This window comes from Myxococcus sp. MISCRS1 (assembly GCF_026626605.1).
Lineage (GTDB): Bacteria > Myxococcota > Myxococcia > Myxococcales > Myxococcaceae > Myxococcus > Myxococcus fulvus.
In genome coordinates, this window is record NZ_JAPNKB010000001.1 from 6,367,478 (window position 1) to 6,422,734 (window position 55,257).

Consider the following 55,257-nt stretch of genomic DNA (forward strand, 5'->3'; position numbering starts at 1 on the left):
GCGTGCACTTCGTGGTGCTCAACTCCATCCTGGAGAAGGACTTCTGGACGGAGCGCAAGCTCACGCCGAAGGAGCGGATGCAGATTGTCGCGGGCCTGGACAACGGCATCCAGTCCCGCTTCGAGGTGGGCGAGCAGCAGCGCGCCTGGATGAAGCAGGACCTGGCGAAGGTGGACAAGAAGACGCCGGTCATCGTCTTCAGCCACTCGCCGCTCTACAAGTACTACCGCCCCTGGAACTTCTGGACGGACGACGCGGACGAGGTCCAGGCGCTGCTCAAGCCCTTCGACAAGGTCACCGTCATCCACGGGCACACGCACCAGCTGTTGTCGAACCGCATCGGCAACATCCAGTTCCACGGGATGCTGTCCACCGCGTGGCCGTGGCCGTACGCGCCCGAGGGCCTGCCGCAGCTCACGGTGCAGATGAACCGGCCGGACCCGTTCAGCCAGTTCGACGGGTGCGGAGACGGACGCATGGACGTGCTGGAGTCGGGTCTGGTGGACAAGCTGTACAACCTCTGGGAGCGCAACCCCATCACCGTCCGGGCCAGCTACCTGGGCTCGGGTGGGAAGCAGGACGCGCCGCCCCGGACGAAGCTTCCGAGCTACTGAGCGCGAGGCGACACGATGAACTTCCGGATGAAGCTGTGGGTGGGAACCGGAGCGCTGCTGTCCTTCGCGGGAGGGGTGGCCCTGGCCACCAGTCCCGCCGAGCGCCCCAAGGCGTCCTCGCTGAAGACAGAGCCGCTGCCGCGTCACCAGGTGCCCGTGTCGAAGGACGGCAACCTGGTGGTGGGCATGTGCGACGGCCAGACGTCCCTGGAGGTGAAGGGCGTCAAGGAGGGCGAGTCGCTCACGCGCGAGCAGGCCCAGCGCGTGTCCGACGAGCTGATGGCCGCGTGGCACCAGAAGAACCCCGACGCGACGTGGGACCCGCCGCCCGTGCGGCGCGTGGTGGCGCAGGCCGCGAATCAGCCACAGAAGCAGCCGCAGCCGAACCCGCCCATGGGCACCAACCAGCCCTCGACGGGCGGCGTGGTGCGCGAGGGCGGCGTCACGGCGGAGAGCGGCGGCCGCGAGGTGCGCAAGGAGGCCGGCGCGAACATCCAGGACGGCCACTCCTACGGCGCCTTCACGCCTCGCGATGAGGCGGTGTGGGCCGCGTCCACGCAGCAGTTCGTGGAGGAGGGCCACCGCGTGTTCCACGACGCGGCGGCGGTGGGCGGCACCATCGCGGTATCCTGTGACATGTGTCACCCGGATGCATCGAACACCCACCCGGAGACATATCCGAAGTACCAGGTGCAGCTGGGCCGCGTGGCGCTGCTGCGGGACATGATCAACTGGTGCATCGAGAACCCGGTGCGCGGCAAGCCGCTCGCGGATGGAGACCCCCGGATGCGCGCGATGGAGGCTTACATCTACGCGCAGCGCAAGGGCGTGAAGCTGGAGTACGGGAAGAAGTAGCCCGCGCGCGGGCCCGTGCCTCGGGGGAGCGGGGCACGGGTGCACAGTCGAGGCGCCCGCCCACCGGAACAGTCCGGTGTCGGTTGGGGGACCGACGAGCCCGGGGCGCACGCGAGGGTTGACGGCGGTGTCCGGAAGGACGATGTCTGGCCGGCAAGACGCATGAGCTTCTCGCCCCCCATCAGCGCTCCCTCCGAAACCGTCAACGCCCTGAGAGACAGGGGCTACGCCGTGCTGGACCGCGCGGGCCTGTCCGAGCTGGTGGGCATCCCCGCCGCGGAGCTGGATTCATGGCGGCCCACCTGGGACGCGCTGCCGACGGACGGCTACCTGCGGGACGGTGGCCGGTATCGCACGCGCCGCCACTCGTGCTTCGTCGTGGAGGGGGACACCGTCACCCCGGTGCCCCACCGCGCGCACTGGCAGCCCGTCGAGTACAACGCCCTGCACGGCGGCCTGGAGCGCTGGTTCGAGCCGATGACGTCCACCGTCGTCGAGCACCCCGAGTGGCCCCGGCTGCTCAGCCGCCTGGCGGCCTGCGGCTCGGCGCTCAAGGGCGCGCAGCCCTGGTACGTGGAGGCGCACCAGTTCCGCATCGACACCACGGATGGCATCGGCCGGCCGACGCCCGAGGGCGCGCACCGCGACGGCGTGGACTTCGTCGTGGTGCTGCTCGTCGGACGCGACGGCATCAAGGGCGGCGAGACGCGCGTGTTCGAGGCCGCCGGCCCCAACGGCATCCGCTTCACGCTGACGGAGCCCTGGTCGGCGCTGCTGCTCGACGACGAGCGCGTCATCCACGAGAGCACGCCCATCCAGCCGCTGGGGGCCTCAGGACACCGCGACACCCTGGTGCTCACCTTCCGCGCCAAGGGCTTCCAGGGCCCCTGAGCCGACGGGGTGACGGGGCGTGGGTGGTGGGGACCCCGCGCTTCAAGGGAAGCTGCCTGCCGTGTGGGAGGGCGTGGGGCCGTGGCCTGGAATGGGCGCGGCCGAGCCGTGTTGGAGGCCCGCCGCATCCCCACCAGGAGACGAGGACCATGGGCAGGTTGTTTGTCGCGCCGCTGCTGACCGGGCTGTTGACCGCTTCGGCGGCGATGGCGGAGGAGGACCCCTTCCTGTGGTTGGAGGAGGTGCAGGGACAGCGCGCGCTGGAGTGGGTGCGCGCGCAGAACGCGAAGACGGAGGCGGTGCTGGAGAAGGACCCGCGCTTCGAGCCCTTCCAGGCCGAGGCGCTGCGCATCTTCACCGCCACGGACCGCATCCCCGGCCCCTCGTTCCGCGCGGGCGGCGTGGACACCTTCTGGCAGGACGCGACGAACCCTCGCGGCCAGTGGCGACACACCACCACGGAGGGCTACGCGAGCCCCACCATCCCCTGGCAGACGGTGCTGGACGTGGACGCGCTGTCGAAGGCGGAGGGCGCCAACTGGATATGGAAGGGCAAGGAGTGCCTGCCCCCCGCGGACCAGCGCTGCATCGTGCGCCTGTCCAACGGCGGCAAGGACGCGGTGGAGGCGCGCGAGTTCGACGCGGGCACGAAGCAGTTCGTCGAGAACGGCTTCAAGCTCGCCGAGGGCAAGCAGTCCGTGGACTGGCTGGACACGGACACGCTGCTCGTGGGCCGTGACTGGGGAGGGGGCACGCTCACCGAGTCCGGTTACCCGTTCGTGCTCAAGCGCTGGAAGCGCGGCACGCCGGTGGAGCAGGCGACGGAGGTGTTCCGCGGCGAGCGCACCGACGTCTCCGCGTCGCCCATCATCCTGCGCGACGAGGAGGGCGCGCTCCAGGCGGTGTTCGTCAACCGCGGGGTGACGTTCTACGAGTCGGAGCTGTACCTCCTGGGAGACGCGGCGCCCGTGCGGCTGCCGTTCCCGAGGAAGGTGTCCTTCCAGGCCTTCCTCCAGGGGCAGGTGGTCTTCACCATCGAGGAGGACTGGGGCGGCTTCAAGCAGGGCGCGCTGCTGGCCTATCCGCTGGCGGCGCTGAAGGCGGACCCGGCGAAGGCGAAGCCCACGCTCATCCTCCAGCCCGGTCCCCGCCAGGGCATCGAGCGTGTGGCGGCCACGCGCAACCTGCTGCTCGTCAACGTGTACGAGGACGTGAAGGGCGCGCTGGACGTCTACACGCCGGGCAAGAAGCGCTGGACGCGCAAGCGGCTGGCGATGCCGAAGAACGCTTCGGTGGAGATCGTCGACACGTCCTCCTCGCACGACCAGGTGTTCGCGGGCGCGGAGGGATTCCTGGAGCCTGGGTCGCTGTGGTTCGGCGACGCGGCGGCGGGGAAGGTGAAGCGCATCAAGTCCCTGCCCGCGCGCTTCGATGCGTCCAAGCACCGCGTGGAGCAGTTCTGGGTGAAGTCGAAGGACGGGACGAAGGTGCCGTACTTCCTGGTGCGCCCGGTGAAGCCGAAGGCGCCCGGTGTCACGCCGACGGTGGTGTACGGCTACGGCGGCTTCCAGGTGTCCAAGCCGCCCGTCTACCTGCCGGAGATGGGCAAGCTGTGGCTGGAGCGGGGCGGCGCGTACGTCGTCGCCAACATCCGCGGCGGTGGTGAGTTCGGCCCGAGCTGGCACCAGGCTGCCCTGCGCGAGAAGCGTCAGCGCGCGTTCGATGACTTCGCCGCGGTGCTGGAAGACCTGGTGCGCCGCAAGGTGATGTCGCCGAAGCACATCGGCATCTACGGGCGCTCGAATGGTGGCGTGCTCACCAGCGTGGTGATGACGCAGCGGCCGGAGCTGCTCAACGCGGCGGTCATCGAGAGCCCGCTCATCGACATGATGCGCTACCCGAAGCTGCCCGCGGGCGCGTCCTGGGTGGGCGAGTACGGCGACCCGGCGGTGCCCGAGGATGCGGCGTTCATCTCGAAGTACTCGGCCTACCAGAACCTCAAGCCGGGCGTGCGCTACCCCAAGCCGTACATCACCACGAACACGAAGGACGACCGCGTCCACCCGGGACACGCGCGCAAGTTCGCCGCGAAGCTGGAGTCCATGGGTCTGCCGTATCTGTATTACGAGAACACGGACGGCGGGCACAGCAACGACTCCGACCCGATGCTGAACGCGCGCCGGTGGGCGCTGCACCACGTGTACCTGTCGCAGCAGTTGATGGACGCCGCGGCGCCCTAGCTGACGCTCTCCGCGCTGTAGCGGGCGATGAGGCCCGTGCGCACGGCGTGGCGGAAGACGCGGGTGAAGAAGAAGGCGGCCAGCAGGATGTAGAGGATGGCGAGGCCGCCTCCCAGCGCCACCGTGGACCAGGACACCGAGCCACCGGCGACGATGGCTCGCATGCCCTCGAACACGTACGAGGGCGGCAGCATGCGGCTGATGCCCTGCATCCACGAGGGCAGCGTGGACAGCGGGTAGAAGACGCCGACGAACGGGGAAAGGAGCGCGGGGATGGGCCAGATGAACCACTCCGCGGACGGCCCCAGCCGCAGCACCACCGCCGTGCCGATGATGCCCAGCGCGATGCCGAAGAGGAACAGCACCAGCAGGAACGGCACCAGCATGGCGCCATAGACGAGCATCGACAGGCCGAACACCGTGCCCGCGACCACGAGCATGACGACGAGGCCCACCGAGCTGGTCGCGATGCTGGAGAGCACCAGCCCCAGCACGTACTCGCTGATGGACATGGGCGTGGCGAAGACGTTGAGGAAGTTGCGCGACCAGACGTCCTCGAAGAAGGCCATCGTCACGCCCTGCATGACGCGGGTGAGGAAGTCCCAGAGGAGGACGGCGCCCAGCAGCGCGGGCACCAGGTCCATGCCGGGCTCGTGGGTGATGGTGCCCAGGTAGCGGGTGATGAACCCCCACAGGACGATGTCGATGGCCACCCACGCGAAGAGGGGGAAGACGCGCGAGGGGCTGCCCTTGAGCAGATAGAACTGGCGCAGGACGACGGCGGCGGCGCGGGACAGTCGCATGGCTTCAGTGATTCCCCAGCGCGAGCGGCTCGCGGGCGACGGTGATGAACAGCTCCTCGAGCGTGGCCTTGCCGTGCTCCTGCGGCAGCTTGCGAGGGTCTCCCTGGAGCAGCACCTTGCCGCGCGACATGAAGAGGACGCGGTCGCAGACCTCCTCGACCTCGTACATGTTGTGGGACGTCCACAGCACGCCGCCGGTGCCCTGGGCCGCGAAGTCGCGGATGCGGGCGCGGATGTCCTTCGCGGTGGCCGGGTCCAGGGACGCGGTGGGCTCGTCGAGCAGGAGCAGCTGCGGCTGGTTGAGCATGGCCTTGGCGAGCGCCACGCGGGTCTGCTCGCCCGAGGACAGCACGCCGCTCTTGGTGTCGCGGAAGCGCACGAGGTCGAACTCCTTCAGGAGGGTCTCGATGCGCTCGGAGACGTGCTTCACGCCGTAGATGAGCCCGAAGTAGCGCAGGTTCTGCTCGACGGTGAGGTTGCCGGGCAGGGGCGCGTAGACGGCGGCGAAGTTGGTGCGCTCCAGGGCCTGGGAGCGGTGCTTCGCCAGGTCCACGCCCTGGATGTGGATGGAGCCGGAGGTGGGCTCGAGCACGCCGAGCACCATGTTGATGGTCGTCGTCTTGCCGGCGCCATTGGGGCCGAGCAGCCCGACGATTTCGTTGCGGCCCACCTCGAAGGAGATGCCGTCGACGGCGACCGTGCCCGCGTAGGTCTTGCACAGCTCGCGCACGGCGAGCACGGGGGAGGAACTGGAGGCGGGCATCAGGTGTGGATCTTCTCGTTCCGGGCGAGCATGTCGACGTACTCGGCGATCTTGCGGGCGCGGGTCTCCGCCTTCTTGACGTTCTGGACGCGGAACAGGATGGCGTAGCGGTTGACGGAGTTGAGTGTCGAGAAGAACGCCTGGGCGCGCGGGTTGGCGGCAAGGGCCTGGGCGAGGTCCTCCGGCACGGTGGCTGTGCGCGCGGAGTCGTAGGCGGCGTCCCAGCGGCCGCTCTTCTTCGCGTTCTCGACCTCGGCCAGCCCCGTGGGGCGCATCTTCCCGGCGTCGATGAGGGCGAGCACCTTCTCGCGGTTGATCTTCGACCAGATGCTGCGCGGGCCGCGGGGCGTGAAGCGCAGCAGGTACGCCGTTTCGTCGAAGCGACCCTTCTGGCCGTCGATCCACCCCCATATCAACGCGACCTCCAGCGCCTCCTGGTAGGTGACGGAGGTGGGACTGTGGCCCTTCTTCGTGAACTTGAGCCACGCGCCGCGCGAGGTGTGGTGCTTCTCCATCCAGCGGTCGAAGGCGGCGGGGGTCTCGAAGAAGACGATGGGCAGGCCATCCGTGGGGGCGGGGGCGGACGGTGTCTTCGTCGCTGCGGGCGCGGACTTGGATGGCATGGGCGGGTTTCGAGCGGCGCTGGTGGTGGGCTTCGCGGCCGGGGACTTGTGGGGCGTCGCGCTGGCGAGCGTCTTTCGGGCGCCGGACTTGCGTGTCGCGGTGCTGGCGGTGGGCTTCGTGGCCGAGGACTTGCCGGTCGCTGCACTGGCCGGGGTCTTCGGGAGGGAAGACTTGCCGCGCCTGGCGCCGCGAGGAGGCGTCTGCGGCGCCACCGACTTCGCGGCCAGGGCGTTGCGGGCGGCCTTCACGGGGGTGGTGGTCTTCCCGTGCTTCGACGCGGGGCGGGAGGACTGCTTCGTCGAGGAGCGGGGCTCGCGGGCAGGGCTCATGGGCCCGGCTTGTAGCACGGGTCCGCGGCGCTATGGCTTCAGCCGGGCGTCGTCCGTCGCGGCTGCGCGGAGCGTGCCGGGGATGAAGTCCGGTCCCACCACGGTGCGCAGCCACGCGTCCTTCATCTGTCGCGCGCAGCGGAGGGCGGGCATGCGGCCGACGGCGGTGCCCAGGCCTGGGGTGAGGATGGTGCGGATGGGTGTCTTCGCCGTCTTGTTGTACGCGAGCACGCAGCGCAGCGAGGCGCGCATGGCGAGGTAGGCGTTCACCGTCTCGCTGACATCCGTGGGCACGCGCATGGTGGGCGCGCTGATGCACCAGGGAATCTCCTCGCGGCCGGTGGGGACGAGCACCGCGCTGCCCACGGGCAGCTCGCCGCCCCAGTCCTTCTCGAGCAGCTCGCGCAGGCGGTCCTGGACCTGCTGGCCGAACTGGTACGTGTACACGGCGTCGATGCCGCCATCCATGAACCCGAAGCTGTTGGCGGGGCTGATGATGGCGTCGGCGCGGATGTCGATGGGGTCCTTGGGGGACACCTGTCCCTCTCGCTCGGAGAAGATGTCACCTCGGGAGATGGTGACGCCGTCGAGGCCCGCGAACTCCTGGCGCCAGGCCTCCACCAGGGAGTGGCTGAGGTCACGCAGGTGCAGTCGGAGGGGAGGCGTCATGTCCGGGTTATACATCCCGCCCAGGTCCGGCGTAGGTTCCGGGGCCTATGCGCACTCTGTATGGGTTGCGGTACTCGGGCTGGACGGAGAAGGCCCTCTGGGCGTTGGACCACCACGGTGTCGACTACCGCTACCGCGAGCACACGCCGCTGACGGGTGAGCTGGCGTTGCGCTGGCGCACGCCGAAGGGCACGCGTCCCACGGTGCCGTTGCTCGTGGAGCCGGAAGGGGCGACGACGGGTTCGTTCTCGATTGCACGCAGGGCGGAGGCACAGGGGCGCGGTGCGCCGCTGTTTCCCGCGAGTGCGATGGAGACCATCGAGCGCTGGGAGCTGGTGAGCGACGCGGTGCTGGGGGTCGCCCGGGCGAACGTGCTGCGCCGGATGCTCGAGAATCCGCGTGCGCAGCGGGAGAGCCTGCCCGCGTACATCCCTGGGTTTCTTCGTGGGGTGTCCACGCCGGTGGCCCGGCTGGGGGTGCGGTTCATCTCGCGCAAGCATCACGCGGTGGCGGACCCCGAGCGGGTGCTGCATGAGAAGGCGGTCCCCGCGTTGGAGCGGCTTCGCGCGGAGCTGAAGGGGCGTCCCTATCTGATGGACGGCTTCACGTACGCGGACATCACGGCGGGGCTGATGCTCCAGTTCGTGCGGCCCGTGGATGATGCGTGGTTGCCGGTGGGGCCGGGGACACGTGAGGTGTGGCATCACGAGTCGCTGGCCGCGGCGTTCCCGGACCTGCTCGCGTGGCGGGACTCGCTGTACGCGAAGCACCGCCGCCCCGCGTTGTTGGGGGACGGCGGTGTGGTGGCTCGCGCGGGCTGAGGCGGGCTACTTCGTCTTCGCGGGCGGGGGCGCGGGCGGCGCGCCCTGGGGTGCGGCCATGCGCTGACGAATCATCTCCTGGATCTGCTCGGGCGACTTGCCCTTGAAGTCCTCGGGCTTGAAGGAGCCCATGACGGAGTCGTTGGGGCCGGGGGCGTCGAGCTCCTCGTAGTCAGCGGGGATGGTGAAGAGGGAGGCGGGCTGTTCGCCGACCTTGATGTTGGTGACGTCGATTTCGGCCTGGAGCTTGCCCTTGGTGTCGAAGGTCTGGCTGCGCACGTAGGCGACCTCGGGGAGGTCGGTGGGGCGCCACACCTTCTGACGCTCGACGGCGCCCTCGGCACCGGGAGGGACACCTTCATAGATGACGGTGGGGTGGCCGTTGACCTTCTGGGTGCCGACCTTCTTGAAGCCCTGTTCCTTGAAGCACGCGTCGAAGTCCTGGTTCTTCCCGGAGCAGGCGCCGGGAATCTTCACGGACATGTCGTCGAGGTTTCGCGTGGTGGCGGCCTTGCGCTCGTGGAAGAGGGTGGAGCCGGTGCGCTTCTCCCAGTTGAAGAGGATGGACATGCCGCCGGGGACCTCGGCGGGGGACAGGTCCATGCGCAGCATGCCCGTGCGGCCGTACATCTTGCCCTTGGTCTCCGGGGCGGCCTTCTGGCCGGGCGGGGGCGCGCTCTTCACGCGCAGGTCACCGACCCAGTCCGCGAGCGCGGGCGAGGACACGAGCAGCGTGGCGGCGAGGACCTTCGACAACGTGTGACGAACCGTGGATGTGCTCATGGGCGCACCACAATCCAGGGCCTGTGTGGGTGTCAAACCCGCTCGTGCTCCCTTGCCGGCTTGGAAGAGGGGACGTGTCAGGGCCGCGAGGCATGGTTCTGGCTCCTGCCATGGAGGGCCCATGTCGCCACGTTGGTGCGTCGCGCTGCTCATGCTGTTGACGGGTGTGGGATGCTCCTCGGCACGGGTCGTTCGTCTCGACACGGGGAGCGAGGTCTACACCCTGACGCCCCATGAGGAAGTGGGTGCGGAGCTTGCCGAGGCCCGACTCGAGGATGACGAGTTCGAGGACGCGATGAAGTCCCTGGCGCGTGATGTCGCTCCCTCGAACAACCCCATGAGGCAGGCCCGTGAATTGTTCGGGCTCCCCTCCCGCAGCGGGCTGTACCTCTACGAGCACCGGACGCACCGGCTCTCGGCCAGGGGCGAGCCTCCTGGTGAGGGGCCACACCTTCTGGAGACTTATGCGGACGAGGAGATGACCCAGGCCTATGGCCGATGGTGTCGGAACAAGGGGACGCCGGGCGACTGCCTGAGTCTGCTGGAGGAGGGTCCTCTGCTCGGCAGTGATGGCAAGTACGTGCTGGCGATGGCCATCGCCATGGGCTCGGTCTGGGAGGAGTCAGCCGAGGCGCTGGAGGACATGACCGACCCTCGGCAAGTCCTCTCGGTAGTGATGGCCTCGGTGACGATGTACATGCTCCTGTGGTCTCTGCCCGAGCCCGTGTCGAAGGGACTGGCGACGTTGCTGACAGTGACGGCCATCGCCTACCTGGGCGTCGACACGGTGTTGGGCATCATCGGTGGATGGTGCGCGCTCGTCAGGGATGTGGACCGTGCCACCACTTTCGAGCAGCTCGACGAAGCGGGCTCCGCATTTGGAGCGGTGCTGGGGGAGAACGCAGCGCGTGTCTTCGTGATGTTGGCCACCGCCGCTATCGGCAACACGGCGGGGTTGGCGGCGAAGTCAGCGCAACTGCCGGGCTCCGCACAGGCGGCGCTGGCGGTCGAATCTCAGGCGGGTTTCCAGTTCGCGGCCATGGGGGCGGTGCGTTCGGTCGCGGTGTCGGGCGAGGGACTCACCATCGCGCTCGCACCCAATGCGCTGGCGATGGCGGGTCGGGAAAACGGTGCGAGCAAGCCGCATCGCCATCACATCGCCACGGACAAGAACAGCATCTCCACTGTCCGGGGTGGGCCCTGGACCCCATTGTTCCGGAAGCTGTTCCGAAGAGCAGGAATGGAGCTGAAAGACCCGGAGAATATCGTGGAGGTGAGGGGCCACAGGGGTCCTCACCCGCAGCGGTATCACGAAGCCGTCTATGCTCGGCTCAACGACTCGGTAAGGAGCTGTCGTACCGTGGAGACCTGTCGCAAGGCGCTGACCGCCGAACTCCGGTCCGTGGCCATCGAAGTCAGGACGAAGGGGACAGAGCTCCACGAACTGGTGACGAAGAGGAAGTGAGATAGAGAGCCAGATATGCCCAAGCGCTACTTCAAGCTCGCGCAGGTGATGGAGTCTGGGAACTGGACCCTGGGGGACCCCGCGGATGAGACGGGGCAGGAGGTGGAGGACCCATTTGTCTTCCGTGCCGGGCGAGCGCTTCCACCGCAAGGACGTTTGAGCATCCCCATCGAAGAGCCCGGGCGAAGCCTGGAGTTCAGCACCACGGCCCTCGGCATGGCGCCCGTCGTCCATGTCCGGGTCGCGGAGCTCTTCGCGGAGCTGGCACCTGACACGGTGCAGCTCCTCCCCATCGAAATCCAAGGGATGCCGGACCAGTACCTCCTCGTGGTCGTTACCCGGCTCATCCGCTGCATCGACGACCAAGCCTCCGACGAGGTCCGATACTGGAAGCCTGAACACGGCCAGCCCGACCGGGTGGGTGACTACAAGTCCGTCATCGGCATGCGCATCGACAAGTCGAAGGTCGGTGACGCCCAGGTGTTCCGCACCTGGGGCTGGGACCTGGGCCTCATCGTCTCCGAGGACCTCAAGCTCGCACTGGAGCGCGCTCAAGTCACCGGCGTGAGGTTCACCGAGGTCTGACCCCTGGAAACACGAACGGCGCCGGCCTCCAGGAGGCACGGCGCCGCGGTGCTCACGACAGGGCCGAGGCTCAGCCCGGCTGGCAGACCTGGCGGAGGATGTCGAGCGACTCCAGCGCCTTGCCCGCGCCAATCACCACGGCGGACAGCGGGTCCTCGGCCAGGAACACCGGCAGGCCCGTCTCCTCACGCAACAGCGTGTCCAGGTTCTTCAGCAGCGCGCCACCACCGGCCAGCACGATGCCCCTGTCGGCGATGTCACCGGCCAGCTCCGGCGGCGTGCGCTCCAGCGTCAGCTTCACCGCCTCGACGATGCCGTTCACCGGCTCGGCGAGCGCGTCACGCACCTCGTCGCTCGACACCGTCAGCGTGCGCGGCACACCGGCCACCAGGTCGCGACCCTTGATCTCCATGGTCATGACCTCGTCCGTCGGATACGCCGTGCCGATGCCCATCTTGATGAGCTCCGCCGTGCGCTCGCCGATGAGCAGGTTGTACTTGCGCTTCACGTACTGGATGATCGCCTCGTCCAGCTTGTCGCCGCCGATGCGCACGCTCTTGGCGAACACGATGCCCGCCAGGCTGATGACCGCGACGTCGGACGTGCCACCGCCGATGTCCACAATCATGTTGCCGCTGGGCTCCGTCACCGGAAGGCCCGCGCCGATGGCCGCCGCCATGGGCTGCTCAATCAGGTAGACCTCGCGCGCGCCCGCGTTCGCCGCCGCCTCGCGCACCGCGCGGCGCTCCACCTCCGTGATTCCAGAGGGGATGCCGATGATGATGCGCGGGTTCACCAGCGTCTTGCGGTTGTGCGCGCTCTGGATGAAGTAGCGCAGCATCGCCGCCGTGATTTCGAAGTCGGCGATGACGCCGTCCTTCATCGGCCGGATGGCGACGATGTTGCCCGGCGTGCGGCCCAACATCTCCTTGGCTTCCTTGCCCACCGCGAGGACCTTCTTGCCCCCGCGCGCGTCCTGCTGGACGGCCACCACCGAGGGCTCGTTGGACACGATGCCCTGACCGCGGATGTAGATGAGCGTGTTCGCCGTGCCGAGGTCGATGGCGAGGTCGCGCGAAAAGAGGGTGTGAAGCCAGTCGAACATACGAGGGCGGAAACTTTCGGAGAGTCGGCGGAATTTCCCGCTGGCGCGTGGGGGAATGCGGCCGCGAAGGTACTACGCGACGCGGCACGGAGGAAGAAAAGCCGGAAGCCCTTTCACAACCGCCTGGGGAGCAGTCGACCAGCGGACTCGGGCGGGGGAAGGTCCACCCCCCACGAACCCCCGCCTCAGGGGGAGACTTCCACCACCTGGGCCCGCTCGAAGCGCGTGGCCACCACACCCGCCTGCTCCGCCTCGCCCTCGGGAAGGCACCCGGCGGGCACCACCCCGGCCTCCTCGGCCTCCCGGTACTCGGGCGTGTGCCGCAAAGCCTCGCTGGTGACGTGGAGCAGCCCGTCGCGGACCGGCTCGAACAGCAGCGCGGTGAGGTACCAGGCGGGCGCGTAGTCCAGGCGGATGAGCCCGTGCACGCTCCAGCGGTGCGGCGTGTAGTCCCACGGGCAGCGGCCGAGCACCTTCTTCAAGAGCCACCCCGTGGCGTACTCCGCCCCGAAGATGAGGGCCGTGTAGGCCAGCGCCCTCACCGGCCGGGGCAGGGGCTTGAGCCTGGCGGAGACCTCCTCCAGCGCCAGCGCCGTCCCCCCGTAGATGGGGTGCATCCAGAGATAGGTCTGCGCCGTGGCGCTCCTGTCCCGGCGCAGGGCCGCGTTCGCCCCCGTGAAGAGGACCTCCAGCACCCAACCCGTGCACCCGTAGAGCAGGAATCGTGAAAGCACCCCCTCAACCTAGGGATGCTCCCCCTCGGCCGCACGCCCATGCACGCGCCGCATCGACGCCTGCCATCGCTGTGCACGGGCGGACGTTGTCATCGTCCACGCGCGCCTTCGCGCCGCGTCCCGGTCGACTCATCCGTGGAGAGGAGGACATGGGCCTACAGCCCGGTGACGCACCCGCCTGGAACGGGGTGTCGTCCCCTCGCGTCAGGGCGCGTGGAGCCACGGGCACATGGCCGCGCCGCCGCTCCACGCGCTCGCCACCTCGTCCGCGCGGTGGGGCTTGAGCGGACTGGCGGGCGGGGGACAACCCGCGCTTTACGGGGCCATGTCCGGCGTAGTACCTGAACGGCCGATGCGCTCCCCCGGCCCGACATCGCGAATGCCCGGTTCCGGGGGTGAGCTGCTCCGTGCCGGGCTGCTGGCCCTGGGCATGGCGCTGGTCCTGGTGACCGTCCTGCGCGCCGGGGACGCCGAGTGCCCCACCCGAAGCACCCCCGAGCGCGGCTTCTACGCCGACTCCGGCGTGACGTCGGTGCTCCAGGGCGCCGGGTCCTCCAAGAAGTCCTCGCGGCGCTGGGGCGCGCAGTTCCACATCACGGACCTGGGCGGCTGGGACCTGGGGCTCCATGTGGGCGCGGGGCCCGTCGTCTTCGCGGCCTCCTCGGTGCGGACCCGCACGGGGCTGGAGCCGGACCTGCTGGCCCTGTACCGCTGGGGCCGCGAGCGTCACCACGCCTTCACGCGCGTCACCCTGCGCGAACGTCGTGCCCCGGCGGCGCCCACGTCGAGCGGGGAAGTCGCGGACCGTCCCTCCATCGCCAGTCGGACGCTGCGCGGACCGCCCGAGTTCGGCTGACCCGTGCGCGACGCGGGCCCTCTGCCGGGCCGGGGTCGCGCGTGGAGTCCCGCGGTGGTCCGGGCGAGAAGCCCGGCGTGACGTCGTCTTTTCCTTTCATCCCCGAGGGATGGCCCTTGTCTTTCCGAGTCCTCGGAAAAAAGCGGGGCGCGTCCCGTCCGAGTCTTCCAGATTGAGGTGACCTGATGCACGGAGCCCACGAGGTCCTCCAGGCCATTGCCATTGTCCTGTGCGTCGCCGCGGTGACGACGGTGGTCTTCCAGAAGCTGCGCCAGCCCGTGGTGCTCGGCTACATCCTCGCGGGCCTCGTGGTGGGCCCCTACCTGCCGATTCCGCTGGTCGCCAACCAGGAGGTGGTGACGACGCTGTCGGAGCTGGGCGTCATCCTGCTGATGTTCTCGCTCGGGCTGGAGTTCAGCCTGCGCAAGCTGTTCTCGGTGGGGTTCACCGCCGGGCTCACGGCCGTCATCCAGTGCAGCATCATGGTGTGGCTGGGCTTCGTGGTGGGGCGCGCCTTCGGCTGGACGACGCTGGAGAGCATCTTCACCGGCGCCATCATCGCCGTGTCCAGCACCACCATCATCGCCAAGGTGTTCGACGAGCAGGGCATCCGCGGGAAGCTGCGGGAGCTGGTGGTGGGCGTGCTCATCGTCGAGGACCTCATCGCGGTGCTGCTGATGGCCACGCTGACGGCCATCTCCACGGGCGCGGGCCTGTCCGTGAAGGACCTGACGCTGACCACGGGCAAGCTGGTGGCGTTCCTGGTGGGCCTGGTGGCGGTGGGCCTGTTCATCATCCCCCGGGCCATGCGCGCGGTCATCAAGCTGAACCGGCCGGAGACGACGCTCGTGACGAGCGTGGGCATCTGCTTCGCGGTGGCGCTGCTGGCCCAGTCGTTCGGCTACTCGGTGGCGCTGGGCGCGTTCCTCGCGGGCTCGCTGGTGGCGGAGTCGGGTGAGGAGAAGCTGGTCGAGCACCTGGTGCAGCCGGTGCGCGACATGTTCGCGGCCATCTTCTTCGTGTCGGTGGGCATGCTCATCAGCCCCGCGCTCATCATGGAGCACTGGGCGGCCATCCTGGTGCTCACCGTGGTGGTCATCGTCGGCAAGCTGGTCAGCGTGGCGCTGGGCGCGTTCCTGACGGGCAACAGCACGCGCACCTCCGTGCAGGCGGGCCTGAGCCTGGCGCAGATTGGCGAGTTCTCCTTCATCATCGCCGCGCTGGGCCTGTCGCTGAAGGCCACCGGCTCGTTCATCTACCCGGTGGCTGTGGCCGTGTCGGCCATCACCACGCTCACCACGCCCCTGCTCATCAAGGCCTCGGGGCCGGTGGCGTCGTGGGTGGACCGCAAGCTGCCCAAGCCCCTGCAGACCTTCGTCACGCTGTACGGTACGTGGGTGGAGCGGCTGCGGCAGGCGCCGCGTCGGGAGACGTTGGGTGCGGGCGTGCGGCGCCTCATCCGGCTGTTGGTGCTGGACGCGGTGCTGCTGGTGGTCCTGGTCATCGGCACGGCGCTGATGGCGGACCGCATGGCCCACTTCGTCGAGGTCCAGACGGGCGTGGACGAGGACCTGTCGAAGAACCTCATCCTGGGCGGCGCCGTGCTGCTGGCGGTGCCGTTCATCCTGGGCGTCATCGGCATGGCGCGGCGGCTGGGCTCGATTCTGTCCGAGGCGGCGCTGCCGGCGCGCAAGGACGGCAAGCTGGACCTGGCCGCGGCGCCTCGGCGGGTGCTGCTCGTCACGCTGCAGGTGGGCATCGTCCTGCTGGTGGCCATCCCGGTGGTGGTGGTGACGCAGCCCTTCCTGAAGGGCGTGGCGGGCCCCCTGGTGTTGCTGGTGCTGGTGGGCGCGCTGGGCGTCGCGTTCTGGCGCGGGGCGACGAACCTGCACGGCCACGTGCGCGCCGGCGCGCAGGTGCTGGTGGCGGCGCTGGCGGCGCAGTCGCACTCGAAGGAGCCGGGCGCGGAGGAGCACGCGCTGGACCACGTGCAGGGGCTGTTGCCGGGCCTGGGCGCGCCGGCCTCCGTGCGGCTGGAGGAGTCGAGCCCCGGGGCGGGCAAGACGCTGGCCCAGGTGAACCTGCGTGGCCTCACGGGCGCGACGGTGCTGGCCATCCAGCGTGGCGAGCAGAGCCTGTCGGTGCCCACCGCGCAGGAGGTGCTGCGGGTGGGCGACGTGCTCGCGCTGACGGGGACGAGCGAGGCGGTGGACGCGGCGAAGGCGCTGCTGCTGGGCGCGCCACCCTCGGTGCCGCCGCCCGAGCCCTCTGCTCCGGAGGAGACGCGCGCCCACGGGTAGCCTGTCCGCCTGGGGGGCGGTGAGCCTCACCGCCCCCGTCGCGGCCCCCTGCCGCGCGAGCACGCTTCCTTGCCTCACAGTCCACGGAAGGGGCGATGTGTCTGGGCGTCCTGCTCTCCGAGCGACGGCCCGACACCCGCCGCCGCGCCCCTGTCCTTCGTGCGCCTCGTTTTCACATTGAGAGGTCCACAGTGGTGGGGAGCACGACCATGAAAGATTTCCGAAGAGGGTGGTTGATTGGCGCGCTGGTGCCGGCGATGGCGCTGGGCTGGGCCTGTGAGTCCCGGCAGTCCGCGGATTCACGCAACGAGCAGGGCACAGGGGGCTCGGGTCGCACGACGGAGATGACGGGGGGCTCGCAGGACGCCGTCCCGAGTGGCGCCACGCAGGACCACGGCGGTGCGGGCTCGAGCGACGACGGCATCGGAGGCAGCGGCAGCAGCTCCGATGTCCAGGGCTCGGGCACCCAGCCGGGCAGCACCGGCTCCGGCGTCTACGGCACGGGCGCGGGGGGCAGCAGCACCGGCTCGGATGTCAGCGGCTCGGGCTCGAGCGGCACCGGCTCCGACCTCAACGGCACGGGGGCGGGTGGCAGCGGCACCGGCAGTCAGGGCACTACCGGCTCCGACCTCAACGGCACGGGCTCCGGTGGCAGCGGCGCGAGCGGGACGGACACCACGGATACGTCGGGCACGAGCAGCACGAACGACCCGGCCACCAGCGGCACCAGCCCGGGAGGCACCGGCGGCACGGGCGCGAGCGGCACCAGCACGGGCAACCCGAACACCACAGGCGGCACCGGCGGCTCGGGCGCGGGGCTCGACAACAGCGGCTCCGGCGGCACCACGGGCACCAACGCGGGCCCGTCGGGCACCAGCGACAGCGGCACCCGGCGCTAGTCGTGAAGGGAGACTGTGTCCGGGCGGACCTCGTGCACGCGAGGCCCGCGCCGGACGACCCGGGAGGTCACCCTGTCCCGCGAGGGGACGGGACCTTCCCGGACGACGCGCGTGACTAGCGCTTCAGCGCGTACTTGCCGATGACGTAGAGGGCGCGCACGCCGTCCTTCCAGCCAATCTTCTTGCCCTCCTCGTACGTGCGCCCGTGGTAGCTGATGGGCACCTCGTAGATGCGCCAGTTGCCGCGGGCCACCTTGGCGGTGATTTCGGGCTCGAAGCCGAACCGGTCCTCCTCCACCTCGACGGAGCGCAGGACCTCGGCGCGGAAGGCCTTGTAGCAGGTCTCCATGTCGGTGAGGTTCAGCCCGCTCGTCATGTTGGAGAGCGTGGTCAGCAGGTTGTTGAGCACCGTGTGCCAGAAGTACAGCACCCGGCGGGGCGTCCCCGTGAAGCGGCTGCCGAAGACGACGTCGGCCTCGCCGTCCAGGATGGGCTGAATCACCCGGGGGATGTCGCGCGGGTCGTACTCCAGGTCCGCGTCCTGCACGAGGATGATGTCCCCGGTGGCCTCGGCGAAGCCCCTGCGCAGCGCGGCGCCCTTGCCCTGGTTCTGCTCCTGGAACAGCACCCGGATTTCGTTGCGGTTCTTCGGCGTGCCCCCCAGCAGGCCCACACCCTGCTCGGCGAGCTGCTGCAACAGCTCCCGGCTTCCGTCCCGGGAGCAATCGTCCACGAGGACAAGCTCCTTGGGGAAGTCGACCGCGATGCAGCGGCGCAGCAGCTCCGCCAGGGTGGGAATCTCGTTGTAGACGGGGATGACCAGGGAGACGAGCATGGCGGCTCGGGCTCTATCGCATTTCGACCCGGGGGGCGACTGTCCAGCACCCGGCGCGTGTACCCACGTCTCCTGCCCTTTCCCCTCGCCCCGGTGTGAGATGGGGGGTGGCAAGAGTCACCTGTTTTGCATGGAATACTTCCTCCGGGGGGAACAGCCGTGGGGGCCCTCCGCCATGCGTGACAGTGGAAGGGAACGCCATGAACGACCAGCTCGGACATGCGGTGCGCGGCGCGGTTTCCCTGGAGCGGTTCTCCCAGCTCACAGAGGGCCTGCGGGACTTCTTCTACGGTGCCTGGAACATGCCACACGGGCACTGCTACCTGTGGAAACAGGACCTGGTGGCGATGCACGTCCTGTCGGACGTCCTCATCGGCTCGGCGTACTTCTTCATCTCGCTGACGCTGTACGCGCTGGTGCGCCGGGCGCGGCTGCCCTTCGGCGGGATGATTCTGTCGTTCGGGGTCTTCATCGGCGCGTGTGGGCTGACGCACCTGATGGAGGTGTGGAACGTCTGGTACTCGGCCTACTACCTGGGGGGCGGCATCAAGGTGGTGACGGCGGTGGCCTCGGTGGCCACGGGCATGTACCTGGTGCCGCTGCGCGGGCGGGTGGTGGAGGTGACGGAGGCGGCGCGGCTGTCCGAGGAGCGCCGGGTGCAGTTGGAGAAGAGCTCGCGGGAGCTGGAGACGCTGTACGCGAAGCTGAAGGCCTCCGAGGCGCAGCGCACCGGCTTCTTCGCCAACGTCAGCCATGAGCTGCGCACGCCGCTGACGCTCATCCTGGGGCCGGTGGACCGGCTGCTCCAGCAGGGCACGCTGCCGGACGCGGCGCACCGCGATTTGGAGGTGGTGCGCCGCAACGCGCGGGTGCTGCTCCGGCACGTCAACGCGCTGCTCGACGTGGCCAAGCTGGACGCGGGGCAGATGCGGCTGTCGTACGAGGAGGTGGACCTGGCGCGGCTGGTGCGGCTGGCCGCGGAGAACTTCGAGGGGCTGGTGGCCGAGCGCAAGCTGGACTTCGCGCTGGACTTGCCCGCGATGCTGCCGGCGCAGGTGGACCCGGAGAAGGTGGAGCGCGTGGTGCTCAACCTGCTGTCCAACGCGGCCAAGTTCACGCCCGAGGGCGGGCACATCCGCGTGGCTGTGAGCGCGGAGGCGGGGCAGGGGCGGCTGGTGGTGGAGGACAGCGGGCCGGGCGTGCCCGCCGAGCATCGCGAGAGCATCTTCGAGCGCTTCCGCCAGGGGGACGCGGCCACCACGCGCGACACCGGGGGCACGGGGCTGGGGCTGGCCATCGCCCGGGACTTCGTGGCGCTGCACGAGGGGCGCATCTGGGCGGAGGAGCGCCCGGGTGGCGGCGCGCGCTTCGTGGTGGAGCTGCCGCTGCTCGCGCCCACGGGGGTGAAGCTCGCGGCGCGCGCGGACGCCCCGGCGCACGAGGTGGATGTCGAGGCGGCGCGCGCGGAGCTGGACGTGCTGCGGCCGCCCGAGCGCGAGGTGGCGGTGGCCACGCGGGCGGATGACTCGAGCCGGCCGCGCGTGCTGGTGGTGGAGGACACCCAGGAGATGCGCCGCTACGTGGTGGACACGCTGGCGAAGGACTTCCAGGTGGCCACCGCCGAGGACGGCCTGGAGGGGCTGGCGAAGGCGGAGCGGATGCTGCCGGACGTCATCGTGAGCGACTTGATGATGCCGCGCATGGGCGGAGACCAGCTGGTGCGCGCGGTGCGCACGCGCCCGGGGCTGGAGTCCACGCCCATCCTGCTGCTCACCGCGCGCGCGGATGATGCGCTGAGGGTGGACCTGCTGCGCGGCGGCGCGCAGGACTACGTGGTGAAGCCCTTCGTGTCCGAGGAGCTGGTGGCGCGGGTGACGAACCTGGCCGTGATGAAGCGCACGCGCGAGGTGCTTCAGGGGCTGCTCGCCGCGCGCTCGGTGGACCTGGAGGCGATGGCGCGCGAGCTGGGCATGCGCAAGCGGCAGCTGGAGGTGGCGCTGGAGACCACCGAGCGCGCCAGCGCGTCGCGCAGCACGCTGTTGCAGCTGGTGTCACACGAGCTGCGCACGCCGCTGTCGGTGTTGCAGCTCACCCAGCACGCGCTGCAGCGGGAGCTGGGAGGGCTGCCGCCCCGGGCGCTGGACATGTTCGACCGGATGCACCGCTCCACGCTGCGGCTGCGCGACATGGTGGAGATGGTGCTCCAGTACAACCAGCTGGAGGAGGGCAGGCTGGTGGTGCGGCGCGAGGCGGTGGACCTGGGGGCGGTGGTGGACGAGGTGGTGGAGGAGGCGCGGCTGGAGGCGCGGCGCAAGGGGCTGGCGCTGGAGTGGGACCGGCCCCGGGGGCAGGCAGTGGCGCGCACGGATCCGCGCATCGTGCAGATGGTGCTGCTCAACCTGGTGTCCAACGCGGTGAAGTACACCGAGCGGGGCGGGGTGTCGGTAGCGGTGGAGGCGCGGCCCCAGGGCTGGCGCCTGCGGGTGCGCGACACCGGGCCTGGCATCCCCCGCGCCGAGCAGGCCCACATCTTCGAGCCCTTCTCACACCTGGAGCCCCTGGAGCACAAGTCCAAGCCGGGCGTGGGGCTGGGGCTGACGCTGGTGCGGGAGATGGTGTCGGTGCTGGGCGGCGTCGTCTCGGTGGCGTCCGAGCCGGGCGTCGGCAGCGAGTTCACCGTCGAGCTGCCGTCCTGAGCGCCTCCATCAGCGCGTCCAGGTCCGCGTCGGTGGTGAGCGGGTTGATGACGGTGACGCGCAGGAACACGCCCTGGGGCAGCTTCGTCTGCACCAGGTAGAAGTCTCCGCGCGTCACCAGCCGCTCGCGCAGGCGGGCCTGCAGCGCGTCCCACGCCTCGGGCGGCACGTGTCCCGGGGTGTGGCGGAAGCAGAGGATGTTGCAGTCGGGCGGGACGGGGACCTGGAAGTCGCCGGCCTGGGAGAGCCGCTCGGCGAAGCGGCGGGTGAGGGCGTAGGACTCCGTCACCGCGTCGGCGAACAGGCGGGTGCCCAGCACGCTCAGGCAGGCGTACAGCTTGAGCGCCATCATCTCCTTGGTGCACTCCATCGTGCGCAGGGCCACGTCGCTCCACGGGCGCTCGGTGTCGCCGAAGAGGTAGCTGGCCTCCTGGGCGAAGGACTCGAAGGAGCGCGCGCCGTCGCGGAAGAGCACCGCCGTCACCAGCGCGGGCATGAGCAGGCCCTTGTGCGCGTCCCAGACGACGGAGTCCGCGCGGGCGATTCCGCGCACCTGGTGGCGATGGGCGGCGCTGAGCGCGGCGGAGGCGCCGTGCGCCGCGTCCACGTGGAACCACAGGCCGTGGTGCTCGCAGAAGTCCGCCACGGGCTCCAGCGGGTCGAACGCGCCGGTGGCGGTGGAGCCCGCGCTGGCGACGACGGCGATGACCTTGCGGCCCTGTCGCGTGGCGGACTCCAGCGCGGGGCCGAGCGCGTCGGGGCGCAGGCGGAAGCGCTCGTCCACGGCGACGGGGATGGCGCCGCCCTGGCCCCAGCCCATGACGCGGAGGGCGCGCGACAGGCTGTAGTGGGCGGTGGCGGGCACCAGCACCGCGAGCGGCGGGCCCGCGTGGGCGCCCTCGTTCCACGCGTCGTAGCCGGCCTTGGCTTGGCGGGCGGCGAGCAGGGCGGTGAGGTTGCCCAGGGAGCCGCCGGAGGTGAGCACGCCGTCCGCGGACTCCGGCAGGCCCAGGCGCGCGGCCATCCAGCGCAGCACGTTGCGCTCCATGGCGGTGGAGACGGGGCCCATCTCGTACACGGCCATGCCGTTGTTGAGCAGCGAGGAGACGGCGTCGCACAGCGCGGCCAGCGGCACGGGGGCCGTCACCTGGTGGCCCACGTAGCGCGGGTGGTGCAGGTGGTTGGAGCCGGAGAGCACGCGCGCCACCAGCTCCGCGAAGTCGCCCGTGGGCTCCTCGGGGAAGGCGGCGGGGAAGCGGTCCACACTCACCGCGGGCGCGGCCCAGGGCAGTACCGGCAGGCCCTCTCCGCGCTCGGCCTGGGCCAGGTAGTCCGCCAGCGTGTCCACCAGCCGCTGGCCCTCGCGGCGGAAGGACTCGACGTCATAGGCGGCGGCGATGCGCTCACGAAAGTCCGTCATGGCGGAGGAGAACCTAGCGCCGCGGACGGCGCGCGTCCTGTCCCCGGCGCCAGGCGTGGGCTGGCTCGCGGGCCGCGAACGCATTATCTCTTCGGGGACGGGGTCGAGCCCCGCGCGAGGAGACACGCCATGGCCGACAAGAAGGTCACGATTACGTACTGCAACTCCTGAGGCTACAAGCCCAGGGCCGCCCGTGCGGCGGTCGCGTTGAAGGACGAGCTGGATGTGGAGGCGGAGCTGAAGCCCGGGCCGTCGGGCAGCTACGAGGTCGCCGTCGACGGCAAGGTGGTCATCCGGAAGGCGTCGCTGGCCTTCCCCACGGACCAGGAGGTGGTGGACGCGGTGGCGCGCGTCCTCGACGCCTGAAGTCGCCTGAGCCTTGGGGGCCGTCTCCGGAGGGACGGTGGCGGCCCCGCATCATGCGGGCGCTTCAGCGCTTGATGAACGTCATGGGCGGGCGGTCGTTCTTGCCCTTGCCCGCGGCCTTGAGCGCCGCCGGGTCCAACCCGGACAGGTGGAGCGCCGTGGCGTACACGTGGCCGGCGTCGGACACGAAGCTGGTGGCGTTCTTGGTCCGCCCCGGCACCAGCAGGCCCGTGTCCGGGTCGTACGCCGGGTCCAGCGTGCCGTTGGGCATCATCGGGATGCCGTCCAGGGACGCGCTGCCCACGCGGCCATACTGCGTGTTGCCGCGCACGGTGCCACCCAGGAAGGCCACGCTGTTGACGCGCCAGTGCTGGCAGCAGTCCTGGAGCATGATCTCCTCGTACTTCTGCGCGTCCGTCACGCCCGCCTTGGCGAGGATGCCCTCCACGTCGCCCTGAATCGTGCGGCCCATCTCCGAGGCGAGCACGATGGTGGTGAAGTCGTAGTAGCTCTTGCCCGTGGTGCCGTAGGGCGTGGCCTTGAGCTTCGCCACCAGCGCCTTGAGCGGGTTCCAGAGGTTCTTGCGCATCATGTCGCGCTGCTCCGTCTGGCCCTTGTTGTTCATGATGGAGCGGCGGTCGCGGTGCGTGTCGAACTGGCGCAGGCCGCGGTTCTCGATGAAGAAGCCGATGGACAGCCCCTTCGTCATCATCTCGTACGTCATCAACGCCTGGACGTTGGTGTTCGGCGTCTCCTTGGTGCGCGCGGGGTTGCCGTTGATGGACGAGGAGTCGGTGGCCTCGTCCGCCGCGGTGATTCCGAACTCGGCGCGCAGCGTGGGGTCGGTGAACAGCGTGCGCGGGTCCAGGTTGATGCTGCCGCCGGCCGTCAGCGCGCGGTGAATCTGGAGCGCGGAGTTGAAGGCGCGCACCGACTCGCTGTTCTTCTCCGCCAGGAAGCTCGCCTGCAGGCTGTCGGTGAACTGGCGGATGCGCGCGTCGCGCTGGCCCTGCGCCACGTTGCCCAACGAGGCCAGCCGCTCGCGCATCGCCGCGGGCGTCTTGCCGTAGAGCGTGTGCGCGTGCACCGGGCCCAGCTTCTCGTAGTAGCCGGTGCCCTCGGGATAGGACGGGATGGACAGCTCACCGTCGGACAGCCACCGGTGCCACGAGACGTGGGGCAAGAGGAAGCCCGTGCCGTACGCCTCGCAGAACGCCTGCATCACCGTGCGCTCGTCCGCGTTGCGCTTGCCGGACAGGGACGCGCTGTACTTGCCGTAGTGGTACTCCCACCGCCCGCCCGAGTGGAAGGTGTTGCCGTTGTGGCTGGACACCACCGCCAGGTCGGGGAACAGGTCCAGGCCGTCCTGCGCCAGGTAGCCGTACTGGATGTTGCCCTGCGTCTTCGGCGGGTCCGACGGCGTGGCGCCGTAGCCCTTGGGCCGGTAGCGGTGGTTCGTCCACGACGGGGTGGGGCGCAGTTCGCCCGCGGGGATGACCCGGATGGAGTCGTTGGGCGTGTGGACGGGGTTGAACATCGAGTACCCGTCCCAGCCTCCCTCCTGGAACCAGTAGATGAGGAAGCGGGGGTTGTCGGCCTCGGCGGCGGCGGCCTCGGCGAAGCCCAGCTCCTTCTTCGTCCCGGGCACTCCGAAGGCGCGGAAGAAGCGGAGCCAGTCCAGGGTGCTGATGGCGGCGCCCGCGGCGGCGCCCGCGAGGAATCGGCGGCGGTTCATGGCGGCGGTCCTTTGGGCGGCGCTACTGGCGCAGGTATTCGGGAGAGGTGGCGAGGGTCTTGAGCACGGCCTTGAGGTTGCCGTCGTGCTCGTGGCTGACGTCCCACAGGCGCTTGTAGATGGCGCGCTCGTCCTGCTCGTGGCGCATCTCGCGGCCGAACAGCAGGGCGAACTGGGCGTTGAGCGTGCGGCGCACGAAGGCCTCCTTCTTCACCGCCTGCGTGGCGAAGGCCTCCATGCCCTGGCCCTTGAAGGCATAGGTGGCGGCGAGGTTCCTGTCCGTGTCGTCCAGCGTGACGCCCTGCTCGTCCTGGGTGCGGTAGTTGCCCTCGTCGTCCCAGCGCAGGCGCTGGTGCGCCAGCGGGGTGAGCGTCTGGTGGCAGGAGTAGCAGATGCTGCTGGGGTCCACGGTGGAGGACGCGGTGGCCGCGCCGCGCATGTCGAAGACCTCGGCGGGGACCTCGTACATCGTGCCCATGAAGTCCGTCATCACGCGCGCCGCGTAGTTGTAGTGCGGCAGGCCCGGCTTGTTCTTGATGAAGCCCTTCATCGTGAGCACGCCCGTCTTGCCGTGCTGCGGGGGGCGCGTCACCTGCTGGAAGCTTCCGTCCACCGAGTAGTCGCCGGTGAGCAGCTCCCCGAACGGCCGCTCCTGCTCGACCAGGAAGGTCCACAGCCGCGCGGGCTCGTCCGTGTCGGGCGTGCCCTCGCTCTCGGTGCGCACGCGCATGCGCTTGAAGTAGTTCGTCCGGAAGTCCGCCGAGGCCAGGTAGCCGTCCACCATGGCCTCCCACGACTTCTGTCCCCCCTCCAGCGCGGTGAAGTCCTGCGCGGACGGCGGCCTGCCCAGCAGGTCCATGGCCAGCTTCACCAAGAGCAGCCGCTCGCGCTCCTTGCCCGTGAAGCGCTCGTACGAGGGCGGCAGCGTGAAGAGGAAGTCGGGCGCGCGCATCAGGCCCTCGCACAGTCCGCTCCAGGCCTTGGTGGCGTTGGCCTCGATGCCGAGCAGGTCCGTCACCAGCGCGTAGCCGTTGGCGCGCTCCTCGGGGGTGGAGGCGCGGTACAGCATCCGCCGGTAGAGCGTGTCCACCTTGGCCTTCGCCGCGTCCGCGCGCTGGGTGCCGGTGGCGGCCTCCGTGGGGCCGTACACCACGAGCGCGTCCACGTGCAGGTTGCGGTCGCAGACGCCCGTCTCGCCGTAGTCGTTGGTGAAGCCCACCGTGAGGAGGTGGTCCCCGCCGGCGACGGCCTGCGTGTGCACGAAGTCCGCGTAGGCCGTGTTGTTGCCGACGCTCCACTCCTTCACCAGCACGCCGTCCACCTTGAGCTGCATGTTGGGCAGGTCCGGGCCGCACAAGTCCCCCTTGGCCTTCACCGTGAAGCGGTAGGTGGCGGACGCGGGGAAGGCGTAGGGCTGCAGCGTGGTGAGGGTGCCGGTGGTGTAGAGGTTCCAGCCGGTGGTGCCGGACTTGCCGCCGGTGCTCGCGAGAATCTGCGTGCCCGCGGGGATGGTGGTGCCGTCGCGCGCGGCGGCCTCCATCTCGTACGTCTTGGTGGTGGGCGCGGGGATGTCCGTCAGCGGCTGTGCCAGGTCCAGGCCGGTGAAGGGGCCCGTCTTGTGGGTGGCGGCCGTGAGGCACACGTCGCGCGACAGGTCATCCAGGCCCAGGAAGAAGTCGGCCGTGGCGACGCGCGCCTCGACGAAGTGGTCCTTGTAGTCCACGCCGCCCAGCAGGCCCACGTTCTGCGCGAAGCGGTCCTGTCCGCCGCGCACCCAGTCGTCGTTGAAGACGGCCTTCACCTTGCCCTTGAGCTGCTCGAAGCCCAGGAAGGGATTGTCATACGTGGCGACGGACGGGCCCCGGTAGGGCTCCAGCAGCGCCGGCGGGAACTCCTCGTCCGGACGCGACGAAGGCTGGCGCGTCTCCACCGCCTTGAGCTGGCAGGTGAGCGCGGCCACCGCGGCGATTTCGCGCGCGTTCCACGCCGGCTCGCCGCGCGGCATGCGCGCGCTCTCGTCCGTCGTCACTAGGCGCGACAGCATGGAGCCCGACGCGGGCGTGAGGTAGCCGGCGGCGCGGATGGCGTAGAAGTTCTCCACGCCGTTGAGGCCCACCTTGAAGAGCCGGCCGCTCGTCGTCGCGTGACAGGAGATGCAGCCGGACACCGGGCGCACCAGGGCCGGGTGCACCTCGCGCTCGAAGTCGGAGGCGATGCTCGCGAGCGTCACGCCCGCCGGCACCCGGTCCAAATCACAGTCGAGCGTGCCGTCCTGTTGCACCGGCGGCGGCTGGGGGTTGGGGTTGCCGGGGCCCGGCAGACCTTGCATGTCGAGCGTCGCCTCTCCAAGGCATCCGGCGACGAACGACGCGAGCACTGCCACGGCGAGGCTCCACGGGCGCGAGGGGGTAGCGCTCATGTGCCCTCCAGGGGGGTGAGGGGTGACCCGATGCTGGCACGGCCAGGGGTCCATTGACCAGTTGTGGACACTGCTCAACGCGACAAAACAGAGAGTTATCGAATACTTGGGGTTCAAGTTGCCTGGAGCAGGCGAGGAAGCGAGCGCGCGAGGGATGCTCCTCTGTGGGCAAGAGGAGGTGCACCTTGGGGGCAGGAGGTGGAACGCATGGCCTGGCCCGAGACGGCGTCGCCCTACGAGCGGCGCTCCATCACCCGAGGGATGCGCGTGCGCGACGAGGGTGGCGCGCTGCTGGGATACGTGGCGCTGTTGAGCGACACACACCTCTACGTGCGTCGCTGGCCCTTCAGCCGGACCTGGGGCGAGGTGCCCATGGACCGGGTGAGACATGTTTCACGGGGCGCGGTGGAACTGGAGGGACGGGGGCACACGGCGGAGGTGGCGCCCCGGACGCTGCATGGGGAGATCACCACGCAGACGCTCCCCCTGGCGGAGCCCTCGGGCCTGATTGAACCGGACGCAAGCCAGGCGTCGGAGCCGGACGCGTCCCACCCCTGAGGGCGGGCAGGTTGGTGCGGCGCGGCGCGCCGAAGTGTGCTTCAAGGTGGCGCCATGTTGCCCATCGAGGAACTGTCCCAGAAGGTCTCGGCCGCGTTCGCGGACCGGACGAAGCTCAAGGATGCGGACTTCGTGTCCGCCGTGCGCGAGACGGTGGCGCGGCTGGACGCGGGCGAGCTGCGCGTGGCGGAGAAGGGCCTGGACGGCTGGAAGGTCCATGCCTGGGTCAAGGAGGCCATCCTCCTGTTCTTCGCCGTGTCGGAGATGAAGGTGATGGAGGTGGGGCCCTTCGAGTTCCACGACAAGGTCCCGCTGAAGAAGAACCTGGACAAGGCGGGCGTGCGGGTCGTCCCGCCGGGCACGGTGCGCTACGGGGCCTTCGTGGAGCGGGGCGCGGTGGTGATGCCCGGCTACGTGAACATCGGCGCGCGCGTGGGCGCGGGCACCATGGTGGACACGTGGGCCACGGTGGGCAGCTGCGCGCAGGTGGGCAGCGACGTGCACCTGTCGGGTGGCGTGGGGCTGGGCGGGGTGCTCGAGCCGCCCACGGCGTCTCCCGTCATCATCGAGGACCGCGCCTTCCTGGGCAGCCGCTGCATCGTGGTGGAGGGCGTGGTGGTGGAGGAGGAGGCGGTGCTGGGCGCCAACGTGGTGCTCACCGCGTCCACGCAAATCATCGACGTCACCGGCCCCGAGGAGCGCGTCTACAAGGGCCGCGTCCCTGCGCGCAGCGTGGTGATTCCGGGCATGCGCGAGAAGCAGTTCCCCGCAGGCAAGTACATGGTGCCGTGCGCGCTCATCATCGGCCAGCGGACACAGTCCACGGACAAGAAGACGAGCCTCAACTCGGCCCTCCGCGACTTCGCGGTGGCGGTGTAGCCCCCAGGGAAATCCACCAGGGCGGCGGCTTCCGTAGTGCCCGTGTGATGGGACGGGATGGGACGCGATGACGGAGCACCTCGACGACATCCTGGCCGAGTGGGCACTGGGGACGCTGGACTCCTCTTCTCGGGAGGCCCTGGAGCGACACCTGGCGGCGTGCGAGCGCTGCCGGGTCGAGGCCGACCGCCTGGCCTCGGTGCGCGGGGGCCTGCTGGCGCTGGAGTCGCCCGTGGAGCCGCCGGTCGGGGTGCTGGCCGGGGTGCTGGCTCGGATGGAGGGGCCGCGCCGGCTGGAGCGCTTCGCGCAAGAGCTGGCGGCCTTCTTCGACGTGACGCGGGAGCGGGCGAGCGCGCTGCTCGAGTCGCTGGAGGACGCGTCGCTGTGGATGCCGGGGCCGGTGGAGGGCTCGGAGCTGTTCCCGGTGGAGACGGGGCCCGCGCGCGAGGGGATGATGGCCGCGGTGCTGCGGCTCCACCCGGGCGTGCGCTATCCGCGTCACACGCACCTGGGGCGCGAGTGGAACCTGGTGCTGGAGGGTGGGCTGCGCGAGGACGGCGGGCACGAGGTGTGGCCCGGTGAGACGCTCGACAAGCTGGAGGGCAGCTCGCATGGCTTCACCGCGTTGCAGGGCCCCGCGTGTCTTTGCGCGTCGCTGCTGGAGGGCGCGACGGAGTTCGAGGATGAGCTCGCGCCGGAGGGCTGAGTCCGGTTAGGCTTTCGGGCATCTGGCGCCCCTACTTCGTCCATGAATCCCTGTTGGCTTGCCACGGGGATGGGGCGCCGACTTTTTTCTCCGGTCGGAGGGGACATGCCTCGGGTGCTGCGTGACGTCGTGGGTTCACTGACGCACGAGGGGGCCGTCGCCTTCGATTTGTCGAAGACAGACCCGCTGCTGCACCTGACCTTCACCAAGGGCGCGGCGCTGCTGGAGGAGTCCTTCTACCGGACGCAGGTGGGGGAGATCCGCTCCTACGCGGCGGCGCTGCTGGCGGCGGAGCGACACGAGCGCGGCTTCGGCTGGAAGTTCGGCGCGTACATGAGGGACCCCGTGAAGGGGAAGGGCAACCGCATCCAGGGGAGCGTGGCGCCGGCCATCCTCGCGGCGGCGGACCCGGAGGGGCCCTTCACGGAGGAGTACACGTTCCGGTGTCTCCAGCACCGCGCGGATGACGTGGTGCTGTTCCTGACGCACTTCGAGAACCTGGGGTTGGGCGAGGTGCCGCCCGCGGCGCGCAAGGGCATGGCCCGGGCGCTGGCGGGGATGGATGTGTATCAATTGCTCAAGTACGCGCGTCGACAGTTCCCGGTGGCGCGGCGTCGGAAGAACGGTCAGCGCGCGAGCCTGCGGCTGGTGGATGCGATGGGCGTGGCGAAGGCGCACCTGGATGAGCGCACGCTGAAGCTCTACCGGTACCTGCATGCGCCCACGCGGGAGCGCGGGCCGTTGGCGGCGGGGCTTGAGCTGCTGGATGCGCGGCGCGCGTTCTTCGGCGGTGACGCGAGCGTGGAGCACTTCGTGAACGGGCGCCTGTCGACGGAGCAGGCGCTGTCCTTCATGGGGTCGACCGAGGAGACGTGGCGGCGCGTGCTGGACGTGCCGGGGCTGCTGCCGGACCTGGCCTTCAAGGGCTACCTGCGGGCCATGCACCTGGCGGGCATCCCGGTGGAGGTGCTCCTGGCGGAGGCGCGGCGACGACGCTTCGCGGGCCTGTGGCCGCATCAGGTGTACATGGGCTGGCTGGCGGCGATGAATGGCAGCGCCCGCGCGAACTACTCGGGCGACACGTTCAAGTTCCACGCGGAGGCGGTGCCCGCGCTCGCGCCCGTGTTCGAGGCGATCCTGGAGCGGGTGTGTGAGGGATTGCTGCCACAGGGGTTGAGCCTGGGGCTCGCGGACATCTCCGGCTCCATGTTCGACGCGGCGCTGGGCGGCGCGAAGAGCACCGCGAAGGTGGGAGACGTGGCGGTGGTGCTGTCGGCGGTGATGGCGCGCGAGCTGGGGTACGCGGCGACGTTCTCCGACGATGTCTTCATCGAGCAGCGTCGGCCCGAGCAGGAGGTGTTCGACCTGGCGACGAAGCTGCGGGAGGGGAAGGGCTGGGGTGGTACGCAGGTGGCGAACTCGGTGGTGAACCTGGTCTCCCAGCTACTGGAGAAGCCGTCCCGACCGAGGCCGCGCACGCTCTACTTCTTCTCCGACATGCAGTTCCATCCGCCGGAGGCGCAGATGATGTCTCCGGCGAAGGTGGCGTGGCTGCGCGAGCATGACGTCGCGTTCGACGCGAGCGTGCCGCCGCTGCAGGCCGCGCTCCAGGCGTGGCACCGCGCGCTGGGGCCGGTGGACGTGGTGCTGTGGAACCTGGCGGCCTATGACGCCTCGCCGCTGCCGTCGCGGGTGCCCAACGTGCTGATACTGTCGGGCTTCGACGCGAACTCCTTCCGTCACGTGTCCGCGTGGCAGGCGGCGGGGAGCCCGGCGGCGCCCGAGAATCCGGCCTCCGCGGTGACGGACTCCGACGCCGGGAAGAACCCCGGCGTGGAGCTCGACTTCATTCGGACGTTCTGAGATAGGCCGGGCGGGGACCTGTCCTTCTCTGAATCACAGACACTCGGGTGCGTGGTGCTTCGCGCAGACGCTGCAGTAACAGACGTTGCCTTCACCTTCGCTCACCACGATCGACGAGGAGGACACGACATGTTCATGCCTGCTCAGGTGCTCCTGGATGGCCGCCTCATCCATTTCCTGTGCAGTGGGAGCTCCGCAGCCCCATGCAGGAATGAGCAGAGACGCCATCGCCAGCAATCCAAAGAGCTTCTTGGTCATTGTGTGTCCTTTTAGGTGTGCAACGCTGCCATCGCCTGGGTCGATTGACCCAAGCGAGCCCTCATCACCCAGAGTGCCGAGTGAAAGGCCGTGTCATGATGCCTCCTCTCGTGGTTTTGTTTGTGTTTTCTGATGGTGAATATTGCCGATGTGTTGGTTATTGATTGAAGCGTTGGCCGGGAGGGCTGCGAGAATTTCAGTACTCGATGAATGTGTAGTCGCGCAGGGGCGGTCGGGCTACCTGCGCGCGCCGGAGTTCCAGGTCATGGGCGAGTCGGTCGCGGCCCCTACTCGCGGAAGACGGGCAGGCCCTTGCTGATGCGGTGGAAGAGCGCGCCCTTGTCGATGCGGGCCGGCTCGCCGTCCTCTTCGTCCGCCTCCTCGGCGGTCTCGAAGACCTCGTCGACGAAGATGGCCTTCAGCTCCTCCGCCACGCCGTCGCCGTAGCCCTGCGCGTAGGTGTCGATGTCGAAGTGGTGCTGCGCCTCGGTGCGGGCATCGAAGGCGTGGTCATCCTCGATGACGACGCGGGCCCGGATGGTGTTCGCCGAGAGCAGGTGGTCGTTGTAGTAGCCGAGCACCACGTCGCGTGCCTCGATGTCCTTGGCGACGCTGAACTCGCCGCTCGTGTAGAGCCCGTGGCACTTCAGCTTGCCGAGGATGTGCACCAGCGAGTCGTTGCCCGAGTCCCACACCACGCCGTGAACGATGACGTCACCCGTCACCGCGAACGGCCGGCCGATGTCCAGGTCGCCGTCCACCTCCAGGTCGCCGTGGTGGAAGAAGGCGCTCCGGATGTTCAGCGACTCCTTCAGGTGGACCTTCCTGGGCGGCGCGGTGAGCGTGTCCCGCAGCGTCTCCAGCTTGGCGAGAGCCGCGGCCGGGTCCCCGTAGCCGTGCAGCCCCGTGATGGCCTCCTGCGCGGAGGCGATGGCGTGCTTGAACGAGAGCTTCTGCTTCTTCTCCGTCAGGGCCCCGCGGAACGCCGCCTCGTCGACGGGGTAGGGGGCGAAGAGGTCATTGCTCAGGGGAATGGAGACGCTGGCCTTGCCGCCCGCGGCCTCCAGCGCCTGGATGACGGCGTTGAACCCGGCCGTCCGCTTGTTGTGCGCGACCCAGACCTCCTCCTTGGTGCGCAGGGCGATGCCCAACGCCGTGCGGCCCTGGCCGTCGATGGCGTTCACCTCGGCGCCGCGCTCCAGCATCAGCTGGATGACGTCGGGGTCTCCGGAGATCACAGCGCTGTGGAGCGGCGTCCCGCCCCGCTCGTTGCGCGCGTCGAGGCGGGCCCCCGCGTTGAGCACCTCCTTGAGGAGCCTGGCGGTCGTCCAGCGGAACGCGGCGCCGTTCCCGTCCACCACGTCCGAGGGCACCTTCCCTCCGGCGGCCTTCAGCAGGGCGATGAGCTCCAGCGCCAGCGCCTCGTTCTCCGGGGTCTTCTCCGAGGGGAAGGCGCGGGTCAGCGGCGTCTGCTGGTGGTTGTCCCGCGCATTCACATCCGCGCCCGCCTCGATGAGCGCGCGCACCACCGCGACGTCAGGGAGCGGATCCCCCTTCTGGTACTGCCCCTGGACGGCGTGGTGCAGGGCGCTCTGGCCATGGACGTCCCGAGCGTTCACGTCCGCGCCGTCGGCAATCAGCTTCTTCACCGCGTCCACCGTGAGCTCCGTCTTCCACCGGCGCTTGTCGCCGCAGAGGGAGAGCAGGGCCTGGGTCGCTTCGCTGTTCGACGACATTTCATCCTCGGAGGACTGGGGGCGGGGGCAGCTTCGGTGAACGCGCGATCAGTGTCACGCCCTGCCTTGGGGTGAGACGTCGGAATCACCGGGCGTCAATCCGGAGGCTCCGGAGTCCTGGGGAGACCGGTTCGTTGTCGGAGAGTGGGGAGGCCAGCGAAGGGGGAGGGGGTGGGGTTATGGTGGTGTCCGCATGTCCTCTCAAGACCTCGCCACGAGGCTCGCCCGCACGACGCTCGAGCTGTGCCGCATCTCCAGTCCCATCACGCAGGAAGGCCCCATCGCGGATTTCGTCGAGCGCTGGGCGCTCCAGCACTTCCCACCTGGGGAGGTCTTCCGCGTGGGGCACACGTTGTTGCTCGGTCGACTGGAGGACCCTCGTCCCACGGTGGCGCTCATCGGTCACCTGGACACGGTGCCCGCGCACCCGAGTGACCAGGGCCGTGAGCCTCGCATCGAGGGTGAGCGCGTCTTCGGCCTGGGCGCCTCGGACATGAAGGGTGGGCTCGCGGTGATGATGGCGCTGGCGGAGGACCTCCGTCGCGACACGCTGCCGGTCAACCTGGCCTTCCTCTTCTACGAGCGCGAGGAGGGCGCGTATGCGGAGAGCGGCCTCATCCCGCTGTTCGCGGCGCGCCCGGACCTGGCGAAGGTGAAGTTCGGCATCGCGATGGAGCCCACGGACAGCGAGGTGCAGGTGGGCTGTGTCGGCTCCATGCAGGTGACGGTGCGCTTCGGCGGACGCAGCGCGCACTCGGCGCGGCCGTGGCAGGGGGAGAACGCCATCCACAAGGCGGGCCCGTTCCTCACGGAGCTCCTGGCGCGTCAGCGGGTGGAGGTGGATGTGCAGGGCTTCCGCTTCTATGAGGTCATCAACGCCACGCTCGCCAAGGGTGGCCGCGCGCGCAACGTCATCCCCGAGTCGTTCGAGCTGAACCTCAACTACCGCTTCGCGCCGGGCAAGAGCATCGAGCAGGCGAAGGCGGACGTGCACGCGCTCGTCGCGGGGAGGGCGGAGGTCATCATCACGGATGCCTCACCCAGCGGCCCCGTGGTGGCGAGCAACCCGCTGTTCCAGAAGCTGTTGGCCATCACCGGGCTGCCCGCCGCGTCGAAGCAGGCGTGGACGGACGTGGCCCGCTTCGGTGAGTGGGGTGTGGACGCCATCAACTACGGGCCCGGCGAGACGGCGCAGGCGCACCAGGCCAACGAGAGCGCACCGATTGCTCCGCTCGCGGTGGCGTACGAGAAGCTGGCGGCGTTCCTCAAGGGCTGAGGGGCGGGCTTCGGCAAAGGGCGCGTGGGCGGACTAGAGTCCACGCGGTCCACCATGTCGACGAGCCCGACCGTGTCATGGAGTCCCGTGTCCTCCGCCGAGGCCTCGTCCACCGAGGCTCGGTGGGGGCTGTCCTCCCGGTGGTTCTGGCCCGTGGTGATTTGCGCCGGCTACACGGTGCTCGCGCTGCTCTATGGAGCGCAGCTCTTCGTGTACCGCGCCTCGCACGGGGAGCCGCCGCGTCTGGGGGAGGCCCTGCTGACGGGGGCGTGTGTCTGGTACGCCTGGGCGGCGCTCACGCCGTTCGTGCTGGCGGTGGCGCGCCGGGTTCGCGCGACGGGCCGGCCGTGGTTCGTGCAATTGCTGCTGCACCTGGTGCCCGGCGTGGGGTTCGCGGTGCTGGCGCTGGGGCTGTTCGCGGTGCTGCGCGAGTGGCTGGTGGTGGAGGTCAGCGGCGGCGCGTCCGCGGCGTGGACCTACTTCCTGTTCATCGCGTCGAAGACGACGGACTTCGACCTGCTCATCTACTTCTCCCTGGTGGGCATGGAGGCCGCGGTGGCGTACGCCCGGCGGATGCGCGAGGAGGCCGTGCGCGCGTCCCAGCTGGAGGCGCAGCTCGCGCAGGCCCAGTTGCAGCTCTTGCGCAGCCAGCTCCAGCCGCACTTCCTGTTCAATACGCTGCACGCCATCTCCGCGCTGATGCACCGGGACGTGGAGTCGGCGGACCGGATGGTGGGGCAGCTGAGCGAGCTGCTGCGCGCGAGCCTGGAGCGCGACGGGCGACACGAGGTCCCCCTCTCGGAGGAGCTGGAGCTGCTCTCGCCCTATCTGGACATCGAGCGCACGCGCTTCTCGGACCGGCTCCAGGTGGACGTCGACGTGGCGGAGGACGCGAGGGACGCGCTGGTGCCGTCGTTGTTGCTCCAGCCGCTGGTGGAGAACGCCATCCGACACGGCATCGCGCCGCGCAGGGGACCCGGGAAGGTCTGGGTCCGGGTCCGGCGTGATGGTGCGAGGCTCGCGCTGGAGGTGGAGGACGACGGCGTGGGGCCGCCAGCGGGGCGTACCGAGCTGGAAGAGGGAATCGGGCTGGGGGCCACGCGGGCGCGACTGGAGCGACTGCACGGTGCCGAGCAGTCGGTGACGTGGAAGGCGCGTGCGCCGAGCGGGTTCCTCCTCTCGCTCTCTCTGCCCTATCGGAGGACGCGGGCATGACGGTGCGCACGCTCATCGTCGATGACGAACCGCTGGCGCGCGAGCGACTGCGGACGCTGCTGGCCTCGGAGACGGACCTGCATCCCGTCGTGGAGTGTGGGGACGGGCAGGAGGCGCTGGAGCTCCTGTCGCGCGAGCGGCCGGCGCTGGTGTTCCTGGATGTGGAGATGCCGGAGCGGGACGGGTTCGGCGTGCTGGCGGAGCTGGGGCACACACCGCCTCCCGTGGTCGTCTTCGTCACGGCATGGCCGCAGCACGCGTTGCGCGCGTTCGATGCCGCCGCGGTGGACTACCTGCTCAAGCCGTTCACGGTGGAGCGCTTCCGGCGCACGTTGACGCGGGTGCGGGAGCGACTGACGGCGCCTGCGGGGGACTTGAGGCAGCAGCTCCAGCGGATGTTCCAGGAGCTGAAGCCGGAGCCCGCGGAGCGGCTCGTGGTGAAGTCGGCGACGCGGACGCTGCTCGTGCCAGTGGAGGACCTGGACTGGGTGGAGTCCGCGGGGAACTACGTCACGCTGCATGTCGGCACGGAGACACATCTGTTGCGCGAGACGATGGCGGAGCTGGAGGGACGGCTGCCGGCACGGCGGTTCGCGCGGATACACCGCTCGGCGCTCGTGAACGTGGACCGGATTGTCTCCCTGTCCCCCACGCTCTCCGGGGACCACAGGCTGGTACTGAAGGACGGCCAGGAGCTGACGCTGAGCCGCACGTACCGGACCCGGCTGGAGCAGGTGCTCGGCCATCCGCTGTGAGCCGCGTCAGTCCTCTTCGAGGAGCGCGAGGGCGAGGGGCTTCGTCGTCCGGTTCAGGTTGATGGGTGACACCGCGCGGATGCGCTCCACCGACTCACGGTCCCCGAGCAGCGCGAGCCCCAGCGAGGCCAGCCCGTATTCGTTGTGGGAGTTCGTCCTGGCGAAGAACGACTCGTCGAACACCCGCCTCAGCGTCGCAATCGCCCCCGTGTCCCCCGCGAGCGCCTGACGCGCCGCCACCGCGAGCTTCCGGTAGCCATTGCTGTCGTCCTCGCTCCACCGCATGGGGGATTCCCAGCGGACCACCTGCTCCAACAGGAGCGCCCGCGCCTGCTCCACGAGCTTCCGTCGTTCCTCGGCCGTCATGATGTCGGAGAGGGTAACCCCATCCGAGGTGACTCCAACAGCGGGGCACTCATCCTTCCCGGCTCGCGGCTCGTCCCTCCCATCCGCGTCTCATCCCATCGGCGCCCCATGGCTCGACTCGCTCCGTAGCCTCGTCTCCGTGATGGGGGGCACGACGCCTCTCCAGGAGGACTCGGACATGCGGCAGCTCATCTGTGTGGGATTGGCATCACTCGTCACCGCTTGCGCGACCGGCCGGTCCGCCCAGGCCACCAGCGTCGGCACCGCCGCGGAGCAGGGCCGCCCCTTCAGCGAGGCCGCCGTCACCGTGATGCAGGCCTATGATTTGGAGAGCCGCTTCGATGACGCCGTGTCGCTCGGTCAGTTCGCCAGTGAGCGCGCTCGGACCCTGAAGGACCCGGGAGGAGAAGCCCGCATCCTCGCCGAGCAGGGGCGCGTCATGTCCCGCATGCTCCGTCATCAGCCCGGCTTGGACACCACCCAGGTGCTCGACGTGCTGCGCCGCGCGCGCCACCTCGCCGACGCCTCCGGTGACGCCCGTGCCCGCGTCGCCGCGCTCGATGCGGAGGGCATGTTCCACTACTTCATCGTGCTCCTCACCGGCCAGGGCGAGTGGGCCCCCGTGGTCGCCCTCTTCGAGCAGGCCCGGGACCTCGCCGCGTCCTCCGGTGACTCGCGAGGGCACATCGAGGCCCTGTTCCACCTGGGCCTCACCCAACAGTTCCAGGGACAGGCCGAGGCCGCGAGGTCGACGTATGCGCACGGCCTGTCCCTCGCCCGCGCCTCGAACGACGTCCTGATGGAGTCCTACAACCTTCGCCACCTCGCCTCCCTCGACGAGGACCAGGGCCAGCTCGACTCCGCCATCACCCTGTATGAACAGTCCCTGCGGCTGCGCGAGCAGGTCGGCTTCAACACAGGCCAGATGTTCGCCCTGGTCGCCCTCGCCAACGTGCGCTCGCGCAAGGACCCCAAGGACGCCCAGGCCCTGGCGCTCTCGGAGAAGGCCCTCGCCCTGGCTCGTCGGGTGAAGGACCCCGCTGGCCAGCGCGAGGCCCATACCTCCCTCGGACGGCTCCACCTGCGCCGGGGCGAGGTCCCCGCCGCGCTGCCCCATCTGGAGCAGGCCCTCACCAACGCGGAGTCCCACGAGGACTGGTGGTCCGCTGTCGACGCGTTGCTGGAGCTGGGCCGGGCCCACGCGCTGCTCGGGGAGAAGGCGCGCGTCGAGGAGCGACTGCGGCGCGCGCGTGCGGTGGCTTCATCACGCGGACTGAAGGAAGCGCTCGGACAGGTGGAGAAGGCGGAGCGCGAACTCGGCTACGCACCCTGATGCGCGAAGTCCGACGCGCCATTCGTCCGCTGTCGTTCATCTTCGCGAGGGGAGGGCTCTCATCACGCGCGCACAGGCGTACGCTGCGTTTCGTATCGCCTGTTGTTCTCGTTCACCGGAGGAGATGGAATGACTCACGAGACCGTCAATTCGCAGATCACCGACAGCCTGGCCCCCTCGGAGATGGCCCTGGCTCCCTCGACGTCCTCGACGCGCAAGTCGTCCTCGCGGCGCCGTCGCGCCACGAAGAAGGCGTCGGGCCGCACCGGTGCTCGCGCGAAGAAGACCACCTCGCGCCGCAAGGCCGCGGCGAAGCGCACGACCACCCGCGGGAAGACTGCTCGCAAGAAGACCCCGGCCCGGAGCAAGCGGGGCGGCGCTCGCAAGACGACTGCGCGTCGGACCGGAACGGCCGGCCGCACCGCTCGCAAGAGCCCGGCCCGTGGCCGCACCACCGCGCGCAAGGGGGCGGCTCGCAAGGGCGCGGCCCGGAAGACCTCGCGTCGCACCACGCGTCGCTAGGCGCCATGTCCACACGCTCTGGTGAGCCGTCCGCCTCGGGATGCAGGTGCCTTCCGAGCGGCGGCTGACCGGGGACTTCCGGCGCGAAGGCCACTCGCGCGCCGCTGATGTATCTCTTTGACGAGGCCCGGTGGGCTCAACCGCCCCGGCGCCTCGCACCCATCACACGAGGGTGGACCCGACACGAGGCTCGACGCCGCTCGTCGCGGCGTGAGCCGAAGGCCCGTGTCATCCGAGCGGAGGCGAAGGGCCCCGAGTCGCGCTCGAGGCCCTCGCGCCGCCTATTGCTTCATGCGCAGCAGGAACAAGTCACTGCGCGCCGGCGCGCGCCGTCCTGTGCCGAAGTCCGAGTTGCGGTCCGTGTGGCCGAACAGCAGGACATCGCCGTCCGGGAGCATGCCCACGAAGCGGATGTCCTCCACGCCGTACAGCTCGCCTCTCGGTTGCGGCGGGTCCGAGATGTACAGCTTCAGCCCGAGCGACGCGCCATCCGCGCCGTAGCGCAGGGCCACGGGCTGCGCCGAGCCCAGTCCATCCGGCCCCGCCGCGCCATCCACGATGAGCGAGTACGTGAAGCCGCCCACCACGAGTTCGCCCGAGGGCCTCACCCCGAGCGCTCCGGCCTGCAGTCCATCGCCCAGGTTGCGGCTCCAGCGCTCCTTGCCCGCCGCATCCGCGGACACGAGGAAGGGGCTCGCCCGGTACGCGTGGCCCTGGAGCTTCGCCGTCCCCCAGGACACCGTGCCCAGGAAGGAGCCGAGGGCCACCACCGTGCCCCGCGCATCCACCCCCACGTCGCTCACCGTGCCCTTCGCCTGCGCGAGCGGCCGCGCCCACACCAGGGCTCCCGTCGGCAGGTACATCGCGACGAAGGCGCTGCCCTCGGAGGCGCCCTCCGAGCGCTGCGTCCCGAAGCGGACCGCGCCCATGTAGTGCCCGCCCACCACCACGTGCCCGTCAGGACCCAGGGCCATCGTGGTGATGAGGACGCGCGCGCCCTCGCCCTCCGCGCGTCCGACGTTCAGCGCCTGCTCGGGCTTGCCGTCCACCGAGTACGTCACCACCACCGCGCCGGAGCCGACCACGCCCTCGCCGAAGTCGGTGGAGCCGGAGGTGTTGAACGCGACCATCGGCCGGCCCTGGGCATCGAGCAGCAGGTCCGCCACCGTCGCGTCGCCCCCGGGGACACGCGCCGTCCAGACCAGGTTGCCCGCCGAGTCCAGCCGCGCCAGGAAGGCGCCGTCGCCCAGCTCCTGGGGCTCGAAGTCCACCAGCCCCCGAGCATCCACAGCCACGAAGAGCCCACCCTCCGGAGCCGGCGCGACGCGTGCATTCACCTCCGCGCGCAGGGACTCCGGCGTCTGGGCCACGCGCACCGGATAGGCGCGTGTCCAGCGCACGTCGCCCGTCTCCGCGCGGCGGGTGAGCACCAGCCGCACGGTGTCGTCCGTGGGCTGACGTTCCTGGAGGTCGTCCAGCTCGTACTGCGCCGCCGTGAGGATGTCGCCGTTGGAGTCGACCGCGGCGCCGAGCGCCAGGTCATCCTGCGCGGTGCCCTCGCGCGCCATCCACAGCGTGCTCCCCGTCGTCGCCGGTGGCGGCGGAGGCGGAGGCTCCAGGGGCGGTGGACCCGCGTCGGGTGTCCCCGCGTCCCCTTCCTGAGGTGGAGTGCCCGCGTCCTCCTCGGGAGGAGGGAGCTCCTGCGCGGGTTCGGGACAGCCCCCTCGTCGTGGTTCGCTCACACAATCGGTTGGCTCCTCCGGGTCCGAGTCCTCACAGCCCGTCAGCCAGCCCGCCCAACCCAGCGCTGTCGCGCACGCGACAGTCCGCAACCACCGCCGCCCTTGATGCATGAAGCCCCCTCCGCACTCGGAGGGTCTCCATGCTGGTAGGTGCCAGCAATACCGTGTGCGATGTCTGCTCGCTCGCCCGCTTCGACGCGCGCGCCAGGTTTCCCACGAGGAGTGGCCGCGTGCCCTGGTCGCGCACCCGGTGTCGCCACGGAGGCCCGCGCGCTACCCACGTGCGGGCGCGCGCCGCGCCTTCAGCGCCAGAAGCCGATGGACAGACCGACGTTGGTGTAGCGGCTCGCCAGGTCGAAGGAGGCGTTGATGGACCAGTCCTCCCAGTAGCGCAGGACGAACACCTCGAAGCCGCCGGTGATGTGCGGCCGCGGCGGCCGGCCATCGAAGGGCGAGGGCTCCGCGTACACGCCCGCGCGCAGGCGAATCATCCCCGGCACGGTGTCGTGCTCCACGCCCAGCCGGGGCGCGAACTCGGAGGTGTGGCCCACGAGCTGCTCCTGGGCCGTGGACGCGAAGGTGCGCAGCGGCACCGCGTTGTCCACGCCGGACAAGAGGTCCACCTGCGCGCTGATGAGCCACCGTCCCGCGGGCGCGTCCCGGGGCTCCTCCTCCGGCACCGGGAGCGCGTCCCCGTCCACGAGCAGCTGCCGCCGCGCCGCGGGGGACAGGCGGTTGTAGCGCTCCGAGCCTTCGCCCAGCCGCCAGCTCGCGCCCAAAGACAGCACCGCGGGCGACACCACCGCGCTGAACAGCGTGCGGTCCGCCAGCACCGGCGCCTGGCCGTCCTTGCGGCGCCAGTCCGCCACCACCTCGGGCCGCACCGTCACGCCCAGCCGCCAGGCGCGACCATGCGGCCGGTACAGCATGTCCACGGCCACGCCCGTGTCGCCGTAGCGCCAGTCCTCACCGCCGGAGGACAGCCGGAAGGTGGCCTGCGCCGCGTAGATGCCCAGCGCGAGGATGAAGTCGTCCTGGCCGAAGGACACCGCGCCCGCCAGCACCGACTGCGTCATGGACACGCGGATGCGCTCGCTGTCCGTCGCGCACGCCACCGTGGCGCAGTAGGTGACGGCGCTGTTGCGCAGCGCGAAGCCGATGCCGAAGCGCTTGTATTGCAGCAGCAGGCCGCCCAGCAGCTGCCGCCGGTCCTGGGACTCGTCCGCGCGGCCGTCGTTGTCCACGTCGCGCGCGCGTCCGCTGGTGAACGGCAGGTCCAGCCAGGACAGGGTGACGCCCAGGTCCCAGTCCTTCTCCAGCGCGGGGCCCCGGTGGGCCAGCGCCGCCAGGTTGCTGGGGAAGCCCGCCGCGCCCTCGGCGATGCCCACGTAGGCACCCCCCAGCGCGACGACGCGCGCCGAGCCCAACAGCGAGCCGGGGTTGAAGTACAGCCGCTCCGGACGCGGCTCCGTGGGCTGCTCGTCCTGCGCGAGCGCGGCGGACGACAGCATCACCACCGCGCACCCGACGAGCGCGCGCAGCCCCGCGAGGGTCCTGGAGGTCATCACGACGAAGCCACTCACAGCCGAGGTGCTCACTTCTGGGGCACCACCTCGTCGAAGAGCCGGTCCGCCTCATGGGCGAGGTCGGTGTCCTTGGACGTCAGGCCGTTGGAGTCGTGTGTGACGAGCGCCAGCGTCACCTTGCGCCAGCGGATGTCGATGTCCGGGTGGTGGTCCGCCTTCTCGGCCGCGTGCGCCACGCGCTCCACGAAGGCGATGCCCGCGAGGAAGGACGGGGCCTCATAGGTGCGGCGAATCATCCCGCCTTCGTGCTTCCACTCGGGATGCTGGGCGAGGAAGGACTGGAGGGCCTCGGGCGCGAGCAGGGGGGCTTTCTGGGACATGGTGCCCTCCTTCATATCCGCTTGGCCGCCCGAGGAAAGCACCCGTCAGGGGGAGGACGTCCACGGATGCACGCGCACCCCCGGCGCGCCGAGACGGTTCACCGTCCAGGTGAAATGGTCCGAGATGCGCGTAATGTGATTCGCGTGTCCGGGGTCGGGTAGCAACGCGAGCACGAGCGCGGTTCGCTCCGCGTTCCATCGGGGCGTGGCGAGGGTTCCGACTCCGCTCGAGGACTTGAGCAGCGGATGGGAGGGCCCGGGCCGCAGCTCCTGCACGAAGCTGGTGATGCTGCTGTCCAGCGAGAGCGCGCCCGCCTCCTGGAGGCCGTGCGCGGCGCTCACTTCATGACGGTGCAGCACGGGGATGAAGCCGGTCGAGGTCTGCACCGTGTCACGGGTCCACACCACGCCCTCGCCATGGCCCACGGGCTCGCCAGCGAGCACCGCACACGCGCGGGTGGTGCTGGGACGATAGAAGCCCCGCGCGTCCACCTGGAAGGGACAGGCCTGGGTGCGCGGGGTGAAGGTGACGGAGTCCTGCGCGGAGCTCACCAGCCACACGGTGTCCCCGCCGCGCACCAGGATGGCTCGGGTGTTGTCGGTGCCGAAGGTGAGCTGCGGCGTGGTCAGCGAGCTCCAGGGGGTGTTGGAGAAGGCGAGCACCCCTTCACCCTCGCGGAAGATGAAGCGGTGCAGCGTCGTCGCGTCCGCCACCAGGTACTCGTCCTCGGTGGCGAGCCGCGAGTGGGGCGTGCGGTCCGTGTCGTACGAGCCGGGCGGGAGGGGCGCGGCGCCGGTGAGGATGAGGGGGCCCGTGCCCGGGTCGACGTAGCGGCGCACCTCGGTTTCCGTCATCGCCCACACCACGTCTCCGGCCACGGCGGTGGCGGGCTGGGTCTCACGGCCCACGGGCTGGGGCAGCGTCCCCGGTTCGCGCAGGGCCAGGTGGTCGCACAGCCAGGTCCCGCTGCGCGTGCGGTCCACGAAGAGACAGGTGGGGCGCGGGTCGAGCGTCGCCACCGGGGTGAGCGAGCGCTCATCCTGGGCCACGTGGACGTCGAACTGACGCAGGCTGCCCACGGGCGCGAACGCGACGATGACGTGGTGGCGGCCCGTGGACTTCGGCGTGAAGCGCACGGTGGCGAACCAGGTGCCCGGCTGCAACTCCACCGTGGCGGGCACGGGCAGGTTGTCGGGGCCGTGGACCTCCACGGTGACGGACTCGGGCGTGTGGGCGTCCTCCGGTGTGTCGCAGACCTGGGGGCTGGTGGCGGGGACGCGCACGCTCACCGTCTCCCCTTGCGCGATGATGAGCGTGGGGGGCTCCGCCGCGCCGGTGAGGAAACACTCCTCGGGAGGCAGGGCGTCCGGGCAGCCCGTGAGCAAGGCGAGGGCGAGCAGGAGGAGCCGCCGGGACTTCATGCGCGCTCCACCGCGCGCTTCCACTTGGCGAGGTGGCGCTCGCGCTCGGGCGGCTTCATCCTCGGCTTGAAGGTCTTGTCCGCCTTCCACGCGCGCTTGATGGCCTCCGGGCTGTCCCAGACGCCCGCGCCCAGGCCGCCCAGGAAGGCCGCGCCCAGGCTGGTGGTCTCCAGGTTCTTCGGACGCACCACGGGCACGCCGAGCAGGTCCGCCTGGTACTGCATGAGCAGGTTGTTGGCCGCGGCGCCGCCGTCCGCCTTGAAGACGGGGATGGTGCGGCCGCTGTCACGGCGCATCGCCTCGGCCAGGTCGTGAATCTGCAGGGCGATGCCCTCGAGCACCGCGCGCGCCATGTGGGCCACGGTGGTGGAGCGGTCCATGCCGGCGAACAGGCCGCGCGCCTCGGGGCGCCAGTGCGGCGCGCCCAGGCCGGCGAGCGCGGGGACGAAGACGACGTCGCCGGAGTCCTTCACGCTGGCGGCGAGCGCCTCGATGTCGGGGGCGCGCTTGATGGCCTTGAGGCCGTCGCGCATCCACTGCACGGCGGCGCCGGCGATGAAGCTGGAGCCCTCCAGCGCGTACGTGGTGGAGCCGGTGCCGCCCAGCCGCCACGCCACGGTGGTGAGCAGGCCCGCCGACGAGCGCACCGGCTCCGTGCCGGTGTTCATCAGGAGGAACGCGCCGGTGCCGTAGGTGCACTTGGATTCGCCGGGCTCGAAGCAGGCCTGGCCGAAGAGGGCGGCCTGCTGGTCGCCGGCCATGCCCGCCACGGGCACGCCGTCGGGCAGGCTGCGCATGCCGCGCGTGGTGCCGTAGACCTCGGCCGAGCCGCGAATCTGCGGCAGGCACGCGCCGGGCACGTCGAGCAGCGAGCGCATCTCGTCGCTCCACTGCAGGGTGCGCAGGTCCATCAGCAGGGTGCGGCTGGCGTTGGACACGTCGGTGACGTGGGTGGTGCCGCCGGTGAGCTTGTAGACGAGCCACGTGTCGATGGTGCCGAAGCACACGTCGCCGCGCTCGGCCTTGGCGCGCGCGCCCTTCACGTGCTCGAAGAGCCAGGTGAGCTTGGTGCCGGAGAAGTACGGGTCCACCACCAGGCCCGTCGTCTCGCGCACGCGGGGCTCCACGCCGCGCTCCTTGAGCTTGCGGCACAGGTCCGCGGTGCGCCGGTCCTGCCAGACGATGGCGCGGTGCAGGGGCTTGCCGGTGTCGCGGGTCCACAGGCCCGTCGTCTCGCGCTGGTTGGTGATGCCCACCGCGGAGATGTCCCGGCCGGTGAGCCCCGCGCTCTTGAGCGCCCGGGCGATGCACCACTCGCTGGTGGCCCAGATTTCATCCAGGTCGTGCTCCACCCAGGACGGCTTGGGGAAGTGCTGGGTGAACTCCTTGTAGGACTTGCCCACCACCTTGAGCTTCGAGTCGAGGATGGAGACGTGGGTGCCAGTGGTGCCCTGGTCCAGGGCCAGCACGTACTTCGTCTTCGGCATGAGGTGGGTCCTCCCGGGGATGTGGGGGGAACCTACTCCACGTCCCCGGCCGGTGTGGATGCCGTTGGCGGGGCGGTGTGTTGGCGCCCGCACGAGTCGGGCCCGTGGAGGGGCTTCGGCCGGGATGGCGGATGGGAGCAAATCGATGGCTGATGCGCGAAAGCAGGCCAGGGGCCGCTGGCGCATCTTCCGCCTCGTTCGCCGGGCTCTCGGGTGGGGCCGGCCTTTCGACACGAGGTGGATGACGATGCGTGGGTTCGGGATGACGTCGGTGGTGTGGATGTTGGGCGCGCTGTTGGGGATGGGCTGCGCGGGGACGAAGGCGGGGCTGGGGGAGGCGCGGCTGGAGCGCTACACGAGCGACGCGAGCGGGTTCGACACGCACTCGTTCTTCTACGACACGGGCGCGGAGGTGGTGGTGTTCGACGCGCAGTTCACGGAAGGGGAGGCTAACAAGGTGCTGGAGTACATCCGCGCGCGCACCGCGCATCCCATCCGCTACGTGGTCATCACGCATCCGAACCCGGACAAGTTCAACGGCGCGGCGGTGTTCCAGCGCGTGGGGGCGAAGGTGGTGGCGAGCAAGGCCACCGCCGAGGCGATTCCCGCCGTGCACGCGTACAAGAAGTTCTATTGGGTGAACGTGGCGAAGGCCTTCACCGAGGAGACCTATCCCGCCGAGGCCACGGTGGATGTCACCTTCACGGGGAGCTACTCGCTGCCGCTCGAAGGGGGCGCGAAGGTGGAGCTGACGGAGCTGAAGCACTCGGGTGTGACGGTGACGCAGACGGTGGCGTACGTGCCGGGGAGCGAGGCGCTCATCGTCGGGGATTTGGTGCACCACGGCGCGCACGCGTGGCTGGAGGGCGGGGTGCGCGAGGGCAAGGTGGTGCCGGACGTGGCGTCATGGAAGGCGGCGCTGGGGGAGCTGTCCGCGTGGCCTCGGTCCACGGTGCATGGCGGGCGAGGGGACAGCGCGCCGGTGATGGATGTGATTGAAGCGCAGCGGCGCTATTTGGATGGGATGGTGACGCTGGTGGAGGGGTACGCGGCGGAGCTGGGCGAGCGCAAGCCGGAGCTGTGCGGCGAGCAGGCGTCGACGCACTACGGGCAGTTGGAGCAGCGCGCGGTGGCGGCGTTCCCGGAGCTGAAGCTGCCGTACCTGGTGGGCTACGGCGTGTACGGCCTGGTCAACCGCGTCGCCTGCGGCGGGTAGGGGAGGGGAGCGCGGTGGTGCCCTTGGCGATGCGTTGGCGGAAGTCGCGGGGGCGCTCACCGGTGAAGGCGGTGAAGGCGTGGGTGAAGGCGGCGAGGCTCTCGAAGCCCACGGCGTAGGCGGTCTGCGTGACGCGGGCGCCGTCCTCGGCGAGCAGCTCCATGGCGCGCAGCATGCGGGCGTCGTGGAGGAAGCGGCGCCAGGAGGTGCCGGCCTCGTCATCGAAGCGGCGGGCGAGGGTGCGCTGGGAGAGTCCCGCGGCCTTCGCCGCGCCCGCGAGGGTGACGGGGCCGGAGAGGTGGGCCAGGGTGTAGGCCATGGCGCGCTCCAGCTCGGGTGTGCGGGCGCGGGGCAGGCGCCAGTCGCGAGGCTCCGCGCTCCATTCGGACAGCAGGTGCGCGAGGGCGGAGAAGAAGCTCTCGGCGACGGGGTCGCGAGGTGAGCGCTCGGGTCCCCAGCGGGTGGAGTGGAGGAGCATCTCGCGCGCGAGGGGTGGCAGGACGAAGACGCGGCAGTCGCCGGAGGGGGCGGAGGGGACGCGCGAGGGCTTCAGGTAGACGGTGCAGAGGGTGGCGGGCTGGGTGGTGCGGACGCGGTGGCGGGTGCCGGCGGCGAGCCAGGCGGCGCGTTGGGGCGGAAGGAGCCACTGGGCCTCGGCGACCTCGAGGTGGAGGGCGCCGCTGGCGGCGTAGAGGAGCTGGTGGCGACGGTGGGTGTGCCACGGGGAGGTGGAGGGGGACAGGGCGTCGGTGAGGCAGAAGGCGGACGCGGGCGCCGAGTCCACGTCCACCAGGGGTCTGGGCACGGCTCCTCCGTGCTCGGGCGCGCGGCGTCACGAGCGGGCACGAGCATACGGTGGGCGGTGCGTCAGGCGGGCTTTGAGTTGGAGTGGTCGGTGGTCTTGCTGACCAGGTAGCCGCCGTGGCTGATGGCGAGCAGGGCGATGAAGCCCTGGGAGAGCGCGGGCAGCTCCGCCACGCTGCCGGGCTTGCTGGAGGCGCAGATGGAACCTCGAGCCGGCCACTTTTTCCGCGCGGGTGCGAAGGAATCCAGCCGCTCGCGTTGAACCCGATCAGCCATGATAAGGAGATTCTCCCATGCGAACCGGCCTCATCGTCCTCGCGCTCGGGGCGTTGCTCTTCCTGGGGTGTGGTGACTCCGGGGATTCCGAAGAACCGAACGACTGTCCCACCATGGGCCAGGGCACGCTGGAGGTCACCATCCGCGGGCTCCCCGCCTCCGCCGCCTCCATCGTCACCCTGCGCAACGGGAGCGGGCTGCGGATCATCGATGCCTCGCGCAGGCTGGAGGGGCTCTCCGCGGGCACGTGGAACCTCCTTCCCGAGCCTACCGGCGGGAGCGGGCCGCTGATTCGCACGGCCTATGACGCACCGACCTCCCAGGTCTGCGTCCGGGACGGGCAGACGGCCACCGCCACGGTCGACTATGCGCTCGTCCCCAGCAGCCAGAAGCTGTGGCTGTCCACGAGCAATGGCGCCGCCGAAATCGAGGCCTTCTCCGCAGAGAGCCTCGGCGCCTCCGGGAGCCCCTCGGCCACGGTGTTGCTCGACTCCTCCCCGGCCATCCCCCGCGCATCAGGGCTCGCGTTCGACCGACGAGGCAACCTCTGGGTGGCGCTCGGCTCGGGGGAAATCCGGCGCTATCCAGCCCGGGACCTCGGTGCCTCGGGTGTCCGCGCGCCCGACATCACCCTGACGGGTAGTGCCCTGCGCGGGGGCGTCCCGGGCCCCATTGCCCTCGCCTTCGACAAGATGGGGAACCTCTGGGTCTCCGTCGGCTTCAGCGACAAGGTGCTGCGCTTCGGCGCCGCCCAGCTCACCACCAGCGGCTCGCCCACGCCCGAGGTGGAGCTCTCGGGGCTCGGCGAGCCGAGCGCCCTGGCGTTCGACGCCGATGGCCACCTGTGGGTGGCGGACAGCGCCAGCACTGGCTCCCGCGTGCACCAGGTGGGGAGCTTGCGCCTGGGCACGTCGGGCACGGTGACTCCCGAGACGAGCATCGACGTCAAGCCCACTCCGGATGGCGTCAGCTTCGCCGGCCCCTCAGGGCTCGCCTTCGACGAGGAAGGCAACCTGTGGGTCGCCTATGCCGCGAGTGGCATCGTCGCCCGGCTCACGCCCAGGGAGCAGGGCGACGCGGGCCCACGGACCGTCACGCCCGCGGTGTGGCTCGACGTAGGGGGCCCTAGGGAGCTCGCCTTCGACGAGGAGGGCGGGCTCTGGCTGGGCTACGATTCCGGCGACATCGCCCGCTTGAGCCCGGGGCAGCTCGCCGCCACCGGTGCGCCGACGCCCCAGACTCTCATCTCCAGCGCCGACCTCGGCGTCACCCACGGCGTGGCCATCTATCCCGCCCCCGCCAACCTGCCCCTGTTCCACGGGCTGGACTGACGCTCGGCCCCCGGCGCGAAGGCCACTCTCCGCGCCGGGTGTCGCGCTGGTATTATGGCATCCCATCCGCTTCGCACGGCCCGTGCCCCGGAGCGTCCCGCCCGTGAACACGCTTCGAGGGCGCGCTCGACAGGTCGTCGCGGGCAGGCTCGCTCAACGGTGGGTTTCGGGGGAGAAGCGCTTGCCGCGCCAATGGCGAGAGGAAGACCAGCGCCGTCTGCAACTGCCATGACCTCGTCCCTTGCCCCGCTTCGTCTTTCCGACGCAGGGCCCCGTTTCTTCGCCGAGGCGAAGAACGCGTCGACGAATCCCTCCTCCAGGTCGAATCCTCCGCGCACCTTGAGGGCCAGGGCCCGCAGGGCGGTAGGGAAGGAGCCGTCCTTCACGCAGTCCTGGAACCAACGGTAGACTGTCTTGCAGGGCGGATGCTTTCCCCTGCGGCAGGCAGGAGCAGCTCGTCTCCAGGGAGCGCACGGAGGTCTGACGAGGCCAGCAGGGCTCGTGCATCTTGTGGGGACAAGGTGGCCACTCGTTGGAACCACTCCCTCACGATTTCAGGGTCCAGGATGTCGTCCTCTTGTCGTGGTCCCAGATCCTCGATGAGGCGTGCGCGCAGGTTCATGGCTCGACTCATCGACGGAATCCAATCCGTGCCTGCCAAGGGTTGTATCGGATTCGGGGCGTGCGCCTCAGTGACCGCCGCGAGTCTGCGGGGTTCCACGGGCCCGGGTCTCTGGTCGCCGCGTGGAGGCGTGTGTGTCCGCGTAGCCCGTCAGCTCCACGTAGCCGCGTCCTCGCACCGGCTGGCCCGCACGATTGCCATCCAGCGCCACCGTGCCCTCCCAGTAGCGCACGCTCACCGGCAGCTCCTGGTCCGCGAGCTTCGGCGTCACCGTCAGCTCCAGCCCGAGCTTCGCCACGCGCAACCTCCATCGCGACGGATACTCCCCACCGCGCGGGCTCTTCCACGTGCTCAGCACCGACAGCTCCACGTCGTCCCGGGTCAGATGCACTGACGCACTGTCCACCGCCCCCACCGGCGGCACCCACGTCCCCGCGCTGAACGGGTCCACCGAGCCGTCCTTCTTCCGCAACTGGTAGTACATCAGCTCGCTGCCATCGGAGAGCTGCAGCGAGAACCAATCCCAGCCCACCTGGTCCGGTCCCAGCGCGCTGGTGCTCCACTCGCGGTCCATCCAGCTCTCCCCCGTCACCGCGTACGTCTGTCCCTCCACCTTCACCGTGCCCCGCGAGGGCATCCGCGTCATCGAGTAGTAGTACGACGCGTTCCCCGGCTCCGCGCTCTTCTGGCTCAACCCCCGCTCACCCTCGAGCACCGGCGGCTTGCCCGGCTCCAACAACAACTCCAACGTCACATCGTCACCTTGCGCGCGCAGCCGCACCGGCCACATCGACTCGCCCGCGGTCGTGGCCTCCCAGCTCTCCAGCCACACCTTGAACGGCTGCGTGCTCGCCCCCGCCAGTCCCAGCGCCGCCCGGCTGTAGCGCTCCGCGACGTGGAACCGTCCCGCCGCCACGTCTGTCACCGTGAAGTGCCCCAGGTACACCTGCCGCGCTCCCCACGCCGAGTCACGCTGTGACTCCGTCGGCGACAGCGCATTGCGGAACAGCGTGAACTGATACCCGAACGCCCGTCCGTCCGCGGTCTCCAGATTTCCCGTCCAGTACCACCACTCCGTGCGGAACTCCGGATGCGGACCGTGGTCCTCGGGGAAGTGGAACTCACGAGGCTCGAAGGCCCGTGCATAGCCCTCCATCCCACCGTCGCTCCCGCCGAGCGCCGACGCCACCGTCAACGTGCCGCCCCGCGCCAGGGGCGGCAGCTCCGTCTCGCGCGTCACGAAGTACGCCGCCACCGCCAGCGCCACCAGCACCACCGCCGTCCCGATGACGAGCCCTCGGCCGTTGCTCATGGCGTCACTCCTCCCTCAACGCGAGCGCGGGATTGGCTCTCGCCATCCGCCACGCCGGGTACAGCCCCGCCAGCGCCGAGGCCACCAGCGCCAGCAACATCGCCTGACCCAACGTCTCCGACGTCACCGCGAGCCGCAGCGTCCACCCGAAGGAGCGCTGGTTGATGACGTGCACCAGGATGTACGCCAGCCCCACGCCCAGCGGCATGGAGAACAATCCCGCCAGCAACCCCAACAGCCCCGTCTGCAGCGACACCAGTCCCCACAACTGCCCCGGCGTCAGTCCCATCGCGCGCAGCACCGCGAACTCGCGCGAGCGCTCCAGTTGCAATGACATCAACGCGCTCAGCACGCCCACGAACGCCACGCCGATGGCCAGCAGCCGCAGCACCTGCGTAATCGTGAACGTGCGGTCGAACACCTCCATCGACGCTTGTCGCAGTGAGCGATTCGGGCGCACCAGCAGCGCCTGTTCATCCCCCGCTTGCGCTCGCACGGTGTTCACCAGCGCGTCCACGTCCTGCCCCGGCGCCGCGTACAGCGCGACGCCGCTGACGCCCCGGTCGTCGAACCAGCGGTCATACGTAGCGCGAGGCATCAGCATCGTCCCCACGTCGGAGCCGTAGTCGAAGTACACCCCCGCCACCTTGAAGTCATGCGGCCCCCGGTCCGTGGAGAGCCGCACCGTGTCGCCCACCTTCACGCGCCGATGGAACGCGAAGGGCTCGGACACGACGAGCGAGTCTTTTGACGCGTCCAGCTCGCGCCACACCGCGGCCTCGTCGCCGCCCTCCTTGAAGCGATAGGGCCGCGCCGGTGATTGGCTGAAGTCGACGGCGATCAGGTCCGTGGGAATCTCATCCGCGCGCACCAGCGCCACGCGCAGCGTGCTGCTGCCCGCGATGCCCGGCGTCGCGCGCAACTTCTCGGCGAGCCCCGGCACCATCGTGGCGCCACCTCGCCGCGCCACCAGTGACGGCGGCGAGATGAACACGTCCGCCTGGAGCGACGTCTCCAGCCAGGACAGCACCGTGCCCCGGAAGCTGGACACCATCAGTCCCACGCCCACCGTCGTCGCCACCGCCACCATCAGCGCCGCCAGCGCCACCGCCGTGCGGCTCAGGCTGGTCCTCACCCCACGCGCGGCCATGCGCCCGAGCAATCCGAACGAGAGCCCCAGCGGCAGCGCCGCGTACAGCGACAGCCGCTCCGTCACCCACGGCACCAACAGCGCCGCGCCAAGCAGCACCGCGAACAGGCCCACGTACGCGGGGAACAGCGCTGGCGTGGACCAGCTCAGGAGCCCCACGCCCACCGCGAGCACGGCGACTCCCAGCACCGCGAGCCGAGGCGCGCGAGTCCTCGACACATCCTCCAGCGTCGAGCGTCGCAGCGTCGTCGCCGGAGCCGAGCGCGCGGCCTCCCAGGCCGGCACCAGCGCCGCGAGCACCGTCGCGCCGAGCCCCAGCGCCAATCCCTTGGCCAACGTGAAGGGCTCCAGCGCCAGCCCGCGCACGCTCACCACGAAGTAGAGGTCATTGATGGTCTGGGTGATGAGCCCCACCAACCCACGACCCAACAGGATGCCGAGCAACAGCCCCGCCACGGTGCCCACGACGCCGAGCACCAGCGCCTCACCGAGCACCAGCGCGAACAGCTCGTTCCGGGTGATTCCCACCGCGCGCAGCCGTCCCAGCAGACCGCGCCGCTGCACCACCGAGAACGTCATCGTGTTGTAGATGAGGAACATCCCCACCACGAGCGCCAGGAGCGACAGCGCGGTGAGGTTGGTGCGGAACGCCCGCGTCATCTGCTCCACCGTGTTCGCCCGCGCCGACGAGCGCACCACCTCCACGCCTTCGGGGAGCGTCGAGCGCAGCGCCTCCGCCTGGTCCTCCGTCAGCCGCAGGTCCACGCGCGTCAGCCGGCCCATGCGGCCCAGCACCTCCTGCGCCGTGGAGATGTCCGTCAGCACCAGGGCCTCCAACGCTCGCGCGGTATCCTCGTCGGCGGGAGCGAGCAGCGCGGCGATACGCAGCGAGACCTCACGTCCCTCCACGCGCACAGGCAACCGCTCTCCGGTGCGGACACCCAGCGCCCGCGCGGCGCGCTCGCTCAGGAGCACCGCGCCCGGCTCGGTGAGCAGCGCGCTCACGTCACCGACCGCTTCGCCTCCCGCATACGCGCGGAAGGGAGACTCCATGAACGGGTCCACGCCCAGCACCGTGAGTGTGCGCCGGTCCCCTACGGCGGCCTGTACGTAGCCCTCGACGACGGGCGCCGCCACGGGCGCGTCCTGTCGCAAGCGCAAGTCGCGATACACGTCCTCCGACAAGCCCGACGTCCCGCCCACGAGCTGATGCGTGGCACGTCCCGCCACCGCGTCCGTGGATCGCTCGAAGGCACGAAGCGCGCTGCCGCTCGCCAGGTCGATGGACACCACCACCGCCACGCCGAGCGCGATGCCGAGGAGCGACAATGCCGTCAACCACGGATGCCGCCCCAGGTGACGCAGGCTGGAGCGCACGAGCAGGTTCCTCACGGGCGCCCCCCGGTCCGGGCTTCATGCGCGCCGCGGCTTCCATCCTCGATGCCCGGACAGCTCGCCCACGCCCAGCCGTCCGTGTGCGCGATGCACCGATTCACGGCCGCTCCTTCCGGTGCGCCTCTCGCTCCACCAGTCTCCCGCCCACCATCTCCAGCACCCGGTCCGCGCGCGCCACCAACCCCGGCTCATGCGTGACGACGAGCGCGCACGCCTGTCCCCGCCGCGTGAGCCCCTCCAGCAAATCCAGCACCTGCCGCCCCGTGGCCTCGTCCAGGTTCCCCGTGGGCTCATCCGCCAACAGCAGCGGCGGCGCATGTGCCAGCGCCCGCGCCACCGCCACGCGCTGCTGCTCTCCGCCCGACAGCCGGTCCGGGAAGCTGCCCCCGCGGTTCGCCAGCCCCACCTGCTCCAACAGCTCGCGCGCCCGCGCCCCCGCCTTCGCCGCGTCGCTCCCGTTCAGCTCCACCGGCAGCCGCACGTTCTCCTCCACCGTCAACGTGGGCAGCAGGTTGAAGGCCTGGAAGATGAACCCCACGCGCTCGCGGCGCAGCAGCGTCCGCTCACGCTCGCTCAGCGCGCCCAGGTTCTTCCCATCGACGTGCACCTCGCCGCGCGTGGGCAGGTCGATGCCGCTGATGAGGTTGAGCAGCGTGGACTTGCCCGAGCCGCTGCGGCCCAGCAGCACCACGAACTCACCGCGCCACAGCGACAGGCTCACCCCGGAGAGCACCTCGCGCGCGGTGTCGCCTTCGACATAGGACTTGGTGACGTCTCTCAGCTCGACGACGGGAGGCGTGTCGGACATGGGTGGGCTCTTGATACACGGGTGCCCGGCTTTTCGCCGCGCCCCGAACCCACCTCATGCGCCCGCGGGTTGTGGCTCCCATTCCCCGAAGTCACGCCACTGCCCCAGGAAGTCCGCCACCTCCCGCGCGAACAGCCGCCCGTCCGTGTCCCGCGGAATCACATGGAAGCCGCGCCGCAGCGACACCACGCGCACACACGGCGACGCCGTGAGCCGCCGCGCCAGCCACCGGCCCCCCTCCGGGTCCACCACGTGGTCCTGCTCGGCCACCGCCACCAACACCGGACAGCGCACCTGCGCCACCCGCCGCGCCGCCTCGTCCTGCAGCGTCACCAAGTCCCTGAGCCGCGCCACCGGGAACGCCGACAGCACCGGCGCCTCCGCCAGCGCCACCGGGTCCGAGATGTCCGTGCCCGTCTTCTCCACCCACGGCCGCGCCCACTCCAGCAGCGGCGTGCGCGACAACTGTCGGATGAGCATCATTCGAGGCCCCCGGAACCGAATCGCCGGCGCCGCGAGCGCCAACGCCCGCACCGCCTCCGGCCGCTCCGCCGCCAGCCCCAGCGCCAACAACGCCCCCATGGACAGCCCCGCCACGTAGACGCTGGAGTGCCCCCGCAAATCGTCCAGCGCCTCCAGCGCCGCCTCCCGCCAGTCCCGCCAGGTGACGCGCAACAGCGCCTGGGGCGTCGTGCCATGGCCGGGCAAGAGGGGGGCCACCACCCGCATCCCCCGCGCCGCCAGCGCCTCGCCCAGGGGCCTCACATCCCAGGGACTGCCGGTGAAGCCGTGAAGCAAGAGGCACGCCTCCGGGCCTTGCCCCAGGTCGAAGGGCCCCGTCTTCGCCGCGTCCATCGGGAGCAAGGTGTCCATCATGAAGACACGCTGGTCACGCGAGGGCCCAGGCGCTATGCCACATGCCTCATGGCGGACACTCCGAAGCCCCCGGACATGCAGTTGCAGATTCAAATCGACGAGGACGTCGCCAATGGTCAGTACGCCAACATGGCCCTCGTGAACCACACGGACACGGAATTCACCCTGGACTTCATCTACGTCCAGCCGCAGCAGCTGCGGGCCAAGGTGCGCTCGCGCATCATCACCAGCCCCAAGCACATGAAGCGGCTGATGCTGGCCATGCAGGACAACCTCAACCGCTACGAGGCGAAGTACGGCCCCATCGTCCTGCGCGAGGACGACGGGGGCATGCACTGACGCCCGGGCGCGCTCACTCCTCGGTGGGCTCGCTGGGGTCCCTGCCCAGCGCCAGGTAGTGCTGGGCGCGCGTCTCCAGGAACGCGGCGAAGCGCGGCTCCACCCGCTCCAGCACCTCCCACTCGAAGTCCGGCGCCCGGCGCACGACGGGCTTCGACGGCGACAGCGGCTCGCCCAGGACGTACGTGCCCGTGGGCACCTGGGCCAGCTTGGAGTCGCGGTCCCCCGCGCCCAGGCTCGGGTGCGACATGGCCCGGCCGATGGTCGTGTAGGCCATGCGGTAGGCGCGCACCACCG

The 55,257-nt window shown here is 70.2% G+C and carries 50 protein-coding genes (2 of these 50 only partly in view); 24 read left to right on the plus strand and 26 right to left on the minus strand.

The annotated features are described in order from the left end of the window. From OWM54_RS25335 to OWM54_RS25350, 4 genes are all read left to right on the plus strand, one after another. Window positions 1-614, plus strand: the 3' portion of a protein-coding gene (locus OWM54_RS25335; RefSeq protein ID WP_046716607.1) for a metallophosphoesterase family protein. Its footprint begins 505 nt before the window's first position; the window shows 614 of its 1,119 coding nt (coding positions 506-1,119); its start codon lies beyond the left edge, outside the window; the stop codon is at window positions 612-614. A 15-nt stretch (window positions 615-629) separates the two neighbouring features. After that, window positions 630-1,469, plus strand: a complete 840-nt coding sequence (locus tag OWM54_RS25340) for a c-type cytochrome (protein ID WP_267699162.1) — start codon at window positions 630-632, stop codon at window positions 1,467-1,469. 162 nt (window positions 1,470-1,631) lie between these two features. Next, window positions 1,632-2,360 (plus strand): 2OG-Fe dioxygenase family protein, encoded by a 729-nt coding sequence (locus OWM54_RS25345; RefSeq protein WP_267699163.1) that lies wholly within the window; start codon window positions 1,632-1,634, stop codon window positions 2,358-2,360. A gap of 149 nt (window positions 2,361-2,509) precedes the next feature. Next, window positions 2,510-4,600: a prolyl oligopeptidase family serine peptidase gene (locus tag OWM54_RS25350; protein WP_267699164.1), complete on the plus strand. Its 2,091-nt coding sequence runs from the start codon at window positions 2,510-2,512 to the stop codon at window positions 4,598-4,600. On the opposite strand, the gene OWM54_RS25355 is transcribed toward OWM54_RS25350, so the two are convergent. From OWM54_RS25355 to OWM54_RS25370, 4 genes are read right to left on the minus strand one after another with little or no spacing between them, the layout of a single operon-like run. Further along, window positions 4,597-5,403 (minus strand): ABC transporter permease, encoded by an 807-nt coding sequence (locus tag OWM54_RS25355; protein ID WP_046716604.1) that lies wholly within the window; start codon window positions 5,401-5,403, stop codon window positions 4,597-4,599. The two genes, OWM54_RS25350 and OWM54_RS25355, sit on opposite strands and share 4 nt — an antisense overlap. A 4-nt stretch (window positions 5,404-5,407) precedes the next feature. Then, window positions 5,408-6,166, minus strand: a complete 759-nt coding sequence (locus tag OWM54_RS25360; RefSeq protein ID WP_267699165.1) for an ABC transporter ATP-binding protein — start codon at window positions 6,164-6,166, stop codon at window positions 5,408-5,410. Then, on the minus strand, window positions 6,166-7,119 hold the full coding sequence (locus OWM54_RS25365; RefSeq protein ID WP_324289147.1) for a YdeI/OmpD-associated family protein: 954 nt from the start codon (window positions 7,117-7,119) through the stop codon (window positions 6,166-6,168). Before OWM54_RS25365 ends, OWM54_RS25360 begins: the two co-directional genes overlap by 1 nt. 30 nt (window positions 7,120-7,149) lie before the next feature. Beyond that, on the minus strand, window positions 7,150-7,788 hold the full coding sequence (locus OWM54_RS25370) for a macro domain-containing protein (protein WP_267699167.1): 639 nt from the start codon (window positions 7,786-7,788) through the stop codon (window positions 7,150-7,152). Between the two features lie 47 nt (window positions 7,789-7,835). Between OWM54_RS25370 and OWM54_RS25375 the strand changes: the two genes are divergently transcribed. Then, on the plus strand, window positions 7,836-8,609 hold the full coding sequence (locus OWM54_RS25375; protein WP_267699168.1) for a glutathione S-transferase family protein: 774 nt from the start codon (window positions 7,836-7,838) through the stop codon (window positions 8,607-8,609). 6 nt (window positions 8,610-8,615) lie between these two features. Here the strand turns inward: OWM54_RS25375 and OWM54_RS25380 are convergent, their stop codons facing one another. Beyond that, entirely contained in the window at window positions 8,616-9,392 is a 777-nt protein-coding gene (locus OWM54_RS25380) for a hypothetical protein (protein ID WP_223749662.1), read from the minus strand. A gap of 121 nt (window positions 9,393-9,513) precedes the next feature. Between OWM54_RS25380 and OWM54_RS25385 the strand changes: the two genes are divergently transcribed. Continuing rightward, on the plus strand, window positions 9,514-10,857 hold the full coding sequence (locus tag OWM54_RS25385) for an AHH domain-containing protein (protein ID WP_267699169.1): 1,344 nt from the start codon (window positions 9,514-9,516) through the stop codon (window positions 10,855-10,857). Window positions 10,858-10,872: 15 nt separating this feature from the next. Next, window positions 10,873-11,442: an imm11 family protein gene (locus OWM54_RS25390; protein ID WP_223749664.1), complete on the plus strand. Its 570-nt coding sequence runs from the start codon at window positions 10,873-10,875 to the stop codon at window positions 11,440-11,442. 70 nt (window positions 11,443-11,512) lie between these two features. Here OWM54_RS25390 and OWM54_RS25395 read toward each other — a convergent pair whose 3' ends face one another. Together OWM54_RS25395 and OWM54_RS25400 are read right to left on the minus strand one after the other, a co-directional pair. Further along, a complete protein-coding gene (locus OWM54_RS25395) occupies window positions 11,513-12,547 on the minus strand; it encodes a rod shape-determining protein (RefSeq protein WP_011556714.1) in 1,035 nt (344 codons plus the stop codon). A 185-nt stretch (window positions 12,548-12,732) separates the two neighbouring features. Continuing rightward, window positions 12,733-13,281, minus strand: a complete 549-nt coding sequence (locus tag OWM54_RS25400) for a putative ABC transporter permease (protein ID WP_141325547.1) — start codon at window positions 13,279-13,281, stop codon at window positions 12,733-12,735. 379 nt (window positions 13,282-13,660) lie between these two features. Here OWM54_RS25400 and OWM54_RS25405 point away from each other — a divergent pair, with 379 nt between their 5' ends. The 3 genes from OWM54_RS25405 to OWM54_RS25415 all read left to right on the plus strand — a co-directional run bounded on the left by OWM54_RS25405 (window position 13,661) and on the right by OWM54_RS25415 (window position 17,336). After that, window positions 13,661-14,137 carry a hypothetical protein gene (locus OWM54_RS25405; RefSeq protein WP_267699170.1) on the plus strand — a complete coding sequence of 159 codons (477 nt, stop codon included), beginning with the start codon at window positions 13,661-13,663 and terminating at the stop codon, window positions 14,135-14,137. A gap of 185 nt (window positions 14,138-14,322) precedes the next feature. After that, window positions 14,323-16,437, plus strand: a complete 2,115-nt coding sequence (locus OWM54_RS25410; protein WP_141325543.1) for a cation:proton antiporter — start codon at window positions 14,323-14,325, stop codon at window positions 16,435-16,437. A gap of 209 nt (window positions 16,438-16,646) precedes the next feature. Beyond that, window positions 16,647-17,336, plus strand: coding sequence for a hypothetical protein (locus OWM54_RS25415; RefSeq protein WP_267699171.1), 690 nt, complete (start codon window positions 16,647-16,649; stop codon window positions 17,334-17,336). A 115-nt stretch (window positions 17,337-17,451) separates the two neighbouring features. On the opposite strand, the gene OWM54_RS25420 is transcribed toward OWM54_RS25415, so the two are convergent. Continuing rightward, window positions 17,452-18,171, minus strand: a complete 720-nt coding sequence (locus OWM54_RS25420) for a glycosyltransferase family 2 protein (protein WP_267699172.1) — start codon at window positions 18,169-18,171, stop codon at window positions 17,452-17,454. A gap of 200 nt (window positions 18,172-18,371) precedes the next feature. Here OWM54_RS25420 and OWM54_RS25425 point away from each other — a divergent pair, with 200 nt between their 5' ends. Then, window positions 18,372-20,867: an ATP-binding protein gene (locus tag OWM54_RS25425; RefSeq protein ID WP_267699173.1), complete on the plus strand. Its 2,496-nt coding sequence runs from the start codon at window positions 18,372-18,374 to the stop codon at window positions 20,865-20,867. Here the strand turns inward: OWM54_RS25425 and OWM54_RS25430 are convergent. Next, a complete protein-coding gene (locus OWM54_RS25430; RefSeq protein ID WP_223749670.1) occupies window positions 20,845-22,287 on the minus strand; it encodes a pyridoxal phosphate-dependent decarboxylase family protein in 1,443 nt (480 codons plus the stop codon). The two genes, OWM54_RS25425 and OWM54_RS25430, sit on opposite strands and share 23 nt — an antisense overlap. Window positions 22,288-22,416: 129 nt before the next feature. Between OWM54_RS25430 and OWM54_RS25435 the strand changes: the two genes are divergently transcribed. Continuing rightward, window positions 22,417-22,653, plus strand: coding sequence for an Rdx family protein (locus OWM54_RS25435; protein ID WP_228557089.1), 237 nt, complete (start codon window positions 22,417-22,419; stop codon window positions 22,651-22,653). Window positions 22,654-22,717: 64 nt separating this feature from the next. Here the strand turns inward: OWM54_RS25435 and OWM54_RS25440 are convergent, their stop codons facing one another. After that, complete coding sequence (locus OWM54_RS25440; protein ID WP_267699174.1) at window positions 22,718-24,388, minus strand: DUF1501 domain-containing protein; 1,671 nt, start codon at window positions 24,386-24,388, stop codon at window positions 22,718-22,720. Between the two features lie 22 nt (window positions 24,389-24,410). Beyond that, window positions 24,411-26,807, minus strand: a complete 2,397-nt coding sequence (locus tag OWM54_RS25445) for a carbohydrate-binding domain-containing protein (RefSeq protein WP_267699175.1) — start codon at window positions 26,805-26,807, stop codon at window positions 24,411-24,413. 207 nt (window positions 26,808-27,014) lie between these two features. Here OWM54_RS25445 and OWM54_RS25450 point away from each other — a divergent pair, with 207 nt between their 5' ends. The 4 genes from OWM54_RS25450 to OWM54_RS25465 all read left to right on the plus strand — a co-directional run bounded on the left by OWM54_RS25450 (window position 27,015) and on the right by OWM54_RS25465 (window position 30,813). Next, on the plus strand, window positions 27,015-27,365 hold the full coding sequence (locus tag OWM54_RS25450; RefSeq protein WP_267699176.1) for a hypothetical protein: 351 nt from the start codon (window positions 27,015-27,017) through the stop codon (window positions 27,363-27,365). A gap of 54 nt (window positions 27,366-27,419) precedes the next feature. Then, window positions 27,420-28,244 carry a 2,3,4,5-tetrahydropyridine-2,6-dicarboxylate N-succinyltransferase gene (locus tag OWM54_RS25455; protein ID WP_267699177.1) on the plus strand — a complete coding sequence of 275 codons (825 nt, stop codon included), beginning with the start codon at window positions 27,420-27,422 and terminating at the stop codon, window positions 28,242-28,244. A gap of 67 nt (window positions 28,245-28,311) precedes the next feature. Next, the gene (locus tag OWM54_RS25460; RefSeq protein ID WP_267699178.1) at window positions 28,312-28,950 is read left to right on the plus strand and encodes a cupin domain-containing protein; all 639 of its coding nucleotides are present in this window, start codon (window positions 28,312-28,314) and stop codon (window positions 28,948-28,950) included. A 105-nt stretch (window positions 28,951-29,055) separates the two neighbouring features. Further along, a complete protein-coding gene (locus OWM54_RS25465) occupies window positions 29,056-30,813 on the plus strand; it encodes a hypothetical protein (protein WP_267699179.1) in 1,758 nt (585 codons plus the stop codon). 33 nt (window positions 30,814-30,846) lie between these two features. On the opposite strand, the gene OWM54_RS25470 is transcribed toward OWM54_RS25465, so the two are convergent. Both OWM54_RS25470 and OWM54_RS25475 read right to left on the minus strand, forming a co-directional pair. Continuing rightward, window positions 30,847-31,071, minus strand: a complete 225-nt coding sequence (locus OWM54_RS25470) for a hypothetical protein (protein WP_267699180.1) — start codon at window positions 31,069-31,071, stop codon at window positions 30,847-30,849. A gap of 287 nt (window positions 31,072-31,358) precedes the next feature. Further along, the gene (locus OWM54_RS25475) at window positions 31,359-32,807 is read right to left on the minus strand and encodes an ankyrin repeat domain-containing protein (RefSeq protein WP_267699181.1); all 1,449 of its coding nucleotides are present in this window, start codon (window positions 32,805-32,807) and stop codon (window positions 31,359-31,361) included. 193 nt (window positions 32,808-33,000) lie between these two features. Here OWM54_RS25475 and dapE point away from each other — a divergent pair, with 193 nt between their 5' ends. The 3 genes from dapE (at window position 33,001) to OWM54_RS25490 (ending at window position 36,053) form a co-directional block, all read left to right on the plus strand. Beyond that, a complete protein-coding gene (gene dapE, locus OWM54_RS25480) occupies window positions 33,001-34,083 on the plus strand; it encodes a succinyl-diaminopimelate desuccinylase (RefSeq protein ID WP_267699182.1) in 1,083 nt (360 codons plus the stop codon). A gap of 72 nt (window positions 34,084-34,155) precedes the next feature. Then, window positions 34,156-35,298, plus strand: coding sequence for a sensor histidine kinase (locus OWM54_RS25485; protein WP_267699183.1), 1,143 nt, complete (start codon window positions 34,156-34,158; stop codon window positions 35,296-35,298). After that, window positions 35,295-36,053, plus strand: coding sequence for a LytR/AlgR family response regulator transcription factor (locus OWM54_RS25490; protein ID WP_267699184.1), 759 nt, complete (start codon window positions 35,295-35,297; stop codon window positions 36,051-36,053). The genes OWM54_RS25485 and OWM54_RS25490 overlap by 4 nt, the downstream gene beginning before the upstream one ends. A 6-nt stretch (window positions 36,054-36,059) precedes the next feature. On the opposite strand, the gene OWM54_RS25495 is transcribed toward OWM54_RS25490, so the two are convergent. Then, window positions 36,060-36,419: a hypothetical protein gene (locus tag OWM54_RS25495; RefSeq protein ID WP_267699185.1), complete on the minus strand. Its 360-nt coding sequence runs from the start codon at window positions 36,417-36,419 to the stop codon at window positions 36,060-36,062. Between the two features lie 178 nt (window positions 36,420-36,597). On the opposite strand from OWM54_RS25495, the gene OWM54_RS25500 reads away from it, so the two are divergent. Together OWM54_RS25500 and OWM54_RS25505 are read left to right on the plus strand one after the other, a co-directional pair. Further along, window positions 36,598-37,752: a tetratricopeptide repeat protein gene (locus OWM54_RS25500; protein ID WP_267699186.1), complete on the plus strand. Its 1,155-nt coding sequence runs from the start codon at window positions 36,598-36,600 to the stop codon at window positions 37,750-37,752. A 129-nt stretch (window positions 37,753-37,881) separates the two neighbouring features. Then, the gene (locus OWM54_RS25505; protein WP_046716582.1) at window positions 37,882-38,274 is read left to right on the plus strand and encodes a hypothetical protein; all 393 of its coding nucleotides are present in this window, start codon (window positions 37,882-37,884) and stop codon (window positions 38,272-38,274) included. Window positions 38,275-38,555: 281 nt separating this feature from the next. On the opposite strand, the gene OWM54_RS25510 is transcribed toward OWM54_RS25505, so the two are convergent. From OWM54_RS25510 to glpK, 5 genes are all read right to left on the minus strand, one after another. Beyond that, window positions 38,556-40,016 carry a hypothetical protein gene (locus OWM54_RS25510; protein ID WP_267699187.1) on the minus strand — a complete coding sequence of 487 codons (1,461 nt, stop codon included), beginning with the start codon at window positions 40,014-40,016 and terminating at the stop codon, window positions 38,556-38,558. 302 nt (window positions 40,017-40,318) lie between these two features. Next, window positions 40,319-41,581, minus strand: coding sequence for a hypothetical protein (locus tag OWM54_RS25515; protein ID WP_223749714.1), 1,263 nt, complete (start codon window positions 41,579-41,581; stop codon window positions 40,319-40,321). A gap of 29 nt (window positions 41,582-41,610) precedes the next feature. After that, a complete protein-coding gene (locus OWM54_RS25520) occupies window positions 41,611-41,922 on the minus strand; it encodes a 4a-hydroxytetrahydrobiopterin dehydratase (protein ID WP_223749685.1) in 312 nt (103 codons plus the stop codon). 45 nt (window positions 41,923-41,967) lie between these two features. After that, window positions 41,968-43,344 (minus strand): hypothetical protein, encoded by a 1,377-nt coding sequence (locus tag OWM54_RS25525; protein ID WP_267699188.1) that lies wholly within the window; start codon window positions 43,342-43,344, stop codon window positions 41,968-41,970. Beyond that, the gene (gene glpK, locus OWM54_RS25530) at window positions 43,341-44,831 is read right to left on the minus strand and encodes a glycerol kinase GlpK (RefSeq protein ID WP_223749687.1); all 1,491 of its coding nucleotides are present in this window, start codon (window positions 44,829-44,831) and stop codon (window positions 43,341-43,343) included. The genes OWM54_RS25525 and glpK overlap by 4 nt, the downstream gene beginning before the upstream one ends. Before the next feature lie 241 nt (window positions 44,832-45,072). Here glpK and OWM54_RS25535 point away from each other — a divergent pair, with 241 nt between their 5' ends. Next, window positions 45,073-46,047, plus strand: coding sequence for an MBL fold metallo-hydrolase (locus OWM54_RS25535; RefSeq protein WP_267699189.1), 975 nt, complete (start codon window positions 45,073-45,075; stop codon window positions 46,045-46,047). Here OWM54_RS25535 and OWM54_RS25540 read toward each other — a convergent pair. Together OWM54_RS25540 and OWM54_RS25545 are read right to left on the minus strand one after the other, a co-directional pair. Continuing rightward, a complete protein-coding gene (locus tag OWM54_RS25540; protein WP_267699190.1) occupies window positions 46,022-46,852 on the minus strand; it encodes an AraC family transcriptional regulator in 831 nt (276 codons plus the stop codon). The genes OWM54_RS25535 and OWM54_RS25540 overlap by 26 nt on opposite strands. Before the next feature lie 62 nt (window positions 46,853-46,914). Next, the gene (locus OWM54_RS25545) at window positions 46,915-47,127 is read right to left on the minus strand and encodes a hypothetical protein (protein WP_223782789.1); all 213 of its coding nucleotides are present in this window, start codon (window positions 47,125-47,127) and stop codon (window positions 46,915-46,917) included. 17 nt (window positions 47,128-47,144) lie between these two features. Between OWM54_RS25545 and OWM54_RS25550 the strand changes: the two genes are divergently transcribed. After that, window positions 47,145-48,458, plus strand: coding sequence for a hypothetical protein (locus tag OWM54_RS25550; RefSeq protein ID WP_223782788.1), 1,314 nt, complete (start codon window positions 47,145-47,147; stop codon window positions 48,456-48,458). A gap of 689 nt (window positions 48,459-49,147) precedes the next feature. On the opposite strand, the gene OWM54_RS25555 is transcribed toward OWM54_RS25550, so the two are convergent. From OWM54_RS25555 to OWM54_RS25570, 4 genes are all read right to left on the minus strand, one after another. Further along, the gene (locus tag OWM54_RS25555; protein WP_267699191.1) at window positions 49,148-50,392 is read right to left on the minus strand and encodes a lipocalin-like domain-containing protein; all 1,245 of its coding nucleotides are present in this window, start codon (window positions 50,390-50,392) and stop codon (window positions 49,148-49,150) included. A 4-nt stretch (window positions 50,393-50,396) separates the two neighbouring features. Then, window positions 50,397-52,934 (minus strand): FtsX-like permease family protein, encoded by a 2,538-nt coding sequence (locus OWM54_RS25560; RefSeq protein WP_141330516.1) that lies wholly within the window; start codon window positions 52,932-52,934, stop codon window positions 50,397-50,399. Between the two features lie 100 nt (window positions 52,935-53,034). Next, entirely contained in the window at window positions 53,035-53,745 is a 711-nt protein-coding gene (locus tag OWM54_RS25565) for an ABC transporter ATP-binding protein (protein WP_074953981.1), read from the minus strand. 54 nt (window positions 53,746-53,799) lie between these two features. Beyond that, the gene (locus OWM54_RS25570) at window positions 53,800-54,600 is read right to left on the minus strand and encodes an alpha/beta hydrolase (protein WP_267701168.1); all 801 of its coding nucleotides are present in this window, start codon (window positions 54,598-54,600) and stop codon (window positions 53,800-53,802) included. Between the two features lie 69 nt (window positions 54,601-54,669). Here OWM54_RS25570 and OWM54_RS25575 point away from each other — a divergent pair, with 69 nt between their 5' ends. After that, window positions 54,670-54,960, plus strand: a complete 291-nt coding sequence (locus OWM54_RS25575) for a DUF3467 domain-containing protein (protein ID WP_046716576.1) — start codon at window positions 54,670-54,672, stop codon at window positions 54,958-54,960. Between the two features lie 13 nt (window positions 54,961-54,973). On the opposite strand, the gene OWM54_RS25580 is transcribed toward OWM54_RS25575, so the two are convergent. Next, window positions 54,974-55,257 carry the final stretch of a hypothetical protein gene (locus OWM54_RS25580; RefSeq protein WP_267699192.1) on the minus strand. 304 nt of this gene lie beyond the right edge of the window, so only the last 284 of its 588 coding nucleotides appear in the window; its start codon lies beyond the right edge, outside the window; it ends in the stop codon at window positions 54,974-54,976.

Bases quoted from the DNA above. Each gene is read 5' to 3' on its own strand.
- OWM54_RS25340 (WP_267699162.1), top strand. From the start codon at position 630: ATGAACTTCCGGATGAAGCTGTGGGTGGGAACCGGAGCGCTGCTGTCC.
- OWM54_RS25345 (WP_267699163.1), top strand. From the start codon at position 1,632: ATGAGCTTCTCGCCCCCCATCAGCGCTCCCTCCGAAACCGTCAACGCC.
- OWM54_RS25350 (WP_267699164.1), top strand. From the start codon at position 2,510: ATGGGCAGGTTGTTTGTCGCGCCGCTGCTGACCGGGCTGTTGACCGCT.
- OWM54_RS25355 (WP_046716604.1), bottom strand. From the start codon at position 5,403: ATGCGACTGTCCCGCGCCGCCGCCGTCGTCCTGCGCCAGTTCTATCTG.
- OWM54_RS25360 (WP_267699165.1), bottom strand. From the start codon at position 6,166: ATGCCCGCCTCCAGTTCCTCCCCCGTGCTCGCCGTGCGCGAGCTGTGC.
- OWM54_RS25365 (WP_324289147.1), bottom strand. From the start codon at position 7,119: ATGAGCCCTGCCCGCGAGCCCCGCTCCTCGACGAAGCAGTCCTCCCGC.
- OWM54_RS25370 (WP_267699167.1), bottom strand. From the start codon at position 7,788: ATGACGCCTCCCCTCCGACTGCACCTGCGTGACCTCAGCCACTCCCTG.
- OWM54_RS25375 (WP_267699168.1), top strand. From the start codon at position 7,836: ATGCGCACTCTGTATGGGTTGCGGTACTCGGGCTGGACGGAGAAGGCC.
- OWM54_RS25380 (WP_223749662.1), bottom strand. From the start codon at position 9,392: ATGAGCACATCCACGGTTCGTCACACGTTGTCGAAGGTCCTCGCCGCC.
- OWM54_RS25385 (WP_267699169.1), top strand. From the start codon at position 9,514: ATGTCGCCACGTTGGTGCGTCGCGCTGCTCATGCTGTTGACGGGTGTG.
- OWM54_RS25390 (WP_223749664.1), top strand. From the start codon at position 10,873: ATGCCCAAGCGCTACTTCAAGCTCGCGCAGGTGATGGAGTCTGGGAAC.
- OWM54_RS25395 (WP_011556714.1), bottom strand. From the start codon at position 12,547: ATGTTCGACTGGCTTCACACCCTCTTTTCGCGCGACCTCGCCATCGAC.
- OWM54_RS25405 (WP_267699170.1), top strand. From the start codon at position 13,661: ATGCCCGGTTCCGGGGGTGAGCTGCTCCGTGCCGGGCTGCTGGCCCTG.
- OWM54_RS25410 (WP_141325543.1), top strand. From the start codon at position 14,323: ATGCACGGAGCCCACGAGGTCCTCCAGGCCATTGCCATTGTCCTGTGC.
- OWM54_RS25415 (WP_267699171.1), top strand. From the start codon at position 16,647: ATGAAAGATTTCCGAAGAGGGTGGTTGATTGGCGCGCTGGTGCCGGCG.
- OWM54_RS25420 (WP_267699172.1), bottom strand. From the start codon at position 18,171: ATGCTCGTCTCCCTGGTCATCCCCGTCTACAACGAGATTCCCACCCTG.
- OWM54_RS25425 (WP_267699173.1), top strand. From the start codon at position 18,372: ATGAACGACCAGCTCGGACATGCGGTGCGCGGCGCGGTTTCCCTGGAG.
- OWM54_RS25430 (WP_223749670.1), bottom strand. From the start codon at position 22,287: ATGACGGACTTTCGTGAGCGCATCGCCGCCGCCTATGACGTCGAGTCC.
- OWM54_RS25440 (WP_267699174.1), bottom strand. From the start codon at position 24,388: ATGAACCGCCGCCGATTCCTCGCGGGCGCCGCCGCGGGCGCCGCCATC.
- OWM54_RS25445 (WP_267699175.1), bottom strand. From the start codon at position 26,807: ATGAGCGCTACCCCCTCGCGCCCGTGGAGCCTCGCCGTGGCAGTGCTC.
- OWM54_RS25450 (WP_267699176.1), top strand. From the start codon at position 27,015: ATGGCCTGGCCCGAGACGGCGTCGCCCTACGAGCGGCGCTCCATCACC.
- OWM54_RS25455 (WP_267699177.1), top strand. From the start codon at position 27,420: ATGTTGCCCATCGAGGAACTGTCCCAGAAGGTCTCGGCCGCGTTCGCG.
- OWM54_RS25460 (WP_267699178.1), top strand. From the start codon at position 28,312: ATGACGGAGCACCTCGACGACATCCTGGCCGAGTGGGCACTGGGGACG.
- OWM54_RS25465 (WP_267699179.1), top strand. From the start codon at position 29,056: ATGCCTCGGGTGCTGCGTGACGTCGTGGGTTCACTGACGCACGAGGGG.
- OWM54_RS25470 (WP_267699180.1), bottom strand. From the start codon at position 31,071: ATGACCAAGAAGCTCTTTGGATTGCTGGCGATGGCGTCTCTGCTCATT.
- OWM54_RS25475 (WP_267699181.1), bottom strand. From the start codon at position 32,807: ATGTCGTCGAACAGCGAAGCGACCCAGGCCCTGCTCTCCCTCTGCGGC.
- dapE (WP_267699182.1), top strand. From the start codon at position 33,001: ATGTCCTCTCAAGACCTCGCCACGAGGCTCGCCCGCACGACGCTCGAG.
- OWM54_RS25490 (WP_267699184.1), top strand. From the start codon at position 35,295: ATGACGGTGCGCACGCTCATCGTCGATGACGAACCGCTGGCGCGCGAG.
- OWM54_RS25495 (WP_267699185.1), bottom strand. From the start codon at position 36,419: ATGACGGCCGAGGAACGACGGAAGCTCGTGGAGCAGGCGCGGGCGCTC.
- OWM54_RS25500 (WP_267699186.1), top strand. From the start codon at position 36,598: ATGCGGCAGCTCATCTGTGTGGGATTGGCATCACTCGTCACCGCTTGC.
- OWM54_RS25505 (WP_046716582.1), top strand. From the start codon at position 37,882: ATGACTCACGAGACCGTCAATTCGCAGATCACCGACAGCCTGGCCCCC.
- OWM54_RS25515 (WP_223749714.1), bottom strand. From the start codon at position 41,581: ATGACCTCCAGGACCCTCGCGGGGCTGCGCGCGCTCGTCGGGTGCGCG.
- OWM54_RS25520 (WP_223749685.1), bottom strand. From the start codon at position 41,922: ATGTCCCAGAAAGCCCCCCTGCTCGCGCCCGAGGCCCTCCAGTCCTTC.
- OWM54_RS25525 (WP_267699188.1), bottom strand. From the start codon at position 43,344: ATGAAGTCCCGGCGGCTCCTCCTGCTCGCCCTCGCCTTGCTCACGGGC.
- glpK (WP_223749687.1), bottom strand. From the start codon at position 44,831: ATGCCGAAGACGAAGTACGTGCTGGCCCTGGACCAGGGCACCACTGGC.
- OWM54_RS25535 (WP_267699189.1), top strand. From the start codon at position 45,073: ATGACGATGCGTGGGTTCGGGATGACGTCGGTGGTGTGGATGTTGGGC.
- OWM54_RS25545 (WP_223782789.1), bottom strand. From the start codon at position 47,127: ATGGCTGATCGGGTTCAACGCGAGCGGCTGGATTCCTTCGCACCCGCG.
- OWM54_RS25550 (WP_223782788.1), top strand. From the start codon at position 47,145: ATGCGAACCGGCCTCATCGTCCTCGCGCTCGGGGCGTTGCTCTTCCTG.
- OWM54_RS25555 (WP_267699191.1), bottom strand. From the start codon at position 50,392: ATGAGCAACGGCCGAGGGCTCGTCATCGGGACGGCGGTGGTGCTGGTG.
- OWM54_RS25565 (WP_074953981.1), bottom strand. From the start codon at position 53,745: ATGTCCGACACGCCTCCCGTCGTCGAGCTGAGAGACGTCACCAAGTCC.
- OWM54_RS25570 (WP_267701168.1), bottom strand. From the start codon at position 54,600: ATGGACGCGGCGAAGACGGGGCCCTTCGACCTGGGGCAAGGCCCGGAG.
- OWM54_RS25575 (WP_046716576.1), top strand. From the start codon at position 54,670: ATGGCGGACACTCCGAAGCCCCCGGACATGCAGTTGCAGATTCAAATC.